The organism is Algoriphagus sp. CAU 1675 (genome assembly GCF_029222925.1).
Taxonomy (GTDB): domain Bacteria; phylum Bacteroidota; class Bacteroidia; order Cytophagales; family Cyclobacteriaceae; genus Algoriphagus.
Window position 1 is genome coordinate 404,735 of record NZ_JARHUI010000003.1, and the last position, 57,671, is coordinate 462,405.

Annotated in this window: 55 protein-coding genes, 2 tRNA genes and 1 riboswitch (1 of these 58 cut by a window edge); of the genes, 32 read left to right on the forward strand and 25 right to left on the reverse strand. The window is 40.5% G+C overall.

Annotated features, from left to right (window positions below):
• Positions 1-63: the 5' end (the start) of a (2Fe-2S)-binding protein gene (locus tag P2G54_RS08890; protein ID WP_275870266.1), read on the reverse strand. It extends 396 nt beyond the left edge of the window; the window shows 63 of its 459 coding nt (coding positions 1-63); its start codon is at positions 61-63; its stop codon lies off the left edge, out of view.
• A gap of 160 nt (positions 64-223) precedes the next feature.
• Between P2G54_RS08890 and P2G54_RS08895 the strand changes: the two genes are divergently transcribed.
• The 4 genes from P2G54_RS08895 to hrpB all read left to right on the forward strand — a co-directional run bounded on the left by P2G54_RS08895 (position 224) and on the right by hrpB (position 5,773).
• Positions 224-1,363, forward strand: a complete 1,140-nt coding sequence (locus P2G54_RS08895) for an MBL fold metallo-hydrolase (protein ID WP_275870267.1) — start codon at positions 224-226, stop codon at positions 1,361-1,363.
• Between the two features lie 119 nt (positions 1,364-1,482).
• Complete coding sequence (locus tag P2G54_RS08900; RefSeq protein WP_275870269.1) at positions 1,483-2,631, forward strand: Gfo/Idh/MocA family oxidoreductase; 1,149 nt, start codon at positions 1,483-1,485, stop codon at positions 2,629-2,631.
• A 78-nt stretch (positions 2,632-2,709) separates the two neighbouring features.
• Complete coding sequence (locus P2G54_RS08905; protein ID WP_275870270.1) at positions 2,710-3,216, forward strand: DUF2911 domain-containing protein; 507 nt, start codon at positions 2,710-2,712, stop codon at positions 3,214-3,216.
• A gap of 67 nt (positions 3,217-3,283) precedes the next feature.
• Positions 3,284-5,773, forward strand: a complete 2,490-nt coding sequence (gene hrpB, locus P2G54_RS08910; RefSeq protein ID WP_275870272.1) for an ATP-dependent helicase HrpB — start codon at positions 3,284-3,286, stop codon at positions 5,771-5,773.
• Here the strand turns inward: hrpB and P2G54_RS08915 are convergent.
• The gene (locus P2G54_RS08915) at positions 5,770-6,396 is read right to left on the reverse strand and encodes a hypothetical protein (RefSeq protein ID WP_275870274.1); all 627 of its coding nucleotides are present in this window, start codon (positions 6,394-6,396) and stop codon (positions 5,770-5,772) included. The genes hrpB and P2G54_RS08915 overlap by 4 nt on opposite strands.
• Positions 6,397-6,434: 38 nt before the next feature.
• Positions 6,435-6,956: a HEAT repeat domain-containing protein gene (locus tag P2G54_RS08920; protein ID WP_275870275.1), complete on the reverse strand. Its 522-nt coding sequence runs from the start codon at positions 6,954-6,956 to the stop codon at positions 6,435-6,437.
• 48 nt (positions 6,957-7,004) lie between these two features.
• Here P2G54_RS08920 and P2G54_RS08925 point away from each other — a divergent pair, with 48 nt between their 5' ends.
• The gene (locus tag P2G54_RS08925; protein ID WP_275870277.1) at positions 7,005-7,709 is read left to right on the forward strand and encodes a hypothetical protein; all 705 of its coding nucleotides are present in this window, start codon (positions 7,005-7,007) and stop codon (positions 7,707-7,709) included.
• A 54-nt stretch (positions 7,710-7,763) separates the two neighbouring features.
• Here P2G54_RS08925 and P2G54_RS08930 read toward each other — a convergent pair whose 3' ends face one another.
• Complete coding sequence (locus tag P2G54_RS08930) at positions 7,764-8,138, reverse strand: TM2 domain-containing protein (protein WP_275870279.1); 375 nt, start codon at positions 8,136-8,138, stop codon at positions 7,764-7,766.
• Positions 8,131-8,436, reverse strand: a complete 306-nt coding sequence (locus tag P2G54_RS08935) for a DUF2752 domain-containing protein (protein ID WP_275870281.1) — start codon at positions 8,434-8,436, stop codon at positions 8,131-8,133. The genes P2G54_RS08930 and P2G54_RS08935 overlap by 8 nt, the downstream gene beginning before the upstream one ends.
• Before the next feature lie 261 nt (positions 8,437-8,697).
• On the opposite strand from P2G54_RS08935, the gene P2G54_RS08940 reads away from it, so the two are divergent.
• Both P2G54_RS08940 and P2G54_RS08945 read left to right on the forward strand, forming a co-directional pair.
• On the forward strand, positions 8,698-9,603 hold the full coding sequence (locus P2G54_RS08940; RefSeq protein ID WP_275870282.1) for a hypothetical protein: 906 nt from the start codon (positions 8,698-8,700) through the stop codon (positions 9,601-9,603).
• Between the two features lie 3 nt (positions 9,604-9,606).
• Entirely contained in the window at positions 9,607-10,521 is a 915-nt protein-coding gene (locus P2G54_RS08945; protein WP_275870284.1) for an SMP-30/gluconolactonase/LRE family protein, read from the forward strand.
• Positions 10,522-10,590: 69 nt separating this feature from the next.
• Here the strand turns inward: P2G54_RS08945 and P2G54_RS08950 are convergent, their stop codons facing one another.
• Positions 10,591-11,304 (reverse strand): DsbA family oxidoreductase, encoded by a 714-nt coding sequence (locus tag P2G54_RS08950; RefSeq protein WP_275870285.1) that lies wholly within the window; start codon positions 11,302-11,304, stop codon positions 10,591-10,593.
• A gap of 223 nt (positions 11,305-11,527) precedes the next feature.
• On the opposite strand from P2G54_RS08950, the gene P2G54_RS08955 reads away from it, so the two are divergent.
• The 22 genes from P2G54_RS08955 to P2G54_RS09060 all read left to right on the forward strand — a co-directional run bounded on the left by P2G54_RS08955 (position 11,528) and on the right by P2G54_RS09060 (position 35,327).
• Positions 11,528-12,781 (forward strand): aminotransferase class V-fold PLP-dependent enzyme, encoded by a 1,254-nt coding sequence (locus tag P2G54_RS08955; protein ID WP_275870287.1) that lies wholly within the window; start codon positions 11,528-11,530, stop codon positions 12,779-12,781.
• A gap of 379 nt (positions 12,782-13,160) precedes the next feature.
• The gene (locus P2G54_RS08960; RefSeq protein ID WP_275870289.1) at positions 13,161-13,844 is read left to right on the forward strand and encodes a GNAT family N-acetyltransferase; all 684 of its coding nucleotides are present in this window, start codon (positions 13,161-13,163) and stop codon (positions 13,842-13,844) included.
• A gap of 36 nt (positions 13,845-13,880) precedes the next feature.
• Complete coding sequence (locus tag P2G54_RS08965) at positions 13,881-15,074, forward strand: argininosuccinate synthase domain-containing protein (protein WP_275870290.1); 1,194 nt, start codon at positions 13,881-13,883, stop codon at positions 15,072-15,074.
• Entirely contained in the window at positions 15,067-16,035 is a 969-nt protein-coding gene (gene argC / locus P2G54_RS08970) for an N-acetyl-gamma-glutamyl-phosphate reductase (protein ID WP_275870292.1), read from the forward strand. The genes P2G54_RS08965 and argC overlap by 8 nt, the downstream gene beginning before the upstream one ends.
• A 75-nt stretch (positions 16,036-16,110) precedes the next feature.
• Positions 16,111-17,256, forward strand: coding sequence for an aminotransferase class III-fold pyridoxal phosphate-dependent enzyme (locus tag P2G54_RS08975; RefSeq protein ID WP_275870294.1), 1,146 nt, complete (start codon positions 16,111-16,113; stop codon positions 17,254-17,256).
• 22 nt (positions 17,257-17,278) lie between these two features.
• Positions 17,279-18,229: an acetylornithine carbamoyltransferase gene (locus tag P2G54_RS08980; RefSeq protein ID WP_275870295.1), complete on the forward strand. Its 951-nt coding sequence runs from the start codon at positions 17,279-17,281 to the stop codon at positions 18,227-18,229.
• Between the two features lie 18 nt (positions 18,230-18,247).
• Entirely contained in the window at positions 18,248-19,048 is an 801-nt protein-coding gene (gene argB, locus P2G54_RS08985; protein ID WP_275870297.1) for an acetylglutamate kinase, read from the forward strand.
• Positions 19,048-20,139 (forward strand): M20 family metallo-hydrolase, encoded by a 1,092-nt coding sequence (locus P2G54_RS08990; protein ID WP_275870298.1) that lies wholly within the window; start codon positions 19,048-19,050, stop codon positions 20,137-20,139. Before argB ends, P2G54_RS08990 begins: the two co-directional genes overlap by 1 nt.
• Complete coding sequence (gene argH, locus P2G54_RS08995) at positions 20,136-21,470, forward strand: argininosuccinate lyase (protein WP_275870300.1); 1,335 nt, start codon at positions 20,136-20,138, stop codon at positions 21,468-21,470. The genes P2G54_RS08990 and argH overlap by 4 nt, the downstream gene beginning before the upstream one ends.
• Positions 21,471-21,650: 180 nt before the next feature.
• On the forward strand, positions 21,651-23,195 hold the full coding sequence (locus P2G54_RS09000) for a SulP family inorganic anion transporter (RefSeq protein WP_275870302.1): 1,545 nt from the start codon (positions 21,651-21,653) through the stop codon (positions 23,193-23,195).
• On the forward strand, positions 23,192-23,845 hold the full coding sequence (locus P2G54_RS09005; RefSeq protein WP_275870304.1) for a carbonic anhydrase: 654 nt from the start codon (positions 23,192-23,194) through the stop codon (positions 23,843-23,845). Before P2G54_RS09000 ends, P2G54_RS09005 begins: the two co-directional genes overlap by 4 nt.
• A gap of 85 nt (positions 23,846-23,930) precedes the next feature.
• Positions 23,931-24,039, forward strand: a riboswitch (SAM riboswitch).
• A gap of 174 nt (positions 24,040-24,213) precedes the next feature.
• Positions 24,214-25,518, forward strand: coding sequence for an O-acetylhomoserine aminocarboxypropyltransferase/cysteine synthase (locus P2G54_RS09010; protein ID WP_275870305.1), 1,305 nt, complete (start codon positions 24,214-24,216; stop codon positions 25,516-25,518).
• Positions 25,519-25,526: 8 nt separating this feature from the next.
• Entirely contained in the window at positions 25,527-26,588 is a 1,062-nt protein-coding gene (gene metX, locus P2G54_RS09015) for a homoserine O-acetyltransferase (protein WP_275870307.1), read from the forward strand.
• A 154-nt stretch (positions 26,589-26,742) separates the two neighbouring features.
• The gene (gene pdeM / locus P2G54_RS09020; protein WP_275870309.1) at positions 26,743-27,396 is read left to right on the forward strand and encodes a ligase-associated DNA damage response endonuclease PdeM; all 654 of its coding nucleotides are present in this window, start codon (positions 26,743-26,745) and stop codon (positions 27,394-27,396) included.
• A 55-nt stretch (positions 27,397-27,451) separates the two neighbouring features.
• On the forward strand, positions 27,452-28,342 hold the full coding sequence (locus P2G54_RS09025; protein ID WP_275870311.1) for a permease-like cell division protein FtsX: 891 nt from the start codon (positions 27,452-27,454) through the stop codon (positions 28,340-28,342).
• 1 nt (position 28,343) lies between these two features.
• Positions 28,344-28,553, forward strand: a complete 210-nt coding sequence (locus P2G54_RS09030) for a DUF3098 domain-containing protein (RefSeq protein ID WP_275870312.1) — start codon at positions 28,344-28,346, stop codon at positions 28,551-28,553.
• 39 nt (positions 28,554-28,592) lie between these two features.
• Complete coding sequence (gene truB / locus P2G54_RS09035; RefSeq protein WP_275870314.1) at positions 28,593-29,282, forward strand: tRNA pseudouridine(55) synthase TruB; 690 nt, start codon at positions 28,593-28,595, stop codon at positions 29,280-29,282.
• Entirely contained in the window at positions 29,269-30,192 is a 924-nt protein-coding gene (locus P2G54_RS09040) for a bifunctional riboflavin kinase/FAD synthetase (RefSeq protein WP_275870315.1), read from the forward strand. Before truB ends, P2G54_RS09040 begins: the two co-directional genes overlap by 14 nt.
• Before the next feature lie 12 nt (positions 30,193-30,204).
• Positions 30,205-30,903, forward strand: coding sequence for a CoA transferase subunit A (locus P2G54_RS09045; protein ID WP_275870317.1), 699 nt, complete (start codon positions 30,205-30,207; stop codon positions 30,901-30,903).
• Between the two features lie 50 nt (positions 30,904-30,953).
• Positions 30,954-31,610 carry a 3-oxoacid CoA-transferase subunit B gene (locus tag P2G54_RS09050; protein WP_275870319.1) on the forward strand — a complete coding sequence of 219 codons (657 nt, stop codon included), beginning with the start codon at positions 30,954-30,956 and terminating at the stop codon, positions 31,608-31,610.
• A 60-nt stretch (positions 31,611-31,670) separates the two neighbouring features.
• A complete protein-coding gene (gene gldC, locus P2G54_RS09055) occupies positions 31,671-32,015 on the forward strand; it encodes a gliding motility protein GldC (RefSeq protein WP_275870321.1) in 345 nt (114 codons plus the stop codon).
• 312 nt (positions 32,016-32,327) lie between these two features.
• Complete coding sequence (locus P2G54_RS09060; protein WP_275870323.1) at positions 32,328-35,327, forward strand: carboxypeptidase-like regulatory domain-containing protein; 3,000 nt, start codon at positions 32,328-32,330, stop codon at positions 35,325-35,327.
• 69 nt (positions 35,328-35,396) lie between these two features.
• Here P2G54_RS09060 and P2G54_RS09065 read toward each other — a convergent pair whose 3' ends face one another.
• The 4 genes from P2G54_RS09065 to P2G54_RS09080 form a co-directional block, all read right to left on the reverse strand.
• Positions 35,397-36,251: a PIG-L family deacetylase gene (locus P2G54_RS09065; protein WP_275870325.1), complete on the reverse strand. Its 855-nt coding sequence runs from the start codon at positions 36,249-36,251 to the stop codon at positions 35,397-35,399.
• Entirely contained in the window at positions 36,248-39,661 is a 3,414-nt protein-coding gene (locus P2G54_RS09070; RefSeq protein ID WP_275870327.1) for a HEAT repeat domain-containing protein, read from the reverse strand. Before P2G54_RS09070 ends, P2G54_RS09065 begins: the two co-directional genes overlap by 4 nt.
• 180 nt (positions 39,662-39,841) lie before the next feature.
• A tRNA-Glu gene (locus P2G54_RS09075) sits at positions 39,842-39,913 on the reverse strand.
• A 70-nt stretch (positions 39,914-39,983) separates the two neighbouring features.
• A tRNA-Glu gene (locus tag P2G54_RS09080) sits at positions 39,984-40,055 on the reverse strand.
• 188 nt (positions 40,056-40,243) lie between these two features.
• Between P2G54_RS09080 and gap the strand changes: the two genes are divergently transcribed.
• On the forward strand, positions 40,244-41,248 hold the full coding sequence (gap, locus tag P2G54_RS09085) for a type I glyceraldehyde-3-phosphate dehydrogenase (RefSeq protein WP_275870329.1): 1,005 nt from the start codon (positions 40,244-40,246) through the stop codon (positions 41,246-41,248).
• A gap of 82 nt (positions 41,249-41,330) precedes the next feature.
• On the opposite strand, the gene arsM is transcribed toward gap, so the two are convergent.
• The 6 genes from arsM to P2G54_RS09115 form a co-directional block, all read right to left on the reverse strand.
• On the reverse strand, positions 41,331-42,302 hold the full coding sequence (gene arsM / locus P2G54_RS09090) for an arsenosugar biosynthesis arsenite methyltransferase ArsM (RefSeq protein ID WP_275870331.1): 972 nt from the start codon (positions 42,300-42,302) through the stop codon (positions 41,331-41,333).
• A 2-nt stretch (positions 42,303-42,304) separates the two neighbouring features.
• Positions 42,305-42,901, reverse strand: a complete 597-nt coding sequence (locus P2G54_RS09095) for a TIGR04282 family arsenosugar biosynthesis glycosyltransferase (protein ID WP_275870333.1) — start codon at positions 42,899-42,901, stop codon at positions 42,305-42,307.
• Entirely contained in the window at positions 42,901-43,941 is a 1,041-nt protein-coding gene (arsS, locus tag P2G54_RS09100) for an arsenosugar biosynthesis radical SAM (seleno)protein ArsS (protein ID WP_275870335.1), read from the reverse strand. The genes P2G54_RS09095 and arsS overlap by 1 nt, the downstream gene beginning before the upstream one ends.
• On the reverse strand, positions 43,941-44,273 hold the full coding sequence (locus P2G54_RS09105; protein ID WP_275870337.1) for an arsenosugar biosynthesis-associated peroxidase-like protein: 333 nt from the start codon (positions 44,271-44,273) through the stop codon (positions 43,941-43,943). Before P2G54_RS09105 ends, arsS begins: the two co-directional genes overlap by 1 nt.
• Positions 44,274-44,546: 273 nt before the next feature.
• Positions 44,547-45,206, reverse strand: coding sequence for a bifunctional 4-hydroxy-2-oxoglutarate aldolase/2-dehydro-3-deoxy-phosphogluconate aldolase (locus tag P2G54_RS09110; RefSeq protein ID WP_275870339.1), 660 nt, complete (start codon positions 45,204-45,206; stop codon positions 44,547-44,549).
• A gap of 2 nt (positions 45,207-45,208) precedes the next feature.
• Positions 45,209-46,201, reverse strand: a complete 993-nt coding sequence (locus P2G54_RS09115; RefSeq protein WP_275870341.1) for a sugar kinase — start codon at positions 46,199-46,201, stop codon at positions 45,209-45,211.
• Between the two features lie 59 nt (positions 46,202-46,260).
• Here P2G54_RS09115 and P2G54_RS09120 point away from each other — a divergent pair, with 59 nt between their 5' ends.
• Entirely contained in the window at positions 46,261-47,901 is a 1,641-nt protein-coding gene (locus P2G54_RS09120) for an altronate dehydratase family protein (protein ID WP_275870343.1), read from the forward strand.
• A gap of 53 nt (positions 47,902-47,954) precedes the next feature.
• Here P2G54_RS09120 and P2G54_RS09125 read toward each other — a convergent pair whose 3' ends face one another.
• From P2G54_RS09125 to P2G54_RS09165, 9 genes are all read right to left on the reverse strand, one after another.
• Positions 47,955-48,587, reverse strand: coding sequence for a hypothetical protein (locus tag P2G54_RS09125; protein WP_275870345.1), 633 nt, complete (start codon positions 48,585-48,587; stop codon positions 47,955-47,957).
• Between the two features lie 130 nt (positions 48,588-48,717).
• Positions 48,718-49,002: a DUF1330 domain-containing protein gene (locus tag P2G54_RS09130; protein ID WP_275870347.1), complete on the reverse strand. Its 285-nt coding sequence runs from the start codon at positions 49,000-49,002 to the stop codon at positions 48,718-48,720.
• Between the two features lie 54 nt (positions 49,003-49,056).
• On the reverse strand, positions 49,057-50,442 hold the full coding sequence (locus P2G54_RS09135) for a TolC family protein (RefSeq protein WP_275870349.1): 1,386 nt from the start codon (positions 50,440-50,442) through the stop codon (positions 49,057-49,059).
• Positions 50,439-51,794 carry an HlyD family efflux transporter periplasmic adaptor subunit gene (locus tag P2G54_RS09140; protein WP_275870351.1) on the reverse strand — a complete coding sequence of 452 codons (1,356 nt, stop codon included), beginning with the start codon at positions 51,792-51,794 and terminating at the stop codon, positions 50,439-50,441. Before P2G54_RS09140 ends, P2G54_RS09135 begins: the two co-directional genes overlap by 4 nt.
• Positions 51,795-51,803: 9 nt before the next feature.
• Positions 51,804-53,504 (reverse strand): ATP-binding cassette domain-containing protein, encoded by a 1,701-nt coding sequence (locus P2G54_RS09145; RefSeq protein WP_275870353.1) that lies wholly within the window; start codon positions 53,502-53,504, stop codon positions 51,804-51,806.
• Positions 53,497-54,174: a TetR/AcrR family transcriptional regulator gene (locus P2G54_RS09150; protein ID WP_275870355.1), complete on the reverse strand. Its 678-nt coding sequence runs from the start codon at positions 54,172-54,174 to the stop codon at positions 53,497-53,499. The genes P2G54_RS09145 and P2G54_RS09150 overlap by 8 nt, the downstream gene beginning before the upstream one ends.
• Positions 54,175-54,328: 154 nt before the next feature.
• Positions 54,329-54,703 carry a DUF983 domain-containing protein gene (locus P2G54_RS09155; RefSeq protein ID WP_275870357.1) on the reverse strand — a complete coding sequence of 125 codons (375 nt, stop codon included), beginning with the start codon at positions 54,701-54,703 and terminating at the stop codon, positions 54,329-54,331.
• Positions 54,704-54,787: 84 nt separating this feature from the next.
• Complete coding sequence (locus tag P2G54_RS09160) at positions 54,788-55,000, reverse strand: hypothetical protein (RefSeq protein ID WP_275870359.1); 213 nt, start codon at positions 54,998-55,000, stop codon at positions 54,788-54,790.
• A 1-nt stretch (position 55,001) separates the two neighbouring features.
• Positions 55,002-55,547, reverse strand: coding sequence for a DUF4920 domain-containing protein (locus tag P2G54_RS09165; protein ID WP_275870361.1), 546 nt, complete (start codon positions 55,545-55,547; stop codon positions 55,002-55,004).
• Positions 55,548-55,766: 219 nt separating this feature from the next.
• Here P2G54_RS09165 and serA point away from each other — a divergent pair, with 219 nt between their 5' ends.
• Positions 55,767-57,659, forward strand: a complete 1,893-nt coding sequence (serA, locus tag P2G54_RS09170; RefSeq protein ID WP_275870363.1) for a phosphoglycerate dehydrogenase — start codon at positions 55,767-55,769, stop codon at positions 57,657-57,659.
• Positions 57,660-57,671 lie beyond the last annotated feature (12 nt).

Here is a 57,671-nt window from a genome sequence, read left to right on the forward strand (position 1 = left end):
GGTATCATCTTCTACATCAACCTGATGTGTTTTTCCGTTGATCTTTAGGTTATAGTTTGCCATGAGTTTAATAATGTTTCGACTATAAATTAAAGAAAATCAAGGCTTTTAAAAAGGTGATTTTTTATTTCGACTAGAAAAAAATACAAATGGTAAAAATCTTTTTTCAAAATATCTTGTTAATCGACCTATTGTGTTCCTTTAGGAGGATTTCAAAAAGATTATGTATAAACTCTTCGTCAAACTTTTCCGAATTACAATTTGGACTGTTGTTTCCCTTATTTCTCTCTTTCTTGTAGCAGGTATTATGTTTGTCAATTTCAGCCCTCAATTCGGCAAAGAGCCAAGTGCCGAAGAAAAAGCCCAATTTGAAAAAACAGGGCATTTTGAAGATGGAAAATTCCAAAATCTGATACCCACAAGCATGGACATGGATTTTTGGAAAGCAATCAAACTTTTTCCCAAATTCTTCAAAAACAACCCCAGTACTAGGCCTGATTTTGAAATTCCAGTCGTCAAAGTTGATTCACTTGAATTGGTAAAAGCTCAGGAGCCTGCACGATTGGTTTGGTTTGGCCATTCGGCTTTTCTCTTACAGATGGACGGGAAAAATATTTTATTGGACCCGATGTTTGGAGAAGTTCCGGCACCACATCCCCTTTTGGGGAAAAAGCGCTTTTCCAAGGAATTACCCATTGAAGTGGAAAAATTACCAGAAATCGACTTAGTGATTTTCTCCCATGACCACTACGATCATTTGGATTATGAATCAGTTCAAAAACTGAAGGGAAAAACAAAAAAGTTTTTTGTACCGCTAGGTGTAGGTTCCCATTTAAGCCATTGGGGAGTAGCGGAAGAAAAAATCCAAGAATTAGACTGGTGGCAAGAAATTTCCTATGAAAATTTATTACTCGCTTTTACTCCTTCCAGACATTTTTCGGGAAGAGGAATGACCAATCGCTTTTCTACCCTTTGGGGATCTTGGGTAATCAAGGGAAGTCAAGAAAACATATATTTCAGTGGAGATAGCGGATATGGACCACATTTTAATGAAATCGGAAAGAAATACGGACCATTCAACTTTGCTATGCTTGAATGCGGACAATACAATGAAAATTGGAAGGAGATCCACATGATGCCCGAGGAGACCGCCCAAGCCGGGGTGGATTTAGGTGCCAAAATCATCATGCCCATTCATTGGGGAGCATTTTCTTTAGCCATGCATTCTTGGACTGATCCAGTCGAGCGGGTATTGGTAAAAGCAGAGCAGCTGCAAATTCCAGTGTTCATCCCGAAAATTGGAGAATACATAGAAATCAAAGAGGAAATGTCTATTACAGAGCAATGGTGGATCAAGCCCTAAGCTTAATATTCCCTGATTGCCAGGACTTCTTAAAAATTGAAGAAACTGACTTAGGTAAATTCTAAGCATTTTTTCTAATTTCAATCCTTCATAAACTTTATTTAAACCAAAATAAACCTATGTCTCAAACCATCAAAGCAGCTATCGTAGGTACTGGATTTATCGGTCCAGCTCACTTAGAAGCCCTCAGAAGAATCCCTAACGTAGAAGTCACCTCTCTTGTGGAAGTGAGCCAAGAATTGGCTGATGAAAAAGCAAAAGTCCTTGGTATTCCCAATGCCTATACTTTTGATGAGATGCTTAAGCAGTCTGATATTGATGTAGTTCATATCTGTACCCCTAATTTTCTACATTTTTCCCAGGCAAAAGCAGTGTTGCTTGCCGGAAAGCATGTCATCTGCGAAAAGCCCTTGGCAGTAAGAATAGATGAGGCTGAAGAGCTTGTTTCATTAGCTGCAGAAAAAGGATTGGTGAATGCAGTTCATTTCAATTTGCGTTACTATCCTATGGTTCGTCAAATGAAAACCATGAGAGAAAAAGGTGAGCTTGGAGAAGTTTATTCTGTAATGGGTTCCTACCTTCAGGATTGGCTTTTCTTGCAAACCGACTACAACTGGAGATTGGAACCAGATAAATCCGGTGATTCCCGTGCCATAGCCGATATCGGTTCTCACTTACTGGATATCACTGAATATGTGACAGGATTGAAAATCACAGAAGTAATGGCTGATTTTTCAACAGTCCATAAAACCCGATTGAAGCCACTGAAGCCAATAGAAACCTATTCCGGCAAAATGCTGACTATGGATGACTATGCGGAGGTTCCAATCAACACCGAGGATCATGCAACTGTAATGCTTCGTTTTGACAACGGAAACAAGGGTTCTATTACAGTTTCCCAGGTTAATGCAGGAAGAAAGAACCGATTGAATATTGAAATTGCAGGCTCCAAGTCAAACTTTGAATTCAATTCAGAAAGACCAAATGAACTATGGATAGGTAAGCGGGAAAAGGCAAACGAAAGCCTGATGAAAGACCCTTCCCTTCTGCATCCACAAGCTTCCGCATTGGTTAGTTTCCCAGGGGGTCACAACGAAGGATTCCCTGACACTTCCAAGCAGATGTTCAAAGAGGTTTATGCCGCAGTACGAGAAGGTAAGCAGCCTGAAACTCCAAGCTTCCCGACTTTTGCGGATGGTTTGAGAGAATTGATCATCGGTGAACGCATTATTGAATCCAATAAGAAGCAAGCTTGGGTTAAAATTTAAAAACCTTTCTAGCTTTTTGTCAGTATCTTGATTTAGTATTTTAATTAACCTATAACCAAAACTTTAAATTTTAAAGCTATGAATTTGAGGAAAAGTCTCTTTTCTGTACTGATGATGGTACTGACAATTTTTGCAGCAAATGCTCAAGAAAAAGCTAGTCCAGCAAAAACAGCCGAAGGTTCTGTAGGAGATGCGAAAATTACCATTAACTATTCTTCCCCTGCTGTAAAAGGCCGGGTAATTTGGGGAGATTTGGTTCCTTTGGGACAAGTTTGGAGAGCGGGTGCCAATGAGGCTACTACCTTCACTACTACTAAGGATATTATGGTAGAAGGCCAAAAATTGCCTGCTGGAACCTATAGTTTCTTTGTTATTCCTGGCGAGTACGAATCTACCTTCATCTTCAATAAGGTCTCCAAACAATGGGGAGCATTTAATTATGACATGAAAGAAGATGCCTTGAGAGTTAGTGTACCTTCTCAGCAAACTTCTACTCTTGAAGAAAGGCTTGTTTACGAAGTAAAACCAAATAGCTTCGAAATCCGGTGGGAATACGGAAAAGCTTCCGCTAAACTCGGAGTTTAAGCTTTTTTGAAAACAGACTACAAAGCCACAGGGAAAATCCTTGTGGCTTTTTTAATTTTGCAGGATAATGCATAAGAGTTTCGATCCATTCTCCTTTGACCTTCCAGTAGCCGAAATCATCTCCGAGGTCAAAAACCACCTTGCTACCAATAATTCTCTCATTGTCCAAGCACCTCCCGGAGCAGGTAAAAGTACTCTTTTGCCATTGGCCTTACTCGAGGAACCTTGGCTAAAGGGTAAGAAAATAATACTATTGGAACCTCGAAGGCTTGCCACAAAATCCATCGCCCAAAGAATGGCATCCATGAGCAATTCTAAATTGGGGGATTTGGTGGGATACAGGATCAGGTTCGAATCAGCTATTTCTGAAAACACCCAATTAGAGGTAATAACTGAAGGAATCCTTACTAGAATGTTGCATTCAGACAATGCCCTGGAGGATGTGGGTCTTGTCATTTTTGATGAGTTTCATGAGAGAAACCTGCATTCAGAGGTAGCCTTGGCATTGTGTCGGGAATCCCAGCAAATCCTTCGTCCTGATTTGAGAATATTGCTGATGTCAGCTACTATCGATTCCCAACAGCTTGCATCCCTGCTAAACACCAAAGTAATCCAGAGTCAGGGAAGGCAATATCCAGTAGATATCCATTATCTCAAAGAAGTGGACGAATATGAGATCGGCGAGGATACTGCAAGACAAATCATCCCTCTAGCCCAACAACTTGAAGGAGACTTCCTTGTTTTTTTACCAGGGCAAGGAGAAATCAAAAAGGCAGCAGGAATTTTATCCAGAGCTTTACCAGAAGATAGCATTGTTCCTCTTTATGGGCAGTTAAGTTATTCAGAACAGCAAAAGGCTATACTTCCCCACCCAAGTGGGAAAAGAAAGATTGTCCTTTCCACGGATATAGCAGAGACTTCCCTGACCATTGAAGGGGTAAGAGTGGTGGTGGATTCAGGTTTTGCCAAATCCAGCCGTTTTGATCCAAGATCAGGTTTGTCAAAATTGGTTTTACACAGAATCAGCAAGGATTCTGCTGACCAAAGAAGCGGAAGAGCGGGAAGATTAAGTGCAGGAAATTCCTATAGATTATGGGGAAAAGGAACCCAAAACCTATTGGCTGATTTTAGGACCCCGGAATTGCTGGAAGCAGATCTGACTGGGATGGTTTTGGATATGAAAGCTTGGGGCAAACAGGACATTCGGACCATGACCTGGCTAACACCTCCTTCAGCTGGGAACCTGGCCCTTGCCGAAAAAACCCTGGAAGAAATTGAGGCAGTTTCTGAAGGTCAGTTGACTCCACATGGAAAAGAAATCCTCCAACTCCCCTGTCATCCTAGAATTGCCCATATGCTCATCTATGCTAAAAAGGCAAACCAGTTAGGACTTGGGACTGATATTGCTGCAATTTTGGAGGAAAGAGATCCTTTGAGATCAAACTCAGGGGTGGATATCAACTTAAGAATCGAAGCTTTAAGAAGATTCAGAAGCCATGGAGTCAGTATTGCACGAATCAAAAAAATTGAAAAGGTAGCTTCCTCCTATCGGAAGCTTTTTAAGATCCAAGCCGAAAATGAAGCAATTGACCCTTGGCAAACAGGCTTACTCCTTGCTTTTGCATACCCAGAACGGATAGCATCAGCCCGTCCCGGAAACAATGCCCAATTTCAATTGGCGAATGGAAAAATTGCTCAAATCGGCCATAGAGATGATTTGGCCCATGAATCCTGGTTAGCTGTTGCCCATTTAGATGCAAGGGATGGAATGGGTAAAATCTGGTTGGCAGCCCCACTGAACCCAAAAGATTTAGCACCCATGCTGAAAATAAAAGAGGTATTGGAGTGGGACAGAAAAAAGGGAGGGCTAATCGCTCATTCCGAAGTACGAATCGGAGCCATTGTTTTGGGAAAAAGACCCTTACAAAATTTTGATAAAAAACAGGTAAAAGGGGCAATTTTAGAAGCTATCAAAGATGAGGGAGAGTTTCTGCTGGATTTCAATGAAGAGGTGATGCAGCTCATCTACCAAATCCAGTCTCTTAAGAATTGGAACCCTGATCAGAATTGGCCTGATTGGAGCGTTTCAAGCTTATGTGAAAATCCGGAGAGTTGGCTTGAACCTTATCTGGAAAACCAATCAAAAAATGAGGACTTGAAGAAATTGAACCTCGTTCAGATTCTTCAGTATAGTTTGGATTTTGAGCAACAAGAGGCCATCAACGCACTGGTTCCCAATCGAATTGAAGTTCCGTCAGGAAGTCTAATAAAAATACAGTACAAAGAAGATGGACAGCCTCCCCTCTTATCAGTTCGGCTACAGGAACTATTTGGCTTATTGGAAACTCCGAAAATCAACAACGGCAAAACACCACTTCTGATAGAACTACTATCTCCCGGATACAAGCCAGTTCAACTGACTCAGGATTTAAAGAGTTTTTGGCAAAATGGATATTTCGAGGTGAAAAAAGAATTAAAAAGGCGCTATCCCAAACACGAATGGCCGGATGACCCAACTCAGGCTGAAGCCGTACGGGGAGTTAAACGAAGAAATTAACCGGGTAATTCCCTGTCCAGATAATTCAAAAACTGAAGAAATGATGCAATGGTAAAAGGAGTTTCTTCTCTGGACTGGATTTGCTCCAAAAAATTCTGACGGATTTCCGGATAATCAAGAGGGTTATACAGCTTGCTCAAAGCAGTGGCCCTAAAGGCATTGTAGACAAAGTTCTGACTCTTAAATGACTTGTCTTTCCTGTTGTAAAATGCATGTTCCAGAACCACCGGGTCAATCATTTGATCCAACCAAGGAAAACCCTTGCTGATAAAGAACTTTTCTGCAACTATCAATGCCTGAGACAACTCCGAATCATTTTCAATTGAAAAATGCTTTGGCAAAGTCTTGTCCAATTTATAAGCAGGTTGGATCAAAGTCATGGAGCGTTCGGAATAATCTCCCAAACTTGGCAGAAACTGATGAATTAGCTTTTCAACTTTATTTATTCTGACACCAAGATTGTATTCCAAAAAACTTCCCTCCGGGGTTTCAGAAAGTTGCACGAAAATCACCTGTTTTCCCTGCGGAAAGTTTTTGAAAAACATCAAATGAGTGTCATTGAACTCAAATCCAAAGTCCTTAAAAAACCCAAAATGAAGCCCTATGACATCCAGTTTCCTCACATATATTTTAACTGATGAAACCCGGATTTGTTGTTTTATCAAAGAAATAATTCCTTCAATTCCACCAGCATAGGCTCCACTTCAGACTTTTTGATTTGCAGGCTGCCTTCATCCTCTGGATTGTGAAGGTAATGGTTCCAATGTTTTTCGGCTTTTCGAATGGTTCGGGGAGTGATATCAAATTCTAACTGGTCCAAATAATCCTTTGCCAAAGTGGAAGCCTTAAAATTCCCGAATAAATAAACCCTAAAAATATCTACAAATCGCTGACTCAAATCAAACTCCTCCAAAATCTGAACAAAAGCACCTTGCTGGTTTCTGTTTTTACGGTCAAAGATCGACTCAAATATGGCATCCAGTGCTTCCTCGTTATAAGGCGTTTTGGAAAGTGCCCGGCAAGCCAAATAAGCAATTTCCCAATCATCTCCATTGACTAGCTGAATCAAGCGGTCTTTCACTTCCTCAGTTGCAATCTTACCAAGTTTGTCTGCATAGACATACGCCTCCCCTTCTTGAGGATCGCACATTTTGTCAAATAGAAATTGGATTTCCTGCTCCATAATTTTTCGGTTTATTTGCAAATATAGCTGAATAGATTGCAAGCAGATATGAAAATCCCCGGTGCACAAACAGTCAGTATAATTCAGGCAAATGATTTGGTAAACCAATGCCTGAACATTGGCCTGGCGGTGGAATACAAAAAGGAAATTAAGCAACTGGAATTCAGCACTGAACAACAGTGGATGTATCGTTTATTTATTCCCTGGAATCAGACTTGGAGCTTTGAGCATGGATTTAAACAAATGGAAGATTCCCACATAGGATTAGTATTGATACGAGCCGGCCAAGCCTGTACTGGCTATATACACAATGGGGAACTGATGGATCATAAAGTCTTTCGAGCCTACATGGTCAGGAAAAAGCAGGGAAAAAGCCAAATCAAGCATTTAAAAACAAAAGGAAAATCAAGAGCAGGCTCCAGAATTCGTCTGGAAGAATCAGCTCGCTTTTTTGAGGATATCAATGAGCGGCTTTCATTTTATGGGCGAAACCACCCAATTGATTATTGGGGTATTTCTTGCGGAAAAACCCTCTGGCCATACTTTTTTGCTTCCGAAACTGCTCCTCCTTTTTCCTCTAAAAATGATAATCTGATCCAACTCCCCTATCATATTGATCAGGCAAGTTTTCAAGAACTCAAGCAGCTAAATAGCTCAATTCACCAATTTCAATTGTTGGTTTCAGAGAGAGGCCAAAAGTTATACGAGGAGTTTTCTGAATCAGAAAATGAAACCCCAGACGACAATTGGTAAAAAAAGCCCCGATTTTTCGGGGCTTCAGGTTGGTGTGTTAAGTTGGTTTAGTGATCATTTTCCTTCTTCAGAACCCGGGTAATGATTTGAAATCATCGCTAGGGTTTCATGAGCCATTTTCACATTATATTCATAAGCAAGGCTTTTGTAATTCACCAAATCGACAATGGTACCGATGAAACAAAGACCTACAGTCAGGATATACAAAATCCCCAACCCGACTTGGCCTAGAATAAAACGGTGCAAGCCAGCAAAACCAAAGAATCCAATCAATGTTAAGATCAAAATCATTTGGGAGTCTTTTCTTCTTGCCCGATAAACCTGAGCAAATAACGACGCCTGATCATCATCCATGTTTTTCATTAGACCCTGGATGTAACCCAGTTCCATTCCTTCCAATTCCGGAAGGTGTCTCAATACATTAGCCATAATTGTGTGTTGTTTTTAGGTTTTTAATCAAATTCCAAATTCTAGAAAGGATTACCAAATAAGCCAACATGGCCAAGGGATGCATGGACCAAGACTCCTGAAACTCCCCTCTTGCAAGAAGGTTCATGGACCGGCCCAAACCACAACCAGGACACCATTCTATTCCAAGCTGACTCAATGGACAAAGGCTAAAATGCGCATCAGCCGATGGATTCAAAGTCAGAATGGCAATCATACTGGCCATCCAGAACATCAGTTCCAATGGAAATTGTGAAACCCGATTGATAATCTCTTTCATGCTTCTGAAAGTACGAAAAAGGTGCCATCCACAAAAAAGCCCCAAATTCAAGAATAAATGTGGTTTTGGCATTGATGAATGCTTGATTTACGTACATAATAATGTCCGATTATGAACGGTTAATTGAAATAGAATACATTCGAGAATAGACTGAGGCACTCCATATGATCTAAACCAAATTGGAATTTTAGTAAAGCTTCAGTTTATTCACAGCTTTCTTATTTTGAATTTGTATTTTGGATGGCCAGTAGTAAAAATTTTATGATTAAATCCTTCCTCTTTACTCTCAGCCTTTCATGGTTTTTTGTAACCCATCTTACTGCACAGACTACTAGTTTTGACCTTTGGCAGGTAAAGACAGAGGGGAAATCGAATAATCTTAAAATAGCGCCAAAAACAGCAAAACCTATTACCGATAGACCTGAATACGACAATCAGCCCTCCTTTATCAATGAATATCAAATGGTTTTTTCCGCAGCCGATGAAAATGGAAACCATGATATCATAGTTTACAATTTTGAAACGGGGAAGTTTACCAACCTCAGTAAAACGGCTTCTGTAAGTGAATTTTCCCCACAAATCACGGATTGTGGACAATACATCGGTGCTGTGGTAATGGAAGAAGATAAATCACAACGAATTTGGTTGTACCCTACCAATTTTGAAAAGCCTGAACTTTTGTACGATGATATAGAACCGGTGGGATATTATGATTGGTACAAAAATAAGGCAGCAATGTTTGTACTGGGTGAACCCAATAAATTGGTCTACGCCGAAGGCAGAAACGATTTGATCCAAATTGATGAGAATATAGCCAGATCTGTAAAAACCCGGCCCAAAACCTCTCAGATCACTTATTTGTCGTTAAAAGATCCTGTTGAAACTAACAATGGAAAAGCTCTGACCTTAAAATATTTTGACATTGAAAGTAAAGTTTTTGGAGAATTGGGTAATGGATTAGAAGGTTCTCAGGATTTTATCTGGATTGACAAAAATACCCTATTGATGGCTAGGGGTAATACAATTTATAAGAGGAAAGTCAGTGAAGGAATCTGGAAAGAAATTGGTACTATAGAATCAGATACCCATCAAAATATTAGTAGGCTAGCCTATAGCCCTGAGCTTCAAATTCTCGTGTTTGCAATAGAAAGAAAAAACCAACAATAACCTATGTACTCAAAAATCACCTATTTTCTAATTTCAGGACTTCTGGTTGGGAATTCCTTATTTGCTCAGATTGAAGACAAAAAAGGAATAGTGGCCAAAGATGCTGAATTGACCAAAGTTCAGGACGGCTTTTCATTTACAGAGGGCCCGGCAATCAATAGATTTGGAGACGTTTTCTTCACAGACCAACCTAATAACAGAATTCACAAATGGAATGCGATTTCCAATGAAGTGACAGTGTTTATGGAAGATGCTGGAAGGTCAAATGGTATGTATTTCATGCTTGACGGAACTCTTATCTCCTGTGCTGATGAGCAAAACGAGCTATGGTCTATTCAGACCACAGGAGAAAAAGAAGTATTGGTCAACTCTTTCAGAGGAAAAAAATTAAATGGACCAAATGATGTTTGGGTTCGTCCAAAAGGTGGATTATACTTTACAGACCCATTATATCCTCGCCCTTACTGGGAAGGAATCCGAGACAAGGATATGCAGCAGGACGGTCAACATGTATATTTTCTCTCGGCTGATAGATCAGAGCTATTCAGGGTAGCAGAAGATTTGGTTAAACCCAACGGAATCGTTGGTTCACCGGATGGCAAATATTTGTATGTAGCAGATATTGGCGACAACAAGACCTATAGATATGAAATAAGGGAAGATGGCTATTTGACCAATAAAACCCTGTTTTGCGATATGGGTTCTGATGGAATGACGATAGATGACAGAGGCAATATATACCTTACCGGAAATGGGGTAACTGTATTTGACCGAAAGGGTGAGCAAATCGCTCATATTCCTGTTCCAGCAAAATGGACTGCCAATGTTGTATTTGGAGCCTTGGACAGAAAAACTTTATTTATCACAGCGATGGATGCCGTTTATACTCTTCAGATGAAAACTAGAGGTGTTTGGTAAATAAAAAATCCCGCAGCCCAAATATCAATCAGGCTGCGGGATTAAAGTTTTTAAAAATTTCCGATTGGCTTAGCCGCAATTTCCATCGTCTGTGCAGCTTTCACCTTCTTCTCCTTCGGTAACCTTCAAACTCCCCTCCTTAGACAAAGAGAATTCATTCCAGGCTTGTTCTAAAGTCCGATCAAAAACTTCATCCGCCTGAGCGCCAGAAATCGCGAATTTTCTGTCAAAAACAAAGAAAGGAACCCCTCTAACTCCAATCAAATGGGCTTCGTACATATCTTGATCAACAGCATTTTCAAACTCCTTTGAGTAAAGTATTGATTTAATATTTTCTTCATCCAAACCCACTTCTTTCCCAAGCGAAATCAAAGTTTCAAAATAATCGATATTCCTAGATTCTGAAAGGTGGGCTTTTAACAACCTCTCCTTCATGGCATCCCCTTTTCCATGAACCTTTGCAAACTGCAGAAGACGATGTGCATTTTTTGAATTGGCAACCCTTGCATTTTGCAGATTATACTCTAAACCCTCCAGTTTAGCCATTTCTTCAACCTGAGTAGTGATTTGAAGGGTTTGTTCCAGGGACCAGCCTTTGGTTTTTGATAAATGCTCCAAAGAAGTCGCCGAAGGATCAGTTTGTAAATCCGGGTTCAGAAGAAAACTTTTCCATTCTATTTCTACAGCGTCCCTGTTGCCAAACTTTTGTAGGGATTTTTCCAATTTTCGTTTACCTATAAAACAAAAAGGGCAAACTATATCAGACCAAATTTCTATTTTCATTGAATTTCATTTAATTCAGTATAAATCTTATTTAATCCAAAAGAGTTCAATTGAATTTGAAAACCAAAGAATGCCCTTCCTGTGCCATGGAAATCGATGCAAAGGAGAAAATTTGCCCGATTTGCAAATATGAATTTCCAAAAAGATCCCCTTGGATTACTTGGCTCGCAATTTTCCTGCTTTTGGTTTGGATCCTTACTTACATTCTCTAAAAAAACACCCTATGAATAAGCGTTCCTTTCTCAAATCGTTGGCAGTTCTGGGCTTAAGTTCAGGCTCAGTTTTCAAAGCAAAAGCCAACATTCCTTCATTGGATGATCTTGACTTCAATTCAGATACTATCTGGGAGCAAATCCGTGCATCTTACAAGCTTAAGCCAGATTATATCAATTTGGAAAACGGTTACTATTGCTTCCTTCCTCAGGAAACCCTAGAAAAGTATATTGAACATATTCGGGAAGTGAACTATCAAGGATCCTATTACATGCGTAATGTACAATGGGAAAACAAAGCCAAAAGTGCGGCCATGTTGGCTGAATTGGTAGGAGCATCTCCTGATGAAGTGGTGATTACCCGAAACACTACAGAATCCTTAGATCTCATTATTTCAGGTTTTCCTTGGAAAAACGGAGATGAAGCCATCATGTCCAATCAGGACTATGGAAGCATGCTCAATATGTTTGAACTTGCAAAAAGAAGGCATGGCCTCGCTTTGAAAAGGATTGATATTCCAATGCATCCAAAAGATGACGAAGAAGTGGTAGAAGCTTACGAAAAAGCCATCACTCCAAAGACAAAGTTGATGATGGTGCCTCATATCGTCAATATCACCGGGCATATCCTTCCGATCCGTAAAATCTGTGACATGTCTCATAAACACGGTGTGGAAGTCATGGTAGATGGAGCCCATGCTGTCGGACATTTCGAATTTTCCATGAATGAGTTAAACTGCGATTATTATGGATCAAGCCTTCATAAATGGCTCAGTGTACCTTTAGGGGCAGGATTATTGTATGTCAAAAAAGGAAAATCAGCCCAAATTGACCCTATTTTGGCTCCCTATGAACTGGACCAGGAAGGAATCTTAAACTTGAATCACACAGGTACTCACCCAGTAGCAACAGATTTGGCTGTTATCAATGCTATAGAGTTTCACAATAAAATTGGCGGGAAAAGGAAAGAAGAACGGCTGAGATACATACAGCGCTATTGGTCAGATCAGGTCCGAGATTTACCAGGTGTAGTAGTAAATACGCCTTTAGACAGCAAGCGTTCCTGTGCCATTGCCAATGTGGGTTTGATAAAGGAATCTCCTGCTGAAATGGCTAATCGATTGATGGAAGAGTATAAAATATACACCGTAGCCATTAATGGAGCGGGAGTGAAAGGATGTAGAATTTCTCCTAATGTATACACCACCGAATCTGAGTTGGATCAATTTGTATATGCTCTAAAAAAGATGTCAGGGAATGCTTAATTGAATTTCTGCTCAATTCCATTCACTAAGTCCAAAGGATTAGGAATGTTAATTGAAACATACTTAAGGAATTGTGGGATTATTTAAAATTTTAGAAAATTTTCTTGCAATTCCTTTTCACATATTCCAACTTTACTGCCTCTAAGTAATGAATATGAATTTTCACATAGCAAACCGAAATGTCCAAAACGCGCCAGTATGCGTGATGGATTCTGCTATGTCACTTTTTACTCCTTTGAGGAGGTATAGGTTCTTTTTTAGGGTTTGAACCCTATAAGTTATTTTTGTTTTCCTTCGTGGAAAACTACCCCGGCCAATTTCCTATACAGATTAATAAAATTCACCCGAGTAAAATCGGATTAAAATTCATTCCATCAGCATGGAAAATATTTCTTTCCAAATCCTTGTTGCCGATTCATCCCACAAAGAATATGCGGAAACCATTACCGATGAAATGGCAAATTCTGCCAAAGCAAGGGGTACCGGTATCGCAAAAAGAAGCCCAGAATACATCCAGTCCAAAATGGATGAAGGAAAGGCAGTAATTGCCTTGACTTCCGATGGAAAATGGGCTGGTTTCTGTTATATTGAGGCTTGGGGCCACGGTAAGTATGTAGCAAATTCAGGACTGATCGTTTCCCCTGAATTCAGAAAGTATGGTTTAGCCAGAAAAATCAAGCGCGAAATTTTCAAACTCAGTCGTAAGAAATATCCAGATTCCAAAATTTTTGGATTGACAACTGGAGCAGCTGTTATGAAAATCAACTCAGAACTTGGCTATATCCCTGTTTCTTATGCAGATCTGACTGATGACAATGAATTTTGGAAGGGATGCCAAAGCTGTGTGAATTATGAAATTCTGATGAGTAAAAACCGTCAGAACTGTCTTTGCACTGCCATGTTGTTTGACCCAAATGCAAAAAAGAATCACATTGAGGAGATCGCATTAAGGGAAGACTTCAAGAAAGAAATCAAACTATTTGACCGTTGGGTCAGACTTAAAAAATATGTGATGCTGAAACTTTCTAAATCTAAAGATTCGGCAAAGAGCATTTTCCTTTAAACTCATTCCCCTGCTGGGGTAAACAAAATATAAACGATGAAAAAAGTTGTTTTAGCCTATAGTGGAGGCTTAGATACCACTTTTTGTGCTTTGCACCTTTCCAAAGATCTTGGATACGAAGTTCACGCAGTAATTGTAAATACAGGAGGATTCTCCAAAGAAGAATTAGAAGCAATTGAAAATAGGGCCAAAACTTTGGGAGTTGCCTCCTTTAAGATTTTGGAAGTAATGGACACTTATTACCAAGAGGTGATCAAGTACCTGGTTTTTGGAAATGTATTGAAAAACCAAACCTATCCCCTATCTGTGTCCGCAGAGCGTATCCTCCAGGCTAAATCACTCGCGGAATATGCAAAATCCATAGGCGCAAAAGCTGTGGCCCATGGTTCTACAGGTGCTGGAAACGACCAGGTTCGCTTTGATATGATATTCCAGACTATTGTTCCGGATATTGAAATCATCACTCCTATCCGTGACCTTAAGCTTTCACGTCAGGAAGAAATCGATTACTTGAAAAAGCATGGGGTTGTCATGAACTTCGAGAAGGCAGCCTATTCCATCAACAAAGGAATCTGGGGAACTTCTGTTGGTGGAAAAGAAACGCTTACCTCTTCAGAGTACCTACCTGAAGAAGCTTGGCCAACTCAAGTCACTGAATCTGAAGCTAAGGAAATCCAATTGACTTTTGTTCAAGGAGAATTAAAAGGAGTAAATGGAGAAGCTTTTGATAATCCTGTGGATGCAATTTTGAAGGTTCAGTCCATGGCTGCACCTTATGGAATAGGAAGAGATATCCATGTTGGTGATACAATTATTGGTATTAAAGGAAGAGTTGGTTTTGAGGCAGCTGCCCCACTGATTATCATCAAAGGCCATCAACTGTTGGAAAAGCATACCCTAACAAAATGGCAATTATTCTGGAAAAATCAGTTGGCAGAGTTTTATGGCAACCACCTGCACGAAGGTCATTATTTGGACCCAGTAATGAGAAACCTGGAATCTTTTATGAGCAGCACTCAGGAATTTGTTACCGGAAATGTTCGGGTTCTTCTTCAACCTTATCGGTTTACCTTACTCGGAATCAGCTCCGATCATGATCTCATGTCATCCAAGTTTGGAAGCTATGGAGAAATGAACAAGGGATACACAGGGGAAGATGTGAAAGGATTCACTCGAATTCTGGGCAACCAAACTGCCATTTTCCATAAGGTAAACAGTGGAAATGAATAAGATCAAAACAGCTATAATTGGAGCCGCAGGCTATACGGGAGGAGAGCTCCTAAGAATTTTAGTAAACCATCCTTCCTGTGACCTTGTCTGTGTACACAGCAATAGCCAGAAAGGAAAAAAAGTAACGGATGTACATCCAGACTTAATTGGGGATTGTAACTTGGTATTCACCGATGAAGTCCCAACTACAGGTTTGGATGCAGTATTTCTAGGCTTACCTCATGGAGAGACCAAAGGATTTTTGGAGGCAAATCCATTTTCAGAGGAAACGGTCCTAATTGATCTGTCCACCGATTTTCGGGACGAATCCAATGGATTTGTATATGGTTTACCTGAAGTCAATTCGGAAAAAATCAAATCTGCAAAAAAAATCGCCAACCCGGGCTGTTTTGCAACGGGAATCCAACTTGCTTTAGCACCTGCAATTTCCAAAGGTTGGGTTAATTCACCGGTCCAAATCTCTGGAATTACCGGAAGTACAGGAGCCGGAAAAAAGCTTTCGGAAACCTCACATTTCAGCTATAGAACTGGCAACATGTCTGTTTACAAGCTTTTTACCCATCAGCATTTGAAAGAAATCAAACAAACCTTCAGGCAACTGAATGAGGAATTTGATTCTGAATTGTTATTTGTACCCTACAGAGGCAATTTTTCCAGGGGAATTTGGGTGACAGCCTATTTCCCATTTGAAGGAACTGAGGAAGAAGCAGTAAATGCTTATAAGGAGTTTTATAAAGATGCGGCATTTACACACGTTTCTGATAGGGACATTGATTTAAAACAAGCGGTAAATACCAATAAGTGTATTCTTCATGTTCAAAAAGAAGCCGGTCAATTGGTGATCTATTCTGCAATTGATAACCTTTTGAAAGGAGCTTCTGGACAAGCCGTACAGAATTTCAACCTAGCATTTGGTTTGGATGAAAAGACAGGGCTGAATTTAAAAAGTATTGCATTTTAAAATTGGTGATTAAGGGTGGAGAAGGAAGAAATTTTTTACCCAAATCTGCTCTCCAATTTATAACACAGCTATAAAATGAAATTATTTGACGTATATCCCCTTATACCCGTAACCATTGAAAAGGGCCAAGGCGCAAAACTATGGGATGATCAGGGGAAAGAATATTTGGATTTGTATGGAGGGCATGCAGTGATTTCCATAGGACATACTCATCCCCATTATGTCAAGCGGATCAAAGATCAGTTGGATCAGATCGCTTTCTACTCCAATTCTATCCAAATTCCAATCCAGAAGGAATTGGCCAATAAGCTTGGAAAGCTTTCCGAACTGGAAGATTACCAGCTATTTCTCTGCAATTCAGGAGCTGAAGCCAATGAAAATGCGATCAAACTCGCTTCCTTCTCAACAGGAAAATCTGGTTTTATTGCTTTTTCTGGATCATTTCATGGAAGAACTTCCGCAGCAGTCGCACTTACCGACAATCCCAAAATCGTCGCTCCCTGTAATAAGCGGGAAGACTTCTATATCCTACCATGGGAGGATTTGGGAGCAACCGAAGAATTACTCAAGAAAGGCAAAATTGCAGGTGTAATAATCGAGGGGATTCAGGGTGTTGGTGGTATCCAAGTACCCTCTGAGGTTTTTTTAAGAAGCTTGTCAGCCTTAACAAAAAAATACGGTGCCAAGCTTATCCTCGACGAAGTTCAGGCAGGATATGGACGTACAGGAAGATTTTTCGCTCACCAGTGGGTTGAAAGATTAAAGCCTGATCTGATCTCCATGGCCAAAGGAATGGGGAATGGCTTCCCAATCGCCGGCTTGCTTATTTCTCCTGACTTTGAATCTAGCTACGGTGTGCTAGGGACCACCTTTGGAGGAAATCATCTGGCTTGCGCTGCTGGCTTGGCAGTTTTGGAAGTTTTGGAAGATGAGAAACTACAGGAAAATGCCCTAGCACTTGGAGAGAAACTCATGGAGGAACTAAAGAAAATCCAGGGGGTGGTTGAAGTCAGAGGAAAAGGCTTGATGATTGGTGTAGATTTGGATAGAGATGCAGGGCCAGTTCGTTCCGAGTTGGTAAACAAATACCATATTTTCACTGGTTCTTCCGCTGGCAAACAAACGATTCGTTTGCTTCCTCCTTTAAATATCGAATGGAATCAGTTAAATTCGTTTATAAGCAGTCTTAAAGAAATTCTGAGTAAATCCCCTACTGCTTAAGCTTATGAACCCCTCCAATAAATTGAGACATTTTACAAAATTTGAAAACCTCGAGCTTGGTCAAAAATTGGTTGAACAAGCCCTGAAGTATAAATCCAACCCCAAATTAGATTTTGAGAAGGGCCAAGGAAAGAGAATTGGTCTTATTTTCCTAAATCCTTCCCTGAGAACAAGAGTATCTACCCAACTGGCGGCATTGAATCTTGGAATGGAACCAATAGTCCTCAATATGGATAAGGAAGGTTGGGCTTTGGAAATGAAGGAAGGCGCTGTAATGAACCATGGAACTGTGGAGCACATCAAAGATGCCGCAGGGGTATTGGGAACTTACTTTGATATCCTTGCTATTCGGGCATTTCCTTCTCTTACTCATAGAGAGGATGATGTAAATGACTTTGTTTTCGGGCAGTTTCTAAAATACTGTGGTATTCCTGTAGTCAGCCTTGAATCCGCCACTCGGCATCCTTTACAAAGTTTGGCAGATCAGATTACCATGAAGGAATTTGCTCCCACGGGCAGAAAACCAAAAGTAGTTTTGACCTGGGCTCCTCATATCAAAGCTATTCCACATGCAGTGGCCAATAGCTTTGCAGAATGGACATTGGGAATGGGACATGACTTAACGATCACCCATCCAGCAGGATATGAGTTGGATGAAAATTTTACCCAAGGGGCAAAGATCGAATACAACCAGGCCAAAGCCTTGGAGGATGCTGACTTTATCTATGTGAAAAACTGGTCCGGATTTAATGATTACGGTAAAATCATTACCACCGACCCGAGTTGGATGCTGACTGAAGCACATTTGAGAAATACCAATAATGCCAAAGTAATGCATTGCCTACCGGTAAGAAGGAACGTGGAATTATCAGATGAGATTTTGGACGGACCTCATTCTCTTGTTCAAAAACAAGCTGAAAACAGAATATATGCAGCACAGGCAGCTATTAGTTACCTCCTGGATCAATATTAACTTCTAGCAATCAAACCTATGAAAATCAGTATCATCAAAATCGGCGGAAACGTCATTGACTACCCTGAAAAGCTTGATGAGTTTTTGGCTCTTTTTGCTAAATTCCCTGGGCATAAAATCATTGTTCATGGAGGAGGTGTCATGGCTTCTAGGTTTGGAGAGTCTTTAGGTGTCATGCCTGAAATGGTTGACGGCAGAAGGATAACCGATAAGGACACACTGGATATTGTCACCATGGTGTATGCAGGGTTGATCAATAAGAATGTGGTTGCCAAACTTCAAGCGCTCCATGTCAATGCCATTGGAATGACCGGCGCAGATGGAAATATTATCCGTTCGATCAAGCGTCCGGTAAAAGACATCGACTATGGTTTTGTAGGTGACATTCAGGAAGTTAATACAGATTTAATCAAGCATTTATTTCAGTCAAATCTAGTTCCTGTTTTAAATGCAATTACGCATGATCAAAACGGGCAGCTTTTAAATACCAACGCCGATAGCATTGCCTCCGCTTTGGCGACAAGCTTGGCAAAAGAACATCATGTCAATCTCTACTTTTGTTTTAACAAGAGTGGAGTATTGATCGATGAAAAAAATGAAAGTTCAATAATTCCTCTCATTAATGAGGATATTTACGAGGAACTTAAAAAAGAAAATGTAATCCACTCCGGAATGATCCCTAAACTTGACAATGCTTTTGCAGCACTTCAAAAAGGGGTACATCATGTGTGGATAGGAAAAGCAGAAAACTTGCTTTTGGCTACCAAAGGGAAACTTTCAGGGACTATAATCGAACGCCACCGCTACGATCTGTATTAATGAAAGCAAAAGAAGAAATAGTAGAAAGCTGTATTCAGTTACTGAATGATTTGATCAGCACTCCTTCCTTTTCAAAAGAGGAGGATGATACTGCTACGCTTTTGGGTAGATTTTTCGTCAAAAATGACATAGAATTTCAAAGAAAGGGAAACAATCTCTGGGCTTTTTTAAATGAGTATGATGAAACCAAAGAAACTATTTGGTTGAATTCCCACCATGACACGATAAAGCCCAATATAAGTTATACCAAAGACCCCTTTCATCCCCATGTTGAGGACGGCAAACTTTATGGATTAGGAAGCAATGATGCTGGAGGCCCCTTGGTCAGCCTCATTGGAGCTTTTCTCCATTTAAAAGAGAAATCCTTACCATTTAACCTGATTCTCATAGCTTCCGCAGAGGAGGAGATTTCAGGTAAAAATGGAATCGCCTCCCTAATTTCCCAAATCCCTCCTTGTGAACTGGCTATTGTGGGTGAACCGACCCAAATGCAATTGGCAGTAGCAGAAAAAGGCCTGATGGTCATCGATGCCAAGGCTCATGGCAAATCAGGACATGCAGCCCGAGAAGAGGGAGAAAATGCCATATACAAGGCTTTGGATGATTTATTGATTATCCGGGATTTTGAATTCGAAAGAATATCACCATTTCTGGGAAAAACTAAGGTGTCTGCAACTATCATCAATTCCGGAAAACAGCATAATGTGGTTCCAGATCTTTGTGAGTTCACTTTGGATGTTAGAGTTACGGATTCTTATACCTTGGAAGAAGCTTTAGAGGAACTGAAATCTCACCTTTCTTCTGAATTGAACCCGCGCTCCATGCGTTTGCAATCATCCCGGGTACCAATTGGGCATTTGATTTTTAAAGTAGCGGAAAAACTTCAACTTGAATGCTATGGCAGCCCTACTCTATCCGACCAGGCTTTGATCCCCTATCCATCTGTAAAAATTGGTCCAGGAGATTCTGCTAGATCTCATACCGCCAACGAATTTATCTTTGTGAATGAGATCAAAGAAGGAATTCAAGGTTACTTGGACCTGATTATCACCTATGCTGAATTAAGCAAAACCAACGAAATCGACTCATGAAAATCTGGCAAAAAGCCATTGGAAACCAAAAAGAAGTAGAATCTTTTACCATCGGTAGAGACCCTGAATTCGATATTATTTTAGCTCCTTTTGATGTATTGGGTTCAATGGCCCATGCTGAAATGTTGGCAAAAATCGGACTTTTGACTGCTGAAGAGAATCAAACTCTTCAAAATGGTCTTCGGGAAATTTATAAGGAAATCGAGCAGGGTAAGTTTGAAATAGCCCCGGGCGTAGAGGATGTCCATTCCCAGGTAGAGTTTTTGTTGACTGAGAGATATGGTGAAGTCGGAAAAAAACTTCACAGTGGAAGAAGCCGAAATGATCAGGTTTTGGTGGACTTGAAACTATTCTACCGTGCAGCAATCAGTGATCTCGTAGAAGAAAGTAGGGAGTTGTTTGAATTGCTCCTTGAACTTTCTGAAAAGCATAAAGGAGACCTGATGCCTGGCTACACACATACCCAATTAGCCATGCCTTCATCCTTTGGCTTATGGTTTGGATCCTTTGCTGAGGGTTTGACTGAAGACCTTGGCTTGCTTAAAGCCGCATTTGATTTATCCAATAAAAATCCATTGGGATCGGCAGCTGGATACGGTTCCAGCTTCCCGTTAGATAGAACATTTACCACAGATTTATTGGGTTTCTCAGACCTTCATCATAATGTCATCAATGCCCAAAACTCCAGAGGAAAAACCGAAAGAACTTTGGCATTTGCTATGGCCGGAATGGCAGGAACCTTAAATCGTCTTGCCGATGACGTTTGTCTATTCATGAACCAGCACTTTGGTTTTATTTCATTTCCGGACGACCTAACTACAGGTAGCAGTATTATGCCTCACAAAAAAAATCCGGATGTATTTGAATTGATCAGAGCAAAAACCAATCAAATTCAGGCAGTTCCCAATGCTGTAAGCCTTATTTTAACTAATTCAACAACAGGATACCACAGAGATTTACAGCTCTTAAAAGAAGAAATATTCCCGGCAATTGATAGTCTTAAGTCTTGTATTTCTATGACTGCCTTTATGCTAAAATCCATTCGAATCCGGGAAAACATCCTAAGCGATTCATTCTACAAACATGTATTTTCTGTAGAACAGGTCAATGAATTGGTTTTAAAAGGAGTTCCATTCCGAGATGCATACAAACAAGTCGGCTTGGCAATAGAGTCTGATGATTTTGCTCCAGACCAGTCCAAACTCAACCACACGCATGAAGGAAGTATTGGTAACCTTTGTACTGAACAAATTCGCGAAAAAATGATCCGGGCTCTTGATGCTTTCAATTTCAATAAAGTTGAATCGGCACTCAACTCACTTATTCAATAAATAAAGGGGGTTTTCCCCCTTTCTATTTTTTTCAATCCATATTTTTATTAAAGAAAGGTGAATACACGAACACCTTTCCGGTTTGGATTTATCCTGAATTTTCTAGCACAATTCTAAACTTTACTTATTTTTATATAAGTAAGATTTTTAGAATTACGTATACCCAGGACTCCAAATGCAATGAAAAACAATCTGTTAGGAAAAAACTTACCTTATGACCTCAAGTCAAGTCTTGTGGTATTTTTGGTTGCATTACCTCTTTGTTTGGGTATAGCAGTTGCAAGTGGCGCTCCTCCAATGTCAGGACTGATTGCCGGAATTGTAGGTGGAATAATAATCGGATCATTGTCTGGTTCCCATGTCAGTGTAAGTGGTCCAGCAGCGGGCCTTACTGTCATTGTTTTGGACTCCATTTCAACTTTAGGAACCTTTGAATTATTTCTTGCGGCAGTAGTGGTAGCGGGATTAATGCAACTGGGATTTGGTCTTCTTAAAGCTGGTGTTCTAGGATATTATTTTCCCCACTCAGTAATCAAAGGAATGCTAACCGCAATTGGCTTGATTTTGATTTTAAAGCAAATTCCTCATGCATTAGGATATGATATAGATTCCATGGGTGATGAAGCTTTTCTTCAGGCAGATCAACACAATACGTTTACAGAAATCTGGTATGCCATACAATATTATAGTCCCGGAGCTATTCCCATAGTCGTCATCGGCCTGTTGATCCTTATTCTTTATGAAAAGCCGTCAATTAAAAACCATAAGGTCTTTGGGATCATCCCGGGAGCACTTTTGGCAGTAATCTCAGGAATAGTCATCAATAATAGCTATGGAATGTGGATACCCGATTGGAAACTGGAAGGAGAGCATTTAGTAAATATTCCTGTTTTAAATGGGATTGGAGAAATTTCCAGCCTTTTAACTTTTCCAAATTTTGGATTAATCAACGACCCGGCTTTTTGGATTATAGCAGTTACCATAGCAGTCATAGGAAGTATTGAGACGCTGCTGAGTATTGATGCCGCCGATAAAATAGACCCACAAAAAAGAATAACGCCGGCAAGCAAAGAACTGGTTGCTCAAGGTTTAGGCAACAGTATTTCCGGACTGATCGGTGGACTCCCCATAACTGCAGTTATTGTAAGGTCTTCTGCCAATATCAGTTCGGGAGCAAAAACCAAGCTTTCGGCCATACTTCACGGAGTCTTGTTACTTCTCTTGGTACTGGCCATTCCCCAAATTTTGAATTTGATTCCCTTGAGTTGTCTTGCTGCGGTTTTGATTATGGTAGGCTTCAAGCTGGCTAAACCATCTATATTTTTTGGAATGTATGAAAAGGGAAAAGACCAATTTATCCCTTTCCTAGTGACTGTTTCAGCTATACTTTTTACAGACTTGCTGGTGGGAATTGGAATCGGGATGGTCATAGGGCTATTTTTTGTTATAAAAACCAATTACCAACGTGCTGTAAGAATCACTGAACTTCACGGTAACTATTTAATAAAACTTCAGAAGGATGTCTCTTTTTTAAATAAAGCCCCATTGATGCATCAATTGGGATTGATCCCATCGGGAAGCTATGTGGTGATCAATGCCCAAAGGGCAAGGTTTATTGACAGTGATATTCAGGAAGTTCTGAATGACTTCATCCGTACCTCTTCCGATAAAAATATCACGGTATCCGTAGAGGGATTTAATTACAATCTAAAAGAAACTTTATGAACCCGTACGAAAAACTGCTCTTACAGAATAAAGCCTGGTCTGAAGAAAAGACTGAATTTGATAAGGATTTTTTCACAAGATTGGCTTCCCAACAAAAGCCAAAATTTTTGTGGATCGGCTGTTCAGATAGCCGAGTGCCAGCAAATGAAATTACAGGAACTGACCCGGGAGAAATATTTGTCCATAGAAATATCGCAAATATGGTAGTTCACACTGACCTAAACTTATTGTCCGTTTTACAGTATGCAGTGGAAGTATTGAAAGTGGAGCATATAATAGTTTGCGGGCATTATGGATGCGGAGGAGTTGATGCTGCATTGACAAATAGTCATATGGGGCTTATCAACAAATGGTTGAGAAACATCAAAGAGGTCTATAAGACCTATCAAAAGGAAGTGGATTCCCTACAAGAGCATTCTGACAAAGTGAACAAACTGGTAGAATTCAATGTGATTGAACAATGCCAGGATTTGATCAAGACTTCCATTGTTCAAAAAGCTTGGCTGGAAAGAAAGGGACCGGAAATCCACGGTTGGGTATATGGCTTGAAAAATGGACTTGTCAAAGAACTGGTTACGATCAAACCGGAGATCGAAAATATTAATCCGATTTTTAGGTATAATCAAGAACAACTGAAGACAGACCTCTAAAATTTTCTCAGGAAAGTGGGTTTCATTTTGAAAACTCGCTTTCCCTGATTTACTTTGCAGCATCCTTCTACTTTTTGCGTGGGAGGATTTATAAAGAAGAGGCGAGAGACAGGCTCTATGACCCTCTGGCAACCTGGAAAAACCAAGGTGCCAATTCCTGCCAAGTAAGAAGGTCTTGCTTGGAACTATAAATTCTCTGCGATATGAAAACAGGATTTAATTTCCCCTCCTTTTTGGTAATTCTATTTACTAATCAGCGGATATTGTTGATTTCGCAGGTTTTTCATGCCTTACTTCAAGCCTGTTTCAGGCCTTTCTATCAGTAAGCTTTTCAGAAATTCAAATTTTAACAAATAAACCTTTTCACTATGTCTGCACATTATCGATTTGAAACTCTTCAACTTCATGCTGGTCAGGAACCGGATCCAACAACCAATTCCAGAGCCGTTCCCATTTATCAAACCACTTCTTTTGTTTTTAACTCCGCAGAACACGGAGCCAATCTTTTTGGCCTGAAGGAATTCGGAAATATTTATACAAGGATCATGAATCCTACAACTGATGTTTTCGAAAAAAGAATCGCTGCATTGGAAGGTGGAGTGGCAGCAGTTGCTACATCCTCGGGACAAGCTGCTCAGTTTTTAGCATTGAACAATATTCTTCAGTCAGGCGAAAACTTTGTTTCAACCTCATTCCTTTATGGAGGTACTTACAACCAATTTAAAGTTGCTTTCAAGCGAATTGGAATTGAGGCAAGATTTGCAAAAGGAGATTCTCCAGAGGCATTTGAAAAGCTTATAGATTCAAAAACAAAAGCCATTTACCTGGAAACAATCGGCAATCCAGAATTCAACATCCCAGATTTTGAAGCCATAGCGGAATTGGCAAAAAAACACGATATCCCATTGATAGTGGATAATACTTTTGGCGCCGGTGGGTATTTGTTCAGACCTCTGAAACATGGAGCGAATATAGTAACTGCTTCTGCCACCAAATGGATAGGTGGACATGGAACTTCAATCGGAGGAATCATCATTGATGGAGGAAATTTCAATTGGGGAAATGGAAAGTTCCCACAGTTTTCTGAACCTTCAGAAGGATACCATGGCTTGAACTTTTGGGAGGTTTTTGGTGAAAACAACCCATTAGGACTACCTAATATTGCCTTTGCAATCCGGGCAAGAGTAGAAGGCCTTCGAGATTTTGGACCTGCGATAAGCCCTTTCAATTCCTTCCAGCTCTTGCAGGGAATTGAAACTCTATCCCTTCGTGTTCATCGTACTACCGAAAATGCTCTGGAACTAGCCAAATGGTTGGAATGGCATCCACAGGTACAGAAGGTCAATTATCCGGGGTTGGAGTCCTCCCCTTACCATAAATTGGCAAAAAAATACCTCAAAAACGGATTTGGAGGAGTTTTAAGCTTTGAGATAAAAGGTGACAAGGAGCAAACTTCTGCCTTTATAAATAACCTAAAGCTTATATCCCACCTAGCAAACGTAGGAGATGCCAAAACCCTGATCATCCAGCCTGCTGCTACTACGCATCAGCAATTAAGTGAGGAAGAACAGCGAGCCTCAGGAGTAAGTCCTACTCTTCTTAGATTATCTGTGGGGATAGAACACATTGATGATCTGAAAGGTGATCTTCAACAAGCCTTCGATTTAATTTAATTAGCCTGATGAACCTAAAAAGTCAATACGCTTCTATTACCATGAGTCAAAGTATATTTCATTCGACCACTCCGTTAAACTTAGAATCTGGAGAATCCCTTCCCGAATTTGAATTGGTTTATTCAACCTACGGTCAGTTGAATGAAAACAAAAGCAATGTGGTTTGGGTAATCCATGCTTTGACTGGAGATTCCAATGTTTCAGAATGGTGGAGTGGCTTGGTTGGGGAAGATAAATTTTATGATCCCGCGGATTTCTTTATAGTCTGCGCCAATCTTTTGGGTTCCTGCTACGGTTCAACCAGTCCATTAAGCATAAACCCAAGTACCGGAGAAACCTATTTCTATGATTTTCCCCATCTCAGCCCAAGGGACCTCGCAGTTTCACTTGATCGATTGAGAATTCATCTAGAACTGGATGAAATTCATACTTTGATTGGAGGTTCATTAGGTGGGCAAGTCGGGCTAGAATGGGCTTTTAGTTTGGGAGAAAAACTCAAAAATGCGATAATTTTAGCCTCAACAGCTAAATCATCTTCTTGGGTAAAAGGCTTTAATGAAGCGCAAAGGATGGCTATTGAATCAGATTGTACTTGGGGTGAAAAGAGACTTGATGCAGGTAAAAAAGGACTGGAAGCTGCAAGAGCTATCGCTATGCTTAGCTATAGGCATCCGGAAGACATGGAAAAAAAGCAATCCGACACAGATGAGAAATTGGACAACTTCCGTGTTTCCTCCTATTTAAGATATCAAGGACAAAAGCTGGCAAAGCGGTTCAACGCACTTTCCTACTGGACTCTGACCAAAGCAATGGACAGTCATGATTTAGGAAGAGGAAGAGAAAGCGCAGAAAAAGCCTTGGAAAAAATCAGTGCGAGAGTATTGACCATTGGGGTTAACTCCGATCTACTATTTCTACCTCATGAATCAAGATTCATCAGCCAGCATGTACAACGAGGAACCTATAAGGAAATCCAATCCACAGCTGGACATGATGCTTTTTTGATCGAATTTGAGCAACTCGCCTATTTTCTGAAATCATTCTACCTTGAAGAAAATAAACCGGATTAATTTCCGGTTTATTCCTCCTCACTTTTCAATTCTATTTTGAAAACCAAAAGACAGTAGAATAACGAAAGCAATTGTCAGCTTTTAAATTTTTATTACCCTATCAGGTTAAATTCTACTTAGATTTGAATTCATTCAGAGTAAAAGGAATTCAAAATTGAGTCATTTAAGCGTTTGCCTTTCTGGGGTTGAGTTAGTTTTATTAAAGGAGAAGGCGGTTTGGCTCCCGGAGGAAAAGGCACTACTGATCGCTGACCTTCACTTTGGGAAAGCATCTCATTTCAGAAAATCCGGTATTCCCATACCAGAACCCATACATGATCAGGATTTCATGATTTTGAAAAGATTGATTGAAACCTTTCAAGCAAATCATGTTTACTTTTTGGGAGACCTGTTTCATAGTGATTGGAATGCGCAGTGGGAAACTGTGATGGATTTTTTATCCACTTTTCCAGATACAAATTTTCATCTGATCAAAGGCAATCATGATATCCTCTCCCCTTCTTTTTATACTAATTCCCTTTTGGAGGTCCATTCCGAAATATTGACTATGGGTCAGAAAATCCTAAGTCATGAACCCTTGGAAGAAGTACCAAGGGGATATTTAAACATTTGCGGGCATATACACCCAGGAATACGATTACAGGGAAAAGCAAGACAAAACCTTCGTATACCATGCTTTTATTATGAAAACCACCAATTGATATTACCCGCTTTTGGAAATTTCACAGGACTTTTCATGATGAAACCCAATTTAAGCAGTCAGATATATGGAGTTGCTGCCTCCAAAGTCATTCCTATCCTTTCCTGATTTAAGATTGGCAAAATCCTTGGTGTTGCTTAGCTTTGATCAGAATTAAAAATCCATGGCAAATTATCCAAGAAAAAAGAAAATACTCGGACATTTCAAATATGGAAGTGTACTATTCAGTACCACCCTATCCTTGTTTATTGTAGGCTTATTTGGACTCATACTCATTCAGGCAAGGACTATCACCAGTATGATTAGGGAGAATATTGAAGTTCAGGTCTTTTTGGATAAAAACCTCAAGGACTCTGAATTAAAAAACATCAATCAGGATTTAGCCAGTAGACCTTTTGTATTGCGAAAAACAGATAGCTTAAGCCTTAGGTTTATTTCAAGTGAAGAAGCCGCAGCTACATTTATAGAAAGTACCGGTGAGGATTTTACAAAATTCCTAGAAGACAATCCTCTACATGACAGTTATGTCATTGGTATTGCTGAAGAATTTCAAACTTCTGAACAACTAGACAGGATTGCAAAGGAGCTTGAAAGTATCGAAGGGGTTTTTGAAGTCTCGTACATGACAGATTTGGTTGAATCTATCAATAAAAACCTCTTGAAAGTAAGTTTGGTAATGGGAGGATTTATTTTGATTTTGATAATAACAGTGGTCATGTTAATCAACAATACAATACGCCTGGCCCTGTTTTCCCAAAGATTCTTGATCCGTTCCATGCAATTAGTAGGAGCCACAAGAAGTTTCATCCGAAAACCATTCTTGCTTCGTTCCTGGTTTTTTGGAATGCTAGCGGGAGCTATAGCCTCTTTGGTTTTGTTTGGATTGATAACTTATGCAAAAAGTGCCATAGAAGGATTCGCGCTTTTGCAGAATACCGACCTTCTCTTAATTCTATTCGGAATATTGATAGTAATTGGTGGTTTGCTTTCTTGGGCTAGCACCTTGCGCGCTGTCAACAAATATTTGAACATGTCCTTGGACGAATTATACTGATATGAGCAAAGCATCATTTCCTTTTACAAAGAAAAACTACAAACTCATGCTGATTGGGATTGCCCTGATCTTGCTGGGCTTTTTATTGATAGGTCTAGATTCTGATCCCCACGGTAACGGGATCTTAGGTCTTACCATAGGCCCTATCGTTACTTTAGCAGGGTTTATATTTGAGTTTTATGCCATTTTCGCCAAATCTGAAAAAGATTAATCCTTTCTAGGAAGATTTCTTTTCAAAAGGAATATAAAAATGCAAGAACAAGAACCCTATGGGGAGGTTTTTCTAATCGATAAGCCAAAAGAATGGACCTCATTTGATGCGGTAAAAAAGATCAGAAATGCATTGAAAATTAAAAAGGTGGGACATGCGGGCACCTTGGACCCTTTAGCAACCGGTTTGCTGATCATCTGTGCTGGAAAACAGACCAAGCAAATTGAAAAATACATGGGTCAGGAAAAGGAATATGAGGGAACATTTGTAATTGGATCCACTACTGAGTCATTTGACTTAGAAAAACCTGTAGTGCCTGTGGCTGATCCCTCCCACATTACCTTGGAAGATGTAAAAAAAGCCGCAGCTCAACTTACTGGTGATATCATGCAGATTCCTCCCATGCATTCTGCCATCAAAGTTGATGGTAAACGAGTCTATGAGGCTGCAAGAGTAGGAAAAGAAATTAAAATGGAAGCCCGACCTGTGCAGGTTCGTGAATTTGAAATTACCCGATTTGAAGGTAATGAAGTTGATTTTCGAATTTCCTGTTCAAAGGGAACTTACATCCGAAGTCTTGCCAGAGATTTAGGGGAAATTCTCCAGGTTGGGGCTTATATGAGTCGCTTGTGCCGAACACGCATTGGTGACTTTCATTTATCTAATGCCAAACAACTTTTACCTTTGATAGAAGAAATAAAAGCCCGGAAAGCCAATGAAAATCTATGAAGGACTAAATGATTTCCCAAAAGTCCCAAACCCAGTGGTTACCAGCGGAACTTTTGACGGTGTTCATTTAGGCCATCAAAAAATCCTAGAACGGATACGGCAAATCGCCCGTTCTATTGGAGGGGAAACGGTCCTGATCACTTTTTGGCCACATCCCAGGCTGGTTCTTTATCCTCATGAACATAAACTAAGGTTATTGAGCACATTTGAGGAAAAAACAAAATTGCTTAGACAATTCGGGATTGATCATCTAATTACCATTCCTTTCACCAAGGAATTTTCCCAGCTTACTTCCCAGGAATTTATTGAGCAGATCTTGATGGAAAAGATAGGCACCAAGAAACTGGTTATCGGCTATGATCATCGATTTGGAAAAAACCGGGAAGGAAGTTTTGAATACCTTCAAGCACATTCCTATGAATACGGGTTTGATTTGGAAGAAATTTCCAGACAAGATGTAGACGAAATCGGAGTTTCCAGCACCAAAATCCGGTTTGCTCTTGAAAAAGGAGATATAGAAACAGCCAATTCATATTTAGGCAGACCGTATGAACTTAACGGATTGGTTATTAAAGGACAGCAAATCGGAAGATCCATCGGTTTTCCGACCGCCAACATTCATATTCCCAATGATTATAAACTCATTCCAAAAGATGGCGTTTATGCAGTAGAAGCCTGTGTGGATGGGTTGATGTACAAAGCCATGCTCAATATTGGTAATAGACCAACTGTTGACGGGACCAAAAAAACAGTAGAAGCCCATCTTTTTGACTTTCAGGGTAATCTTTATGACAAACAAATCACAATTTTTCTCAAAGCATTTTTAAGAGATGAACAAAAATTTGAAAATCTGGATGCCTTAAAACTCCAGCTACAGAAAGATCAGAAAAGAGCTAAATCTTTACTATAAACCCAAATATATATGATCAATAAAACAGTCAGAGATGCCAAAGAAGCTGTGGCAGATATATCCAGTAACTCCTTTTTGATGATGGGAGGATTTGGGTTATGTGGAATTCCTGAAAACAGCATTGCGGCACTATTGGAAAGGGATATTGATGGTCTGACCATCGTGTCCAACAATGCCGGTGTGGATGATTTTGGTATTGGCTTATTGCTCCAAAAGAGAATGGTCAAAAAAATGATTTCAAGCTACGTGGGTGAAAATGCGGAGTTTGAACGGCAACTTCTCAGCGGTGAATTGGAAGTAGAATTGATTCCCCAGGGAACCTTGGCAGAACGGGTACGTGCAGGAGGTGCCGGGATTCCGGCCTTCTTCACTCCTGCTGGTGTGGGAACCGAAGTAGCCGAAGGAAAGGAAACACGAGAATTTGACGGGAAAATATACTTAATGGAAAAGTGGCTCAGAGCAGACTTTTCAATTGTCAAAGCATGGAAAGGTGATACTGCCGGTAATCTTATATACAAGGGTACAGCCCGCAATTTCAATCCAATGATGGCTGCCGCCGGAAAGATTTGTATTGCCGAAGTAGAGGAACTGGTTCCTGTGGGTGAACTTGACCCCAATCAAATCCACACTCCGGGAATATATGTTCAGCGGATTTTTCAAGGCAAGGATTATGAAAAGCGAATTGAGAAACGAACGGTAAGTAAGGACTGAGAAATTTTTCCTATTGAAATAGTCAGAGTAAACCCAAACCAGGTAACCCTATGCTAAGCAAAGAACAAATAGCCCAAAGAATAGCCAAAGAAGTCCAGAATGGACAATACATCAACCTAGGAATTGGAATCCCTACCCTAGTTGCAAATTATATACCTTCCAATCTTGACGTAGTCCTACAGTCAGAAAACGGTCTTTTAGGGATAGGCCCATTCCCCACTGAAGACCAAGTGGATCCGGACCTGATCAATGCAGGCAAACAAACCGTATCCATGGTCAAAGGATCCGTCCTTTTCAATTCAGCTGAATCCTTCGCCATGATCCGAGGCGGGCATGTACACCTAACAATATTGGGAGCTATGGAAGTATCGGAAAATGGAGATATAGCCAATTGGAAGATACCCGGTAAAATGGTCAAAGGCATGGGAGGTGCAATGGATCTCGTTGCATCCGCAGAAAACATTATTGTGGCAATGCAGCATTGCTCCAAGGATGGAGAATGCAAACTTTTACCGGAATGCACACTACCAATAACCGGAGTTCGATGTGTCAAAAAAATAGTATCAGACTTGGCAGTCTTGGATATTTCCCCTGAAGGAGGCTTCATTCTTAAAGAAAGAGCCCCTGGAGTAAGCGTTGAGTTTATCAGAGAAAAAACCTCAGGAAAATTGATTATTGAGGGAGAAGTTCCTGAAATGGAGTTTTAATAAATCACAATCAAGGGAACTTGCCTGTGCGATAGATAGTTTTCAATCAAATTTAATCAAATGAAGAATTCAGAAATAAAGTTTCAAGTCTCTCTGGATGAGAATAATATTCCAAAAGCCATACAGTGGGATGCATCAGACAAAGAGGGAGAAGGATTGGAATCAACCAAAAGTATCAGTTTGAACGTTTGGGATAATCTCAACCACAGTACCCTCCGAATAGACCTTTGGACTGAAGAAATGTCTGTGGCTGAAATGAAGCGGTTTTACATTGATGTGATAGGCGGAATGGCTCAAACAATTTTGTCGAGCACCGGTGATGAATACATGTCTGAGGAGATGAAAGATTTATGTGACAGATTGGTTCGTCATGTGAATGAAGAAAACTCAAGACAATCCAAATAACTACCAACTAAAATAGACCTGAATCTTATCAGGTCTATTTTTTTTAACAAATGTCAAAATCCTTTATAATTTTTTAGATACTCAATAAAAGAAGGTTAGCGATTGAGATTCAGCAAGAAACAAATCGATTTGTTTTCAGTTTTTCATAAAGTAGTTGAAAGTTTAAAAATCCACCTTATTTATTACATCAAAAATAGTTTCCAATTTTTTTGCAAAATCATTGATTATTCAGTTTTTGCCATAAATTTCGGATCACCTATACATTTTCACCCAACTTTTGTATAAGTAAATCTAATAACTCCAAAATAGCTTATGAGTAAATTTACAAGAAAAATGTGGGGGATTGTCGCTGCACTAATCCTCCTAGCTCAAATGGTCGTGGGCCAAGGATTTGCCCAAACCACAATCTCGGGAACTGTTACAGATGCAGATACCCAAGAGACATTAATCGGGGTAAATATTATTGTCAAAGGAAAAGTAATCGGAACGATTACTGATTTGGATGGTAGATATACCCTAAATGTGAATCAAGCCCCTCCTTTTACCCTGGTATTTTCAATGGTGGGATATACCACCCAGGAAATTGAGGTGACCGGAGGCATGACTTCTCTTGATGTTTCACTTTCCGAATCCACTATGTTGGGCTCAGAAGTGGTAATTTCCGCATCGCGTGTAGAAGAAAGTGTGATGAAATCTCCAGTTTCCGTTGAAAAAATGGATATCATCGCCATCCGTGAAGCCCCACAAGCGAGCTTTTATGATGCGCTCAATAACCTAAAAGGTGTAGAAATGAGCACACAATCCTTGACATTTAAATCCTTTAACACTCGAGGATTTAATGCCAACGGAAACGTAAGAACCGTTCAAATGATTGACGGTATGGACAATCAAGCTCCAGGGTTGAACTTCTCTGTAGGAAACATAGTAGGGATTTCTGAACTGGATCTTGAAAGTGTAGAACTTCTACCAGGTGCATCCTCTGCCCTGTACGGTCCAAATGCCATCAACGGGATCTTGCTGATGAACTCCAAAAACCCTTTCCAGTATCAAGGGCTTTCTGCTTCAGTAAAGACAGGAATCATGAATGAGGAGAGCAGATCCACTCCATCAACAGGTTTCTATGATTTCAGTGCCAGATATGCCAAAGCATTCAATGACAAGCTTGCTTTCAAGGTCAATGTTCAATATTTAAGAGCAGACGACTGGCAGGCAAATGATTTCAGAGATCAGTCTTTATTGAATGGTTCTTCAATTGCTACAGGAACCCGTGAAAATAACCCAGGATACAATGGTGTAAACGTCTATGGTGACGAAACCAATGTAAACATGTTCTCCGTGGCGCAGTCAATGGTTTCAGCCGGTGCTCTACCTGCTGCAGCTTTGGGCTTGATTCCACAAACTTCAGTTTCTAGAACGGGTTACTTTGAGCGAGACTTGGCAGATTATGGAACCAAATCCTTAAAACTCAATGCTGCTTTGCACTGGAGATTGAATGACCGTGTAGAAGCAATTCTTCAAGGAAATTATGGCTTTGGTACTACTGTGTATACCGGAGCAGACCGTTATTCTATTGCCAATTTTAAATTGGGCCAATACAAGGCTGAATTGCGAGGTGCAAATTGGTTCCTTAGAGCATATACCACCCAGGAGCGTTCAGGTGATGCTTTTGCCGTGGGTATTGCCGCACAAGGAATCAATGAAGCTTGGAAGCCAAGCTCACTTTGGTTCCCTCAATACGTAGGGGCATATGCACAAGCTGTTCAAGGTGGAATGACTTCTGATCAAGCACACGCTGCTGCTAGAGCTTTTGCTGATCAGGGAAGATTCATGCCTGGAACTGCACAGTTTAACCAAGCACTTGCTGATGTAACCTCCAGACCAATCCCAGGAAATGCATCTGGTGTAGGAGCAAAATTTGTCGACAAATCCAACCTGTATCAAGTAGAAGGTTCTTACAACCTATCTGATGCTATCAAGTTTGCTGAATTCGTAGTTGGAGGTAATTACAGAGTGTATCAACTCAACTCAGAAAAAACGCTCTTCGCAACAGACGAAAACGGCAATGAATTTAACATCAAAGAATACGGAGGTTATGTTCAAGGCTCCAAAATGCTCTTCAATGACCATTTCAAACTGACAGCTTCAGTTCGATATGATAAGAATGAGAACTTTACTGGACAGTGGTCCCCAAGAGTTTCCGGAGTATATTCAGTAGGTAACCATAACTTCAGAGCTTCTTACCAGACTGGTTTCCGTATCCCAACTACCCAGGATCAATACATTGATTTATTGACTCCTCAGGCTAGATTGTTAGGTGGTCTTCCTATTTTCAGAAGCCGATATGGATTTAATACCAACCCAGTTTATTCCTTATCTACAGTTTCTGACTTTGGAGCTGGAGTTCTAGCTGATGTAAGTAACCCTGCTATTATTCAGGCTGCAATTAACCAAGCTACTCAAATTGTAATAGGACAAGTTCAGGCTGGTCAAATCCCTAATGATCCGGCAGCAATCCAAGCAGCTGTTGCGGCACTTGCTACTCAACTTGTACCTGTTGTAGCCTCTACCAACAATTTGGAAACATTAAAGCCATTTGAACTTTCCGAATTCAAGCCTGAAAGAGTAAAATCATTTGAAGTTGGTTATAAAGGCTTGTTTGGAAACCGATTGTTGATTGATTCCTATGCCTATTTCAACAGATTTGAAAACTTTATCGGCGGACAGGTTTTGATCCAAGATGGAAATCCAACTACTGGATCTCAAGGCCCCAATGCAATTACTGGTCTTAATCTAATTGGAGTAGGTCCAGGAGGAAGAACAATTTTCTCTATCCCAGTGAACAGAACTGAAATCATCAAGTCTTGGGGATGGGCTTTGGGTATGGACTACAAACTTCCAAAAGGTTATTCAATCGGAGGTAATGTGTCTTACAATACCCTTTCCAATCTGGATGAACTTGCAGAAACTGGATTCCAGCCAAGCTTTAATACTCCAGAATACAGGTATGTTTTGAATTTTGCCAATAGAGAGGTTTACAAAAACCTTGGTTTTGCAGTAGCATACAGATGGCAGGATGAGTTTGTATGGCAGTCCTCATTTGTAGGCCCTGCTGTATCTTCTCAGCAACTTTCTGTGATGCCAGCATTTGGCACCTTCGATGCCCAGTTAAGCTACAAGTTGAAGAGCATGAAATCTATCCTCAAAGTAGGTGCTTCCAATCTCTTCTCCAACGGTTATCGTCAGGCCTGGGGTAACCCAACTGTTGGAACCATGTACTTCGTCAGCCTTTCTTTTGATGAATTCCTGAATTAATCACAATCAACCACCAACCAAAAAGCCACCCTCAAAGGTGGCTTTTTCATTTTTATGGTTGACCAAGTTTTATTTGACCTCATGGAAATATTCCCGGTCAAATATCCGGGAGTAAATCACAGAGGGAATGCGGTCATGATAAGGCATTAAGTCCTGCAAGACTTTTTGTTGAGATTCATGTGCTTTCATGACTTGCAGTACCCGATTGAAATAAGGCTGAGTAATTATTGAAAAATCAGGTTTGGGCAAACCCTTTTCTGCCTCTTTCGGGTAATTCCTCTGAAAACCTGAAGATAATTTTAAAGCAACTTGAATTTGTTTGGGAGAAAGTGTGACCTGAAATAAGGACTGAGGCGAAAAGCCTGCTTTTCCTTTATTCTCCATAAAAACCTCTTCCAATGCCAACCCAGAAAGCCGATGATCTGGATGACCGTAAAGCCCTACCTTTGAATCATAAGAAATAAGAACATCCGGTTGAATCTGATGTATCTGCGAAAAAGCAATCCTTTTTATGCTATCCAAACCAATTTCGGCCAATCCGCTGTCTGGATAATCGAGCAAATGAAGTTGCTCAACTCTGATTATTCCTGCAGCCTGCTTCATCTCTTCAGCCCTAATTTTAGCCAATTCTTCTTTGGAATAGCCCTCCCCTGAGTTCCCTGCTTCACCTTTGGTAAGACAAAGAAGATGAACTTCATGCCCCTCATCCACTAGCTTCATCAAAGTCCCCGAAACAGTGACTTCATCATCTGGATGTGGAAAAAATGCCAGAATCCTTTTCTTATTTTCCCTTGAAATCAAATGTTCACGGGTTTCGATTTCTGAATCATGCAGTTGATTTCTACCAACTAAGATCAATAGGTATGAAAAAAACAGGAGCAGCACTAAGGCCACTCCTGCAATTTTTAAAAGTCTTGTGATCACTCTTCTCCAGTTAAACTACTTAGAAAACTAACCAGATCTCTCAACTCTCTTTTGGTCAATTGGTCTCCCATTGGAGGCATACTGGAAGGCGCTTTTTTAGAACTAACGATATCTGCAGTCGGATAGACTTTTTCCGCTTGACCTCCCACGCTGATGGTGATTCCATTTGAATTTTCCTCAATTAAAGTCCCTGTGATGGTTTCTCCATTCCCCAACTCCAGAGTAATAAACCCAAAGCCCGGTGCTAACCTTGCGCTTGGATCCACCAAGGCAATTAACAATTCCTCTCTACTTAGCCTATTCCCTACTCCATTCAATCTCGGACCGGCATTTCCGCCCATATCATCATAAGCATGACATCTGATACACTGAGCAGTTTGGTTTTGGAAGAAAATTGACCTTCCTTCCCTAACACTTCCTTCGGCCAAAGCACCAGCAAATTTCTTCCACTCGCTTCCATTGGTTTTATTCTCCAAAAGTGTGTTAAACTGGGATTGAAGTGCTTCTGAACCTGTAGAAGCGATGGCTTCTTCCAGTTCAACCCAAGTCGCTTCTGGAAGTTTTCCATTTTCAAAATCGGAAAGAATACTCTTCCAAACTTCCAATTCTTTACTTCCTTCTAGTCCTCCAAGTGTCAAAAGAGCTGTTTGCTTCTCAGCATTGGTTCTTTTTTGAATGATCTCGGTAAGAAGAGTAACTTTTTGATCCAGAGGTAAAGAAGTTTCTGCCAACAGAGACAATCCGGCAACTCGAACCGCTTGATTATTGTCATTCATGGCAGCCGAGATACCTTCTCCTAATTCTGGAGTATTCAGGCTATACAAAGAGCGTAAAGCCTGTACCTTGACCTGTTCCGATGGATCGCTTTTTACTTTTGCCAACAAGTCTGAAGCTGCATCTTTAATCCCAAGTTTACCAATAGCCTTTGCCGCTTCAACACGGACTGCTACATTTCCAAGATTCATCTGGGAAACCAATGGGGATTTACTTTTTTCCTGAATCAAAGGGGAATCTCTTACCACTTCTCCTCTGTATCTTCCATCTACTCTATCCACCACTGAGGGTCTAGCCCAGGTGCCTATACTTGCGATAGCCTCAAGTTTAAGAGGCTCAGGAGTTCCAGCTTTAGAAATATAGGAAAGCATATCATATAAATTTTTCTCCTCTCCCAGGCGCTGATTGGCACTGATCACTCTTCTCATCAAAGGTTCATTTGTAAAACCTGTACTATTGATCAGGTCTGCCAAAGCAGGTAATGCAGCCGGCACAGAAAAATCATCATGGATAGCTCTGGCAGCTTCTGTTACAATCAACTCGTCAGAGTCCTGAAGAAACTTCGCCAATTCAGGAGAGGACAATCTACGAAGTGCCAAAACAGCCCCCATTCTTACAGCTTTGGAAGGATGGGAAGAAAGAGCGGCAATTGCCTCGACATTTCCAATTCTAGCAAGAGCCAAACTTGCAGCATGTCTTAGGTATGCATCTTCATCGTTGTTCTGTTCAAGAAGTTGAATCAAGGGCTGTACGGCATCCGAATTCTCAGTACGGCCCAAAGCCTCTGCACTAAAGAATTGAACTCTTGGATTTGAATCTTGTAATCCTTTTATAAGTGCCTCCCCCGCATTTTTATACCGGATATCCCCCAACCACTTGGCTGCTTGGGCCTTGATTTCCGGATCTTCGTCAGAAAGAAGCCCGGTAATACTTTCAGCATAAACCATGTCATCCATCCTAGCCAATTGACTAAGACCAACGATTGCATGTATTCTGGCAAGTTGGTTAGTTCTGTCTGTGATAACTGCTTTGAAAACTTCAGCCCCCTTTTCTCCTCTTTTTGCAAGTTCAAATTGTGCCTTACGTCTTACTCTAAGGTCTTCATGATACAATTTTGATTTTAATTCATTTTCAGCGAGCTTTTTGTAATCTGCTTTTAGTTCGGCCTCAGTTTCCTTTTGAAGTTTCCATCCAGCGGCTGTTTCATCCTCCATTTTCCAGATTCTTCCATAATCCTTTGTTCCCCAACCACTGATCCAATCTGCCATATAAAGGGCTCCATCAGGACCAAAGTCCATTCCGGTAGGAAGAATACCTGAAACAATTTGTTCCGTTTTTTCCAATTCAAAAGTGGCTCCATTTGGTTTCAGGGTAAAAGCATGAACCCCAGATCGGGCTGGGCTACCCACAAATTCAACGACAAAGAAGTGATTCTTCCATTTTTCTCCCAGTCCTGCACCGGGATTATAAACCATACCGGTAGGGCCGGAAACATAATTAGCTATTGGAGGAGTGATGAATGCAGCTTGTTTATCCCATCTTGGTAAATACAGTTTTTCATCCATCCAAACCTTATAGGTATTGTTATCCGGGTCACGATATTTGCCAAACTGCCAGTTGATTCTCCAACCAGTATCTGAACCATTGGTAAGGTACACCAAACGCTCTTTTTCCCCGGCATGGTCTCCGTCATTGTCCACGGAGATTAAGTTATTGTAGGCATCAAAAACAAATTCATGGGTATTTCTAACCCCCATGGCAAAAATCTCAAAATCCGAACCATCAGGATTGGAACGCGCAATGACACCCCTGTTGGGATATTTCCATTCGGTACCATCTGGTCCTGTTCCATTAAATCCAATATCTCCTATACCCCAATAAATTCTTCCATCAGGACCCATTTCAAGGCCTGACATCCCGTGGGCACCAAAACCAATGTGGATTCCATACCCATGGGAAATGGAAGTCTTTTCATCCATGATTCCATCCCCATTTTTATCCATCAACCTCCAAACATCCGGCCCTACACCTACAAACAAACCATCATCAGTTTTCATCACGGCACCTGCGACATCGGTAACTTCATCATTGAAATCCTCAACCGCTAACTGGGACTCATCAGCAAACCCATCCCCATCTGTATCTCTTAATCTGTAGATATGTTCTTTCTCAACCGTCATATCTCTCCAGTCGTGAGACCCATCACCATTCAGGTCTTCAAGCCATGTGTTGAGTTCACTACGCTCAGGAGAAAGTTCCTCATGCAAAAACTTCCGCTTGTCTTCTATGGATTGTAAGGCTATGGATCGGATTTCCCAATCCTGATGCCCCCTGATATCAAATTCAGAGTTTTTTTGACGGTTGGTCCGGGAATAATATAAATCCCCTTGATCGGTGATTTGGATAGAAATTGGGTCGTATACCAAAGAATCTACAGCCCAAACAGAAAGCTTAAGTCCTTCTTTGAGAGTGGGAGAAACTTGGGATTGGATTTGACCCACTTGAGTCTGAATTTCTTCCTTGGTCAGAGTTTTGATCCGGAGATCAACAGGTTCCTTTTTACAGGAATAAAACAACATTCCTGCACCTAGTACAGAAAGTATGAATTTTAGTGGTTTAAATTGGGTTTGAGGCATTTGTAAAAGGTTTGATTTAAATAGCAAATTAGCTAAAAAGTTAAAAGATGTAATGCCATAATTGTATGAATGGTCCCTAAAACAAAAATCCCGATCAAAGACCGGGATTTTGTTCACTTTAACCACTAACAACCATAAAACAAAAATAAATTAAAATTAAGCAGTAAGGCTTAATCTCTGTAGTCCGTACGGGAATCGAACCCGTGTTTCATCCGTGAAAGGGATGCGTCCTAACCCCTAGACGAACGGACCATTTGGGGTTTAAAACAATAAATAGGATCATGTCAAAATCTAGGCATAGAGCCAAAATTCAAACATTTTGTAGTCCGTACGGGAATCGAACCCGTGTTTCATCCGTGAAAGGGATGCGTCCTAACCCCTAGACGAACGGACCATTAAAGTCTTTGAAAAACGTGCTTTTTCAAAAGGTTGTGCAAATATAGAGGCTTGAGTTTACAATAGCAAAATGGCCTCCAAAATTTATTTGGAAAGAGAGTTAAAAAGCTGATCCAAAGCAATAAATATTTTCTTCAGAGCTTTGATTTCCTTTTTTCTAATTTTAGGAAACGAAAAAAACACACCATGTCTGACAAAAAAACCATTCGGGTCGCCATCAACGGATTTGGCAGAATTGGACGATATACGGCAAAGTTGATCCTTGAGCATCGGGAATTGGAATTGGTAGCCATTAATGACCTAGCTGATAATGTTGCTATTGCTCATTTATTGAAATATGACTCCATACATGGCAAATTAGAGCAAAAGGTAGTTGTTGAAAATGATCTTTTGCTAATCGGTGATTCTAAAATCAAGCTCCTCAATTCACCCAACCCTGAGGAACTACCTTGGGATTCTCTTCAAATTGATGTAGTCCTAGAGTGTACCGGAAGATTTACTGACAGGTTAAATGCGGAAAAACACATAAAAGTCGGGGCCAAAAAAGTGATTATTTCAGCACCGTCCCAGGATCAAAGCATTAAAATGGTTGTTCTCGGAGTTAATGATTCCATACTAAAAGGAGACGAGCGAATCGTTTCCAATGCATCCTGCACCACCAATTGCTTGGCACCAATGGTCCAAGTTCTGGAGGAATGTTTTGGCATAGAAAAAGGCTATGCTTCCACTGTCCATTCCTATACCAATGATCAGAATCTTCATGATGCTCCCCATAGAGACCTGAGAAGGGCCCGTGCTGCTGCTTATTCCATTATCCCCACGACAACAAATGCAGGAAAAGCTTTGGACAGGATTTTACCGGAACTCAGTGGAAAAATAGAGGCCTCAGCCATGAGAGTTCCTGTGCCAGATGGATCCTTGACAGATTTGATTGTAGAACTTAAAAAATCCGCTAGTGCAGAAGAAATCAACGAAGCTTTTGAATCGTATTCAAAGGGAAAGCTTAGGGGATTTTTACAAGTAGAAAATGATCCTATCGTATCCATGGACATTATCGGCAATCCGCATTCCTGCATTATTGATGCTGCTTTGACCTCCAGTAAAGGGAATTTGGTAAAAGTTGTAGGTTGGTATGATAATGAAGCCGGATATTCCAACCGCTTAGTTGATTTGGTTTTAAAAATTGGATAATGCCCCCCTATTTCCATGTCCAAAAAAAGAAACCGGAAAGCCTTATGACTCTCCGGTTTCTTTTTTTCATGAATAAAACTGATCAACAGCATCCGCCACCATCATAGAAATAGGTGGAGTCTGAAATGTATATATCAGGATTATTTAGGGAAGCCAAAGCCCCTGCAGTTTTATCACATATAGCAAGAGGTTGGTTTTGCATCAACACATGTCCCTTATGATCGTCAAAATACTCTTCATTCCCATAATAAATGGCCACCTTTCCAGTGAAAACACATGGGCCGTCTTCTGGCATTGGATCTTTGATTGCGCACACTTCCACAGATTCCAGGATAATCTTTTCAGTCGTATCATATTGACCGGGAGCCAAAATCCTATACGGTCTTTTAGCCCGAATCTCAACCGTACCAAACCCTGCATCTGTGATCAATTGAATGTACTCTTTCAAAGGAAGTGAACCACTCAAACATAAAGCTCTGAGTTTGGGGTCATTTTTCAGGGATTCGGGCATGAAGTTTTCAGTAATCGGATCACTGAGAACCAACCTACCATGAGGTTTCAACACCCTGTACATCTCAGCAAGGGCCTTTTTTAGATCTTCTTTGGTGAAAATATTGAACAGGCAATTCTGTGCAGCTACATCTACGCTATTGTCATCCACGGGTAAATTGAGTGCATTCCCCTTTTTCAGACTTACAAAATCACGCTTAAACCATTGGTTCTCTTTTTCAGCAAGTTTTAGATTTTCATCACAAGCCGCCAGCATCTCATCTACTACATCCACTCCGATCACGCTGGCATTCTGTCTGGAGAAATAAGCAAACTGCAGGACTTCCATTCCGCCCCCTACTCCCACATAAAGGATCTTAGGGTTATTCACCAAGTCGCGGGGATGAACTGTACTTCCACAGCCATAGTTCATCTGCTGCATAATCTTGGGTATACTCAGCTCAGGAAGTTGCCAAATGGGCGATGTAGTACAGCACAAACCTACATCAGGGGTTTGGGCAGCCTTTGCATATACATCAATTGTAGTATCCAGGTAATTACTCATATTCAGTTAAATTTTTCTTTCACTTTTTCCCAATCTTCAGGTACATCCACGTCCATTAGAACGGGTAAAACCCCATATTTAATTTTCAAGCTTTTCAAGCGTTCAATGGTTTCTTGGTAAACCGAATCTGTACTCCAAGTCATATTTTCAAATATCCCAGGAACTGGTTTTCTTGAACCGACCAAATAATATCCCCCATCCTCTGCAGGTCCCAAAACCACTTCGTTTTCCTGAAGCAAATCCAAGCCTTGATTCAATACTTCTGAGGACATTTCCGCACAATCCGTCCCAATTAAAAGAACTCTGGAAAATCCCTCTCCGATAATATCTGAAAGCGCCTGATCCATTTTAGCCCCTAAATCTCCAGAGGATTGAACCCTAAAATGAAATCCGTTTAATTGCCTGCTTTCTTCCGGAATAAAGTCAGAATAATAGAGGAATTTTTCAGCAATTACTCCATGGCAGGCCTTAAGGGTCCGCTCTACAAGTTTTTCATAAATCTCTAAAGCTTTATCCTCACCCAATACAGAGGCTAACCTGGTCTTTACTTGGCCTGGAATCCGGTTTTTCCTGAAAATAATGATAGCAGCTTGGTCCATCAAGCGGTAGCTCCTCCGCAACTCGAACCAGCACCAGCAGTGCAACCATAGCAATGATTTCCCAAAACAATATTCCTTTGGGCCAAAGCCTTTCCATTCCAGTCTTTGACATGGACACTATTTACACTATCCACTTTCAAGTCAAGCATCTGATTGAAATCACAATCATACAAATAGCCATCCCAACCTACAGAAATCGTGTCACGACACATCACTCCCATCGCTGCCGATGGATTAAAACTGTCCACTAGTTTCTCCATATAGGCATCAAAATTCTCACTTCTTATCAAATACTCGAGAAAACGACTTATAGGAAGATTGGTAATTGTAAATAAGGAATTGAAAACAATCCCACATCTGTCCCGCAATTTCTTCTTAAACTCTACTTCAAGTTCACCTTGAGAAGCGGGTAGAAATGCTCCTGAAGGGTTATAAACCAAATTGAGGATCAAACCCGATGAAGCATCCCCATATCCGACCTCATTGAGCATTTTCAAAGCCTTTATAGACTTTTCAAACACCCCTTCTCCCCTTTGGGAATCGGTCTTCATGGCCGTGAAATATGGAAGGGAAGAAACAACCTCTACCTTATTGTTTTTGAAAAAATCAGGAAGATCATGGAATTTGGGATTTGCCAATATGATCGTCAGGTTGCATCTGACTATTATGGTACAATTGGGGTCAATTTTGCGAACTGACTCTACAAACCATCGAAAATTGGGATTCATTTCAGGCGCTCCACCTGTCAAATCCACAGTATGGAAGGAATTCTGCCGAATAATATCCAGACAATACTCCAAGGTTTCCCGGGTCATGATTTCCTTCCTGTCAGGTCCGGCATCTACATGGCAATGCTTGCAAACCTGATTACACATTTTACCCATATTGATCTGAAATATTTTCAAATCCACGGGCTTCAGAGGAAATAAACCTATCTGGTCCATTTTCTCCCGAAAAGAGGTTAATTCTATACCATTGAGAATTTCCAGTTCATAGGAAGATTCTGCAATTGGATTATGTTGTGCTTTAAGGGACTTCATTACATTGAAATTTCCTTAATCTTATTCATCATCTGTGTGGCATGCACCAAAGAAGCTCCTCCTCGTATTGCAGATGCGACATGGACTGCTTCCATCATTTGCTCCTCGTCACAGCCTTTTTCCAAGCTTTCCGTGGTATATGCATCTATACAATAGGGACATTGAAGTGCGTGGGCCACAGCCAAAGCAATGAGGGATTTTTCCCTAGCCGTCAACGCTCCCTCCTTGAAGACCTCTCCATAGTAATCAAAAAACTTATCAGCCAATGGTTTTTGGAGATCTCCGATTTTACCAAATTTCTTTAAATCCTCAGCGTTGTAGTAGGTTTTCATGGGTGGTTGATTTATGTTTTAGATGAATTGTTCAGATTTAGATAATGCAGTATTAAATGTTCAAGTTCAGAATGGTTCAAGATAAAGGTGATTTTTTTGAACTTTTTACATAATCGGTCTGCACATCGAAAAACAGTCGGAAGATATTAAATAAAGAGGCTGAAAAACAGGATCAGAGTCCAATTCCATTCCTCAGAATAAGATTTTGCAAATAGCTTCCCAACAAAAAAGGGCCTTCTCGCGAAAGCCCCAAACATTGTCAAGGACAAAATGCTATTTCATTTGATTTACCAAACTGACCACCTGTTGGATGGTTTCTTTGATTTTTCCAAACTCCCCTTTTGCTACCAAATCTTTTCTAAAAAGTTGGGAACCCATCCCTACACATAAAACCCCCGCATCAAACCATTCCTTTAGATTTTCGGCATTGGGTTCTACACCTCCTGTGGGGATGATCTCTACTTTGGGCAAAACTGCGTGAACAGCCGGTACGAATTCAGGAGTCAAAACATTAGCAGGGTATATCTTCACTAATTCAGCTCCCAATTCCTGGGCTTGCCAAATTTCACTGATCGTACCACAGCCCGGAACCCAGGGAATATCCATTTTACTACAATATTCTCCTAAGGCAGGATTCATTACCGGCGCTACAATAAATTCAGCGCCCATGTCTAAAAACTGTTCAGCTTCGTATGGTTTGTAAATAGTCCCCACTCCAAGGAAAAGACCCGGCATTTGATCGGCTGCTTTTCGAAGAACAGGGAATATATCCGGCGCTTCCACTCCTCTATTGACCAATTCAATTACCCGTATTCCTCCCTCATAAGCCACTTCGAGTAACTTTAAACAGGTTTTTTCGTCCGGATTGAAAAAAATAGGCATGATCCCAGCCTGATGCATTCTCTGTATAAATGGACTTTCTGTATTTCTCATATTCAACGCTTGATTTTACCGGAAAGGCCGGCAATTAATTCTTCAATTTCTGTTTTGGAACAATTTAAAATATCGCCAGGCACCGAATGTTTGATGGCCCCTGCAGCCACTGCAAACTCAATGGCTTCTTGAGGGTCATGCCTTTCTAATAAACCATCAATCAAACCCGCTCCAAATGCATCCCCGGTTCCAACACGGTCCACAATATGGGTCAATTCATAGGATTTGGAATAATAGGATTTATCCTTCGAATAAAGGGCACCGGAAATTGTATTATGTGAGGAACTATGGGAAATCCTTTCTGTTTTACTTATGAATTCAAGCTGTTTGAACCTACTGAATGCAAAGTCTTTCACCGCCTCAAAATCCTCCATTCTCTGATTTAAGCATTGGTTAAAATCCCGGATCCCTGCAATCATCACATGGGTCAATTCCATTAGCTTCGGCATAATTTCATAGGGAGCTTTTCCATATTTCCAAAGATTACTTCGATAATTCAAGTCCCCACTTACTTTCAGTCCTTTTTCGTTGGCCTTTTGAAGAGCCTTCAGAGTGAGATCTGCTGATTCCTGGGACAATGCAGGAGTAATTCCGGACCAGTGAATCCAATCCGATCCTTCCAATATTGTATCCCAATCAAGATTTTTTCCATCAAATCTGGAAAAAGAAGAATCTGCACGATCATAGATGACTTGGGAACTCCTTTGCATGGCACCATTCTCCAGAAAATAAATCCCCATCCTTCCTTCCGAAAACTGGACAAAAGAAGTGTCAATTCCATTTGACCGTAAGGCCGACTTGGCGGCCCATCCTATTTCATGATCAGGAAAAGAAGTGATATGGATTGCATGATGCCCCCAAAAAGCCAAAGCTGCTCCTACATTGGCTTCAGAACCGCCGAATTCTACTTCCAAGACCTGACTCTGTACAAATCGCTGATGCCCTGGAGGAGAAAGCCGAAGCATCACTTCCCCTAGTGTGATAATTTTTTTCATCTATCTCTAAAATTTCTATACTTTCAACTGCCGAGAACCGAAGATAATCAATTCAAAATATGATCAATAAATCTCTATGCCTTGACCCAGCTGATAATGTAGGCGTAGCCCTTACGGATTTGGAGCAAGGAGAAACCCTCAATCTTCAAGGGAAAACCATCACTCTTAGAGAACCCGTTTCAGCCAAGCATAAATTTGCCCTTCAAGATTTCAATCCGGAGGACTCCATTTTAATGTATGGAACCATCGTAGGGGAAGCAACCCGGTTTATTGCTCAGGGAGAAGCGATTACCTTATCCAATATCCGACACAAAACCAGGGATTATATCCGGAACACCAGAAAATACCATTGGACTCCACCCAATGTAAGCAAGTGGAAAACCCGAACTTTTATGGGTTACAAAAGACAGGATGGCCAAGTTGGAACAGCCAACTACTGGTTGGTTTTACCTTTGGTTTTTTGTGAAAATACTAACGTTTTACTTCTACAGGAAGCCTTCGAAAAGGCTTTAGGGTTTTCCTCTCCCAATCCCTATGAAGCCCAAATTTTGGAATTGGTTGCGTCTTTTCAGCAATCCAAAAGAAAAGAAATCACGGAATCGGTTTCGGATTCTCAGAAAAAGGACAAAAAGATTTTTGAAAACTTAGACGGAATCCGATTCCTAACCCATCAAGGAGGCTGCGGAGGAACCCGACAAGATGCAGAATCACTTTGCGCACTTTTGGCCGGATACATTCACCATCCAAATGTTGCCGGGGCCACAGTTTTGAGTTTGGGTTGCCAAAATGCCCAAGTGGATATTTTGAAAGAAAAGTTAAATCTACTTGAAGTAAATAATAATAAACCACTGATAATCTGTGAACAACAACAGGAAGGAACTACAGATCAATTGATCCAAAAGGCAATCAGGGAGACTTTTGAAGGACTGGTTGAGGCAAATAAAATCAAGCGTGAACCAGCCCCTTTGAGCAAGCTGGTTATTGGTTTGGAATGTGGGGGCTCTGATGGATTTTCAGGGATTTCAGCTAACCCTACCTTGGGAAGAGTCTCCGATTTGGTAGTTGCCTCAGGAGGTTCAGCTATTCTTTCTGAGTTTCCCGAACTTTGCGGTGCCGAACAAAATCTGATTGACCGATGTGAAACAGAAGAGTCTGCCACCAAATTTATTCATCTCATGGAAGCTTATTCAAAAGCAGCAGAGCAAGTAGGAAGCGGATTTGATATGAATCCAAGTCCTGGAAACATCAAAGACGGTTTGCTGACGGATGCCATAAAATCCTGTGGGGCTGCCAAAAAGGGAGGAACCGCCCCTGTCTCGGATGTTTTGGATTATACTGAATATTTGAAAACTCCGGGTTTGAACTTGCTGTGTACACCTGGAAATGATGTAGAAAGCACAACTGGTTTGGCAGGAAGCGGTGCCAATATCATCCTTTTCACAACTGGTTTGGGCACCCCTACCGGAAATCCTATCAGCCCAGTAATAAAAGTATCCACCAACACCAAACTGGCTCAAAGAATGCCGGACATCATTGACTTCAATACCGGAGGAATCATAAGCGGTGATGAAACAATTGAAAGCTCCGGAGAAAAATTGCTCGAACTGGTCATACAGGTAGCAAGTGGAGAGGTTCAGGCCAAAGCAGACAAAAACCGAAACTTTGACTTTATTCCTTGGAAACGGGGTGTTTCACTATAAAATGAAAAGGACCACAATATTGTGGTCCTTTTCATTTTAAGCTCTCTCTAATATTATTCGAATATAATCTCAGCGATAACTTTAGATTGCCCCTCTCCTGTATTTGGATTAAAAAAACCTGTTACTTTTCCGGTACCTGTAACTCCTTCAAATTTCCCTCTTCCATCTACTATGGTTAAATCAGCTTCAAATTCAATCCTATCATTCGAAACGAGTTTTCCTTCATTTAATCCACTTTCAAAAAACAAGGCATGTCCCCCATTGGAAACGGTTACAGAGCTTACATTATCTGGAATATCGGTAATCCCTAATGCTGCAAGATCATCTTCAAAGAACATGGTTACAGGTGCACCTTCCGACATTAAAGGGGTAATAGGCTTTTGGTTTATGAACGAGTAGGATTTCCCTAAATATTTCCCCAAACCTACGCCTGATCCAGGGAGATAATCATACAATGGTGGTTCACCACTTGGCATTATCTGATTCTTAAAAACCTCTATATAGGTATAAGGGGTGTCACTTTTTCTCAAATTTTCCTCTCCAGAAGGATCGGTTACCAGAAGCTCTGCCTCAAGAGGTTTTACTTCTACCAATGGCTCTTCACCGTCCGAAATACAAGAGGTGAAAATTGTGACTGCTGAGGCTATTGCTAATAAGCCCTTTTGGAACATGTAATGCTTTTTCATTTGAACATTTTTAAGGTCGATAGAATAAATTGGTTAACTCTTAATCAAAATAATTCAGAACTGTATTTTGATTCCAAAAACCTCAAAACACAGATTAATGCATTACATACCAATAAAAATGCCAAAAATGTCAAATTTCGATTAAAATAAATTTTGCAGTGGACCCTTTGGACCGAATTGCCTTTGCTTCTTGGTATTCCTTGGAATTATACCAATCAATTGCACTTTTCTTATCCGGGAATTCCAACATCACCAAACGGTCATGCTTCCACTCCCCCTCGAGTACTTCTACAGGGTTTCCCCGGATTACAAATTTGCCCCCATATGCCTCTACAGTGGCAGGAGTTAATTTTTTGTACGCATCATAAATTTCTGGATTGTGGATGTCTGCTTCCACCAAGACTATTGCTGCCATTTAGAATTTTGTTTTCTGTTTAAAGTAAAATTAAAGAAAGAATCCGGGACTCCTTCAAAATCCCAGACCTGCGGCAAATCTAGCTTTACCAAAAGCTAATTTCTGTTTTGCAAGAAGTTCATTTAAGGTAATTCTCGAATCCAAAACAGAAACTTCACGGGCATTGACCAAAAACAAACTGCTTTCCCCGATTTCAAACTTCCTTAGCTCTCCATCCAAAAGACGATCAAGATTATCTACATTTCTTTTGAAAACATTCACTTGCTTAGAAAGTACTTCCCAGCTGTTCAACTCACTTTCCAATTTAGTTCTCAACTGGAGTTCCTTGAGATCTCTTGAATTTTGCTTGAAGTCAATTTTAGCATTTGCCAGGGCTACAGAACCTCTCGCCTTTCTCCAAAGTAAAGGCGTGTAGGCTGATATTCCCCATTTGTAATTGTTTTCAAAAAATGGAGCCGAACCAAAACCTCCCAGATCTTCAACAAGAAAATTATATTTCAATTTGACCACGGGAAGCAAGGATTGTGCTTTCAGTTTCTTTTCTATTCCTAATCCCGCCAATTCATAATCCGCAATGATCAATTCAGGATGATTTCCTACGGAAGTCCTCAGCGCCTCGAAATCCAAGGAAGATGCACCTATTTCCCCCAAAACCTGAGGGAGGATTTCTTGATCCAAAACCATAGGTTCACCACCTTCATTCCACAAATAGGAATTCAACTCTTGAGTTGCTTTGAAATAGGCGTTTTCAGCACTTTGTAATTTGTATTGACGATTCAACAATTGTGAAAAAGCCTCAACAGTATCAATTGCCGCCAAATCACCCTGAAAGAAAGACTGTCTAACTCCCTCATACCGATTTAGAGTTAATTTATACCCTTCCTGAAGAACCAGCAAATTGGAAAAAGCAAGGGACCAATTCCAATATGCCTCATATCCCTTTAGATAAAGCTCATTTAAAAGTTTGACTCTCTCCGATTCCGTCGATTGTTGGTACAGCTGTGCCTGTCTCAAAGCCGCTCTTCTTTCATCCAAAATCAACCCTTGACCCAGGTTTAAAGAAGCTCCTGCAGCAAGGAGCCCACCAGAAGGGACAGAATTTTCAGGATTCAGGAATTGTCCTGAATTTTGTTCAAAAGCACCGTTGAGTTCAATCCCGGCAACGGTTGGGATCTTTAATCCTGCCTCCCGCTTATCGTAATAGGTCTTTTCACTAAAATCTTTCTGGTCAATAGTTCCATACAAAAGAGGATCAAAACCTCCCCTGGCCTTCCGAACTTCCATTTCCCCCATTCCAAGGTAAATTTCCGCTTGAGAAGCCATGGGATGAAAACTCTCAACCCATTTCATAAATACCTCAAATCTTAAAGTATCTAATTCCTGGGCATGGGAATTATAACCCAAAAAGAGCAAATAAAAACCAAGCAATACCTTTCTCATTTCTTCTCCTTAGCAATGCTCTCTTTTTCTTCCTGGGTATAGTAATCAGCAGGGAATCCATTCAGCTGACGCCAAATCTCATACCAGACAGGTACATCATTGAGCAAGGCTATTCCATCTGCTCCTGAACCTATCCTCAATAAATCCGGCCAAGCTTCTTCTTCAGGATCTTCTATTACCAATACCCGATATTGGTTGTTTGGCCCAGCAAACTGGTCCACTGCTACTACAATCCCACCAAAAGTACCATTGGAGATTTGAGGCCAACCTGAAAACACAATTGCAGGCCAACCATCGAAAATGAAGCGGACTTTGTTGCCTACGTTGATAAGTGGCAAATCCACAGGTTCCACATACATCTCCACTGCCAATTCGGCATTGGCTGGTACAATATTCAAAATCGGATCCCCTTCTTTTATAGTCTCTCCGATACCTACTTGCAAGGCCTTGGCGAGATATCCGTTTTGAGGAGCAAGAATATATCGGAATCCAGTTCGTGCCTCATAATTGGAATATTGGTTTTCCAGTTTAGTTGCGCTTGCTTCCGCATCAAACTGAGCAGACATGGCAGTATACATATCTGATTCTGCTTTGGCCAACTTGTCCTTGAAATCATTATCAATGGCATCTAGGTCAATCTGGGCAGCTATCAAGGAATTCTGACTGCTCAAGAGATTGTTTTCTGCAGCCACAAGACTAGCCTGCACTTCCTGAAACTTCAATCTTCTGGTCTCCAAATCCGTCAAGGAGCGAAGACCTTCTTCATAAAGTTTTTCCCAACGATCAAGCTGTTGTTTACCAATATCGAAATTGACCTGAGCCTGTTGGAATCGAATGCTATCGGACTCAACCTTCAATTCCGCCATTCTCAAACGGTTTTCTGCTTGCTTGATCCGCAAGACATTATTCCGCTTCAAGGCCTCGATTTGGTCCTTTAGTGCATCGACCTTTTCCTTATAGGATTGGGCTGAAAGATTCTTCGCATCTACTTGTAGTTGAGTCCTGGGTAATAAAAGAGAATCAAAATACTCATCCTTGATTTCTGAAATCCTCAGGATTGTATCACCCTTGGAAACGTACGCTCCTTCCTGAACATACCATTTTTCTATCCTTCCTGCGATTACAGAATGAATGGTCTGAGGTCTTTGCTCAGGATTCAGGGCTGTCACGTAGCCTTTGGACCGTATATTTTGAGTCCAAGGCACAAACAGAAGCAGGAAAAATATCAGGAGCAAGCCAGTTAAAATTTTCATCCTTTTCTGACTCTCCTTGACAGGTAAAGTCATTACCAAACTTTTGGCCCCACTAAAAGGAATCGTTTCTTTGATCTTAGAGTTAGATATATTTAGCATAGCTGATTTCTAGTTTTTCAAATATTCCTTGTAGCTTTTATAGTCACCTTGAAACAATACTCTTCCTCTATCCATCAATATAATTTCATCAGCTTTTTGGATGGCACTTTCATTTTGAGTGATCAAAACCAAGGTCCAGTCTCCTTTCATCAAATAATCAATTATCCGATCGGCTACTTCCTTATCGATATGTAAAATGGCATTTTCCATAATCATGGCTTTTGGTTTTCCAACAAAAGCCCTGGCCAATAAAATACTCTGGATCAGTTTTTTAGACAAGCCCTTTCCTTCTGGCTGGAGTATGGTTCCTAAATCGTGAGGAAGCTTGTAGATATAATCTTTCAATTCGGTAAGCTCCAAAATAAAATCAAGCTGCTCCTGATTATAGTCTCTGCCGACCAAAATATTGTCGCGAATGGATCCGTGAAATATCTGTCCCATCTCCAAGCAATCTCCGATCAAACTGCGATATTTCTCCAGGTGAATCATATCAATGGAAAGATCATTGACCTTGATTTTCCCGGTAAAATCCTCATATAATCCTGACAAAAGTGAAAGTAATGTACTTTTCCCACTTCCACTTTTTCCCGTTAATACCACCTTTTTTCCGGGCTCTACTACTAAAGAAACACCTTTTAAAAGGGGCTCGTCTGCATCTACAGGCTGAAACACCACATTTTCCAATTCAAACTTCAACCCCTGTGGAATGGGTCGAATTGTTTTTTCATGACCCTCGGAATTTTCCATTTCTAGATCCATAACCTGTCCGAGTTTTTCAACCGAAACCAGAGTGTCATAAACCGTTTCCAGTGATAAAATCAACTTTTCAACAGAATTAACCACTAATACGATGATCACTTCAGCTGCTACAAATTGTCCAATACTGATCTGGTCGTTGATCAAAAGAAGACTGCCCGCTACCAACAACCCGGTTACGATCAGAATCTTAAACACAATCATGACCTTGTACTGGAATATCAAAACGGCGAAATGCTTGGAGCGAAAATCCACGTAATGCTGCAACAGTTTATCTATTCGAAGAATCGGAAGTCGACTACTTCCTACCAGCTTGAAAGAATTCAAAGTACGGCCGATTTCTTCCAGCCAATACACGGTTTCATATTTATAAGTCGACTCCTTAAGTGCTGTTTCCATGCCTCTAGGCCCACTCAAAAAGAAGATCAAACCCAAAATTGACACCAAAGTCACTCCAAAAAGAATGAAGATGGGATGGTAAACGGAAAGCAAAAGCAAACCAAAAATCACCTGCAAAAGAGCTGTGGAAAAATCAATCAGGATCTTTGAAAGCCCTTTCTGCAAATTAATGGTATCAAAAAACCGATTGACAATTTCGGGCCCATACTTTCCATGAAGGATCTCCGCTTTCACTTTAGGAAGTCTGTATGCAAGGGAAAGACCCGCTTTGGTAAAAATCCGCTGTTGGAATTTTTCCATAATCTGAAGTTGGGAAACCTGCAAAAATCCTCCAAAGGCCACACCAGCTGCCACTATCAGTACCAATAATACCCAGGAAGTAGACACTCTGCCACCTAAGATGAAATTCAGAATGGCCTGTATTCCCAATGGCAAAGAAAGTGTGATCAGACCATTTAATATGGCATAAAAGTAGATTGCATAAACCTGATTTTTCTCCTCCCTCAAAAGCCTGAACACACGCTTTATTGGGGTTATTCCAGTAACGTTACTCATTTGTAATAGCCTTAATTACTAATTGATGGAAAAATTGAAATTTGGTTTCATTACTGATTCCAGTTTCTGTCATCCCGGGAAGATGCAGGGCATTGAATGACTGCAGAAGACTGGATTCTAGAACAGTGAAAACCAAGGTTTTGGGAAATGGGTAACTCGGATTCATTTCCTCAATAATAGTTGTAACTCTCTCGCCGAACTTCAAAATTTGGGCAAAAATCCCGGTTTTATTCTCCTCATCTACCTGCTTGGTCAAATACCCTTTTAGGGATTCATTGATGATTACTTCATGAAGAACCAAAGGATCCAAATAATCATTTTTGGTAAATAAAGGCCCCTCTGTCAAGAGTCTCAAAGCGACGGCAAGTCGGTCTTCAGCTGCCTTTAAATTGGCGGTGGCAAAAACCAGATTATGCTCCATCCAGCCCCAATACCAAGCCGACAAATAGAGCAAAAATTTATGCTTGTTGTCAAAATAGCGATAAATCGCTGGTTCGGTGCTTCCTATCTTTTGGGAAAGTTTCTTAAATGTAAAATTCTCCAATCCCAATTCCAGCAACAATGCCAAACCTTCCTGGACAATAGAAACTCCCAATTCTGAGCTAAAGGGCTCTTTGTGGTAAAGCTTTGAATTGACCTCTACCTTGATTTTTCTTACAATAGCCTCCATTTTTTCTGAGATTTCAGGATGGTAACGGAGCTAGTTTACAAAAGGTTTAGATTTACTTTAAATTTTGTTAGTAAAATTTACAATGCTGAAAATAACAGATAAGAATTAGCTTCTACAAAAGCAAAAAGAGGAAGAAAACTCCCTCTTTTTAAAATTACTTTCCTCTATATTTCAGTTTACCCAACCAGTATAAATAAAGCGTTTTAGACAAACGCAGCATGACGGGAAGAAGAAAAACATTCAAAACCACTACGGTCGTCAGGTACATCCATAGCTCTGGCTTTTCAATCAAAACATTAATGGCTACCAGAGCTGTGATCACCAATGCCACGGAAAATGCATAACTGATGTACATGGCCCCATAGTAAAAGTCTGGCTCTGGCTGGAAATTGGCACCACACACTTCACAATTTTTATTGACTTGGGACAGTTTATTATAACTGATCAAAGACACTGGAAACATATGTCCTTCCCTACATTGGGGGCACTTACCTCCCAACATGGCCACTAATCCACTTTTCTTACTCATTATTTAAAATTTTTCACAAAATTAAACTTCCTGGATTCAGAAGCAGTAACTAAAATCACCATGAAAAAAGGGCTTTACGCCCTTTTATCTTACTTCCTCCAATTCATCCAGTTCGAAATCTTTACCTTTTCCCCATTGGAGAAGTTCGGCAATGGTATAATACTCTAAGGTATCCAAGTCTTTGACTTTGAAATTATCCCCTTGAAGACGGTTCATGATTTCCAACTTCCTAACCTCACCTTGATTGACTAGAAGGTATTTTCTACCTACCCGAAGGTTATCCAACGCTATTGCCATTTTATGCTTTTTCTCGAATCACTACGCCTATGGCTTCAAATGTAATCTCTTTTTTTGGTTCTGTAATGGCAGCAATTTCCTCTTCGGATTTCCCTTGATCTTTTGCAAAATGACGGAGAGTTTCAACATCGGTTTCGGAAAGGACAGCAACCCCGTCCAAAACAATTGGAAAACCTTGGGAATTGGTTGGAACAAAAAATCCATAATCCTTGAAGGTTACACGCATGCTTTCCCCATTCGGCAAGTCCATGGTCAACCAACAGCCCTTACTTGAACAGACTTCTTTGATTTCACCAGAAATTTTTCCCGAAAAAGTTCCTGTTTCCTCTACAGTTCCAATCATTTCTTCAAAAGTCACCACCTCATTACTGGAAATTTCAGCGCCATAATTTCCCGGAACGACTTCGGCTACGCCAATCACGGCCTCGCTTTTTTTATCAGTTTCATGATGGTGGGAATCTGATTCATGATGGGAAGAATCGGATTTTTGACAGGAAAAACTCAATCCTAAAAGAATGGCAAAGGAAATAATACTGGTCTTTTTCATAGTGTATAAAATTTTTCTAAAAATAGACTGTTATCCCACATCCTAAAAAAAAATTAATTCAAACTCTGTCAAAAAAGTCACACAAAATTCAAATAAAGCACTCAATCGATTGCAAAAATTGGAACTTTGAAAATCAATTGAAACAATTTTTTCAATAAACATTCAATTTTTTTAACAATCCTTTAATTTTACAGAGAATTTGATCGAATCAACTCTCTCATGCCTCAAACCAAAAAATTCATCATCGATTTCGACAGTACATTTACCCAAGTAGAAGCTCTGGATATTTTAGGAGAAATATCTTTGGTAAATGACCCCGATGCACCATCCAAACTCCAAGCCATAAAGGACATTACCGACAAGGGAATGGAAGGTTCCATCAACTTTCGGCAAAGCTTGGAGCAGCGTCTGGCAATCCTAAAAGCAAACAAGTCCCAGATCAAAGACCTGATTACTGCCCTTAAAAAGAAAGTCTCTAAGTCATTTGAGAGAAATAAGGAATTCCTGAAGGAAAACGCAGATGATATTTACATCATTTCCAATGGCTTCAAAGACTTCATCATTCCTATTGTATCCGATTATGGGATCAAAAAGGAAAACGTCTTTGCCAATGACTTTGTGTACGATGAATCAGGAAATATCGTAGATTTCAATAGAGAAAATCCCCTATCCCAGAACAACGGAAAGGCAGAAACCATTCGAAGAGTGAATCTGGAAGGGGATATCTATGTGATCGGAGATGGCTATACGGATTATGAAATCAAAGCCTCCGGTTATGCCAATAAGTTTTATGCGTTTACCGAAAACGTACACCGTCCAAAGGTCACCAGTCAGGCAGATCATATCGCACCGAGTTTTGATGAAATCCTATATATCAACAAGTTGAACACGAAATTTTCCTACCCAAAAAGCCGTATCAAAGTTCTCCTACTAGAAAATGTACATCCTATCGGAATTGAGCTACTCAAGGAAGAAGGATATCAAGTAGAGGTGGTAAGCTCCGCCATGAGCGAAGAGGAACTTTGCGAAAAAATCAAGAATGTTTCCATCCTGGGAATCCGTTCCAAGACCAATGTCACCAAAAAGGTATTGGAAAATGCCAATCGCCTGATTGCAATTGGTGCTTTCTGTATTGGTACCAATCAGATTGACCTGGAAACCTGTCAGGAAAAAGGAATTGCAGTTTTCAATGCCCCATTCAGCAATACCCGATCCGTAGTGGAAATGGCAATCGCAGAAATCATCTTCCTGATGAGGAATTTCTTCGATAAAAGTGTCGGAATGCATCAGGGAAAATGGGATAAATCCGCTACAGGAAGCTTCGAGGTAAGAGGCAAAAAACTCGGAATTATAGGATACGGAAATATCGGTGCCCAGCTTTCCGTATTGGCTGAAAACTTGGGCATGAATGTGTTCTACTACGATGTCATCGAAAAACTCGCCCTGGGTAATGCCACCAAACTGGAATCTTTGGACGAATTGCTCCAAACCTGTGACATCATTTCCCTGCATGTGGATGGACGTAAGGAAAATAAGTGTTTGATTGACCGCAAGAAAATCAACATGATGAAAAAGGGAGCCATCTTGGTAAACCTCAGCAGAGGGCATGTAGTGGATATTCCTGCATTAAAAGATGCTATACTTTCTGGTCATTTGGCAGGTTGTGCAGTGGATGTTTTCCCTGAAGAACCCAAAAACAACAAAGAGCCATTTGTCTCTGAATTGAAAGGTCTGCCAAATACCATCCTGACTCCACATATCGGAGGCAGTACTCTGGAAGCCCAGGAAAACATCGCCCGTTTTGTACCGGGCAAAATCATGGAATATGTGAATACGGGAAATACCTTCAATTCGGTCAACTTCCCAAATATCCAGTTGCCTTTCCTAAAGGACGCCCATCGATTGATTCACATTCACCACAATGAACCGGGAGTATTGGCCAAAATCAACCAGGTATTGGCTGGATATGAAATCAACATTGTGGGACAATATCTCAAAACCAATGAAAAAATCGGCTATGTAATTACCGACATTGATAAAGCTTATACACAGGAAGCCATCGAAGCCCTCAAGTCCATTCCGGGCACGATTCGTTTCAGAATCCTTTACTAAAAATCAAAGCTC

Excerpts from the sequence above, each read along its gene's own strand:
- P2G54_RS08895 (WP_275870267.1), top strand. The coding sequence starts at position 224 with ATGTATAAACTCTTCGTCAAACTTTTCCGAATTACAATTTGGACTGTT.
- P2G54_RS08900 (WP_275870269.1), top strand. The coding sequence starts at position 1,483 with ATGTCTCAAACCATCAAAGCAGCTATCGTAGGTACTGGATTTATCGGT.
- P2G54_RS08905 (WP_275870270.1), top strand. The coding sequence starts at position 2,710 with ATGAATTTGAGGAAAAGTCTCTTTTCTGTACTGATGATGGTACTGACA.
- hrpB (WP_275870272.1), top strand. The coding sequence starts at position 3,284 with ATGCATAAGAGTTTCGATCCATTCTCCTTTGACCTTCCAGTAGCCGAA.
- P2G54_RS08920 (WP_275870275.1), bottom strand. The coding sequence starts at position 6,956 with ATGGAGCAGGAAATCCAATTTCTATTTGACAAAATGTGCGATCCTCAA.
- P2G54_RS08925 (WP_275870277.1), top strand. The coding sequence starts at position 7,005 with ATGAAAATCCCCGGTGCACAAACAGTCAGTATAATTCAGGCAAATGAT.
- P2G54_RS08930 (WP_275870279.1), bottom strand. The coding sequence starts at position 8,138 with ATGGCTAATGTATTGAGACACCTTCCGGAATTGGAAGGAATGGAACTG.
- P2G54_RS08935 (WP_275870281.1), bottom strand. The coding sequence starts at position 8,436 with ATGAAAGAGATTATCAATCGGGTTTCACAATTTCCATTGGAACTGATG.
- P2G54_RS08940 (WP_275870282.1), top strand. The coding sequence starts at position 8,698 with ATGATTAAATCCTTCCTCTTTACTCTCAGCCTTTCATGGTTTTTTGTA.
- P2G54_RS08945 (WP_275870284.1), top strand. The coding sequence starts at position 9,607 with ATGTACTCAAAAATCACCTATTTTCTAATTTCAGGACTTCTGGTTGGG.
- P2G54_RS08950 (WP_275870285.1), bottom strand. The coding sequence starts at position 11,304 with ATGAAAATAGAAATTTGGTCTGATATAGTTTGCCCTTTTTGTTTTATA.
- P2G54_RS08955 (WP_275870287.1), top strand. The coding sequence starts at position 11,528 with ATGAATAAGCGTTCCTTTCTCAAATCGTTGGCAGTTCTGGGCTTAAGT.
- P2G54_RS08960 (WP_275870289.1), top strand. The coding sequence starts at position 13,161 with ATGGAAAATATTTCTTTCCAAATCCTTGTTGCCGATTCATCCCACAAA.
- P2G54_RS08965 (WP_275870290.1), top strand. The coding sequence starts at position 13,881 with ATGAAAAAAGTTGTTTTAGCCTATAGTGGAGGCTTAGATACCACTTTT.
- argC (WP_275870292.1), top strand. The coding sequence starts at position 15,067 with ATGAATAAGATCAAAACAGCTATAATTGGAGCCGCAGGCTATACGGGA.
- P2G54_RS08975 (WP_275870294.1), top strand. The coding sequence starts at position 16,111 with ATGAAATTATTTGACGTATATCCCCTTATACCCGTAACCATTGAAAAG.
- argB (WP_275870297.1), top strand. The coding sequence starts at position 18,248 with ATGAAAATCAGTATCATCAAAATCGGCGGAAACGTCATTGACTACCCT.
- P2G54_RS08990 (WP_275870298.1), top strand. The coding sequence starts at position 19,048 with ATGAAAGCAAAAGAAGAAATAGTAGAAAGCTGTATTCAGTTACTGAAT.
- argH (WP_275870300.1), top strand. The coding sequence starts at position 20,136 with ATGAAAATCTGGCAAAAAGCCATTGGAAACCAAAAAGAAGTAGAATCT.
- P2G54_RS09000 (WP_275870302.1), top strand. The coding sequence starts at position 21,651 with ATGAAAAACAATCTGTTAGGAAAAAACTTACCTTATGACCTCAAGTCA.
- P2G54_RS09005 (WP_275870304.1), top strand. The coding sequence starts at position 23,192 with ATGAACCCGTACGAAAAACTGCTCTTACAGAATAAAGCCTGGTCTGAA.
- P2G54_RS09010 (WP_275870305.1), top strand. The coding sequence starts at position 24,214 with ATGTCTGCACATTATCGATTTGAAACTCTTCAACTTCATGCTGGTCAG.
- metX (WP_275870307.1), top strand. The coding sequence starts at position 25,527 with ATGAACCTAAAAAGTCAATACGCTTCTATTACCATGAGTCAAAGTATA.
- P2G54_RS09025 (WP_275870311.1), top strand. The coding sequence starts at position 27,452 with ATGGCAAATTATCCAAGAAAAAAGAAAATACTCGGACATTTCAAATAT.
- P2G54_RS09030 (WP_275870312.1), top strand. The coding sequence starts at position 28,344 with ATGAGCAAAGCATCATTTCCTTTTACAAAGAAAAACTACAAACTCATG.
- truB (WP_275870314.1), top strand. The coding sequence starts at position 28,593 with ATGCAAGAACAAGAACCCTATGGGGAGGTTTTTCTAATCGATAAGCCA.
- P2G54_RS09040 (WP_275870315.1), top strand. The coding sequence starts at position 29,269 with ATGAAAATCTATGAAGGACTAAATGATTTCCCAAAAGTCCCAAACCCA.
- P2G54_RS09045 (WP_275870317.1), top strand. The coding sequence starts at position 30,205 with ATGATCAATAAAACAGTCAGAGATGCCAAAGAAGCTGTGGCAGATATA.
- P2G54_RS09050 (WP_275870319.1), top strand. The coding sequence starts at position 30,954 with ATGCTAAGCAAAGAACAAATAGCCCAAAGAATAGCCAAAGAAGTCCAG.
- gldC (WP_275870321.1), top strand. The coding sequence starts at position 31,671 with ATGAAGAATTCAGAAATAAAGTTTCAAGTCTCTCTGGATGAGAATAAT.
- P2G54_RS09060 (WP_275870323.1), top strand. The coding sequence starts at position 32,328 with ATGAGTAAATTTACAAGAAAAATGTGGGGGATTGTCGCTGCACTAATC.
- P2G54_RS09070 (WP_275870327.1), bottom strand. The coding sequence starts at position 39,661 with ATGCCTCAAACCCAATTTAAACCACTAAAATTCATACTTTCTGTACTA.
- gap (WP_275870329.1), top strand. The coding sequence starts at position 40,244 with ATGTCTGACAAAAAAACCATTCGGGTCGCCATCAACGGATTTGGCAGA.
- arsM (WP_275870331.1), bottom strand. The coding sequence starts at position 42,302 with ATGAGTAATTACCTGGATACTACAATTGATGTATATGCAAAGGCTGCC.
- P2G54_RS09095 (WP_275870333.1), bottom strand. The coding sequence starts at position 42,901 with ATGGACCAAGCTGCTATCATTATTTTCAGGAAAAACCGGATTCCAGGC.
- arsS (WP_275870335.1), bottom strand. The coding sequence starts at position 43,941 with ATGAAGTCCCTTAAAGCACAACATAATCCAATTGCAGAATCTTCCTAT.
- P2G54_RS09105 (WP_275870337.1), bottom strand. The coding sequence starts at position 44,273 with ATGAAAACCTACTACAACGCTGAGGATTTAAAGAAATTTGGTAAAATC.
- P2G54_RS09110 (WP_275870339.1), bottom strand. The coding sequence starts at position 45,206 with ATGAGAAATACAGAAAGTCCATTTATACAGAGAATGCATCAGGCTGGG.
- P2G54_RS09115 (WP_275870341.1), bottom strand. The coding sequence starts at position 46,201 with ATGAAAAAAATTATCACACTAGGGGAAGTGATGCTTCGGCTTTCTCCT.
- P2G54_RS09120 (WP_275870343.1), top strand. The coding sequence starts at position 46,261 with ATGATCAATAAATCTCTATGCCTTGACCCAGCTGATAATGTAGGCGTA.
- P2G54_RS09125 (WP_275870345.1), bottom strand. The coding sequence starts at position 48,587 with ATGAAAAAGCATTACATGTTCCAAAAGGGCTTATTAGCAATAGCCTCA.
- P2G54_RS09130 (WP_275870347.1), bottom strand. The coding sequence starts at position 49,002 with ATGGCAGCAATAGTCTTGGTGGAAGCAGACATCCACAATCCAGAAATT.
- P2G54_RS09135 (WP_275870349.1), bottom strand. The coding sequence starts at position 50,442 with ATGAGAAAGGTATTGCTTGGTTTTTATTTGCTCTTTTTGGGTTATAAT.
- P2G54_RS09140 (WP_275870351.1), bottom strand. The coding sequence starts at position 51,794 with ATGCTAAATATATCTAACTCTAAGATCAAAGAAACGATTCCTTTTAGT.
- P2G54_RS09145 (WP_275870353.1), bottom strand. The coding sequence starts at position 53,504 with ATGAGTAACGTTACTGGAATAACCCCAATAAAGCGTGTGTTCAGGCTT.
- P2G54_RS09150 (WP_275870355.1), bottom strand. The coding sequence starts at position 54,174 with ATGGAGGCTATTGTAAGAAAAATCAAGGTAGAGGTCAATTCAAAGCTT.
- P2G54_RS09155 (WP_275870357.1), bottom strand. The coding sequence starts at position 54,703 with ATGAGTAAGAAAAGTGGATTAGTGGCCATGTTGGGAGGTAAGTGCCCC.
- P2G54_RS09160 (WP_275870359.1), bottom strand. The coding sequence starts at position 55,000 with ATGGCAATAGCGTTGGATAACCTTCGGGTAGGTAGAAAATACCTTCTA.
- P2G54_RS09165 (WP_275870361.1), bottom strand. The coding sequence starts at position 55,547 with ATGAAAAAGACCAGTATTATTTCCTTTGCCATTCTTTTAGGATTGAGT.
- serA (WP_275870363.1), top strand. The coding sequence starts at position 55,767 with ATGCCTCAAACCAAAAAATTCATCATCGATTTCGACAGTACATTTACC.